This window comes from Rhabdobacter roseus, from assembly GCF_014202275.1.
GTDB lineage: Bacteria > Bacteroidota > Bacteroidia > Cytophagales > Spirosomataceae > Rhabdobacter > Rhabdobacter roseus.
In genome coordinates this window covers 1-57,671 of the sequence record NZ_JACHGF010000018.1, presented here as the reverse complement: position 1 = coordinate 57,671, position 57,671 = coordinate 1, and the positions used below count along the sequence as shown (strand labels likewise).

Sequence of the window (57,671 nt, the reverse complement as noted above, 5' to 3'; positions counted from 1 at the left end):
CGCTCCTGTTATGAGTGTGCTAATATTTTGATAATTCTTCAAAGACGCAGCCAAATAAATGAAGATACGAAGCAATCTATTTTTAATCGCTTGGAAGAGTTAAGTCGCAAGCTAACCAACTTCCAGAAAGCCCTCAACCTCTAACCCCATGCAGCAAACTACCCATTACCCCAAAGCATCTATCCCCGGCCCTTTCCCCCGCGGAGAAAGGGAGCTTGGTAGGTACTTTTTCAAAAAGTACCCCAAACCCTCTGCCCTTACCCCCATGCCCTTTGCTAAACCATGCTAACAAACTACCTCAAACTCGCCTGGAAGGTACTGCTTCGGCACCCGTTTTATACCTTCATTACGCTCTTCGGCATCAGCCTCACGCTTACGGTGCTGATGGTCCTGACGTCCTTTCTGGACCATTTGCTCGGGCCGCACTACCCCGAAACCAACCGCGACCGCTCGCTGTACATCCAGATGATGACCCAGACCGATACGGCCGGGACCACCCAGATGAAGGGGCCAATGAGCTTTCGTTTCCTGACCGACTACGTCAAAAGCCTCCAAACGCCGGAGCGGGTGTCGATCAGTTCGGTCATGAATAGCTCCAATGCCTACGTGGGTTCGCAGAAAATCAAGCTCAACACCAAGTTTACCGATGCCGACTTCTGGCGGGTGATGGCCTTCGATTTCCTGGAAGGCAAACCCTACAACGAGCAGAACATCGCCGCCGGAGACCAGGTGGCCGTGATCAGCGACGACTTCAAGAAGGAGTACTTTGGAAGTGCCTCCGAGCCCGTGGTGGGCAAAACCATCGAGATTGAGAACGTGCATTACAAGGTGATGGGGGTAGTGCGGGGGAGTCCGGTGACGCGGTTTTTTACCCACGCCAAGGTGTACTTTCCCTACACGGCCCCCAAAAGCAACTACCAGAATACGGGCTTTCGGGGCAACTACATCGCCATTGTGTTGGCCAAAGACCAGTCCGACTTCAAGGCCATTCAGGATGAATTCTACGACCGCGTGAGCCGGATACCCGTGCCGCAGTACGAAGGCGGTACCAAGTATGACGTCCTGAAGGTCATGAACGAAACCTACGCCGACAACTTCCTGGGCACGATCATGGAGGGGCCGGGCCTGCGGGCGGTCTTCCTGAGTATCGTGGGGTTCATCGTGTTCATGCTGCTGGGGCTACCGGCCATCAACCTGGTGAACGTCAACGTGAGCCGAATCCTGGAGCGCGCCTCCGAAATCGGCGTGCGGAAGGCCTTCGGGGCTCCGGTGCGGACGTTGCTCTGGCAGTTTATCATCGAGAATCTGTTCATTACCTTCATCGGCGGGGGCATCGCGCTGGTGCTGACGGTCGTGATTATTCAGCTCATCAACCACAGCGGCTGGATCGCCTACGCCGACCTCACGATCAACCTCACGGTGTTTCTGGTGAGCGTGGGCGTTTGCTTCGTGTTTGGGATCTTGTCGGGGGTACTTCCGGCCCTGCGCATGTCGAAGCTGAAAATCGTGGACGCGCTGAAAGGGTAGGGGGGCATAGGGTGTTGGGCATGGGGCGCGGGGGGTACTTTGAACTGCTCTTTGCCTCTATCCCCAGCCCTTTCTCCGGCGGAGAAAGGGAGCTTTGTAGGTACTTTTTAAAGTACCCTCTGCCCCGAACCCTCCGCCCCATGCCCTCCGCCCCACGCCCTCTGCCATTTAAAACATTCATTCACCATCAAGTAGCTACGCTATGTTACGGCATTTATTCAAGCTCACCTGGAACAAAAAGAAGACGCACGCACTGCTGATCGTCGAGATCTGGGCTTCGTTTCTGGTTCTCTTCGGACTGGCCTCCCTGATCATTTTTAATGCCCGCAACTACCTGGAGCCGCTGGGCTTTGCCTACGAGCGGGTGTGGGCCATCAACCTGCAAAACAACCAGGATACCACCGACGTAGCCGAGAAAATCCAGCAGGTAGTGCGGCACCTGGGTACCTACGCCGAAGTGGAGTCGGTCACGCGCATGGGTAGTAACTTCCCGTTTGCGGCCAGCCAGATGAGCAACGGCGTCAAGTACAACGGAACCCACTCGATGATGAATTTTTATACCGTGGACGAAAACTTCGCCCGTACGCTCGACATCACCCCCCTGGCCGGGAGGTGGTACCAGAGCGCCGACAGCGTGGGCAAGCACCGCCCGGCGGTGATCAATCAGAAAGCGCGCGAGAAGCTATTTGGCGAAGAAAACCCCCTGGGGAAAATCCTCAATAACGACGGCGAAAATACCTGGAAAGTGGTGGGGGTGATTGGCAACTACAAAGACAAAGCGGAATTTATGGAAAACAAGCCCGCGATGTTTGAGCTGCTCTACGCGGACGACCGCTGGAACAGTACCCTGCTGATCAAGACCAAGCCCGGTACCGACGCCCTCTTTGAGGCCCGGCTGGTCAAGGACGTCACGGCCCAGCTCAAAGGCTGGAGCGTGGAGGTAGATCACCTCACCGAGTCGCGCACCAACCAGCACAACCTCACGCTCATACCCGTCCTGATTTTCCTCATTATTTGTAGCTTTCTGCTCGTCAACGTGGCGCTGGGGCTGTTCGGGATTTTGAATTTGAATATTGCCAAACGCAAGGACGAGATCGGCCTGCGCCGGGCCATGGGCGCTACCGAGCGGGCCGTGAAGCAGCAGTTTCTGGGGGAGATCTGGGTACTGGCTACGCTCAGTATGCTGCTGGGGCTACTCTTCACGGTGCAGTTTCCGCTGCTGCATGTCTTCGACGTGGCCAGCGGCGTGTACCTGCTGGCCATGGTGGCGTCGGTGGTGATCATCTACCTCCTCGTGACGCTCTGCGCCTGGTACCCTAGTCGGCAGGCGGCGCGCATCCAGCCCGCGGTAGCACTGCACGAAGAGTAGCGGTATTAACCATCCGGGCCGTTTTTTTGCTAGCTTTGGGCAAGGCTTTTGTCCCTCCAACCGAACCCGTTTCCGATGCTCCTGATTATCGACGACGACAGTGCCATCCGCGCTTCCCTGGCTTTTTTGTTCAAGAAAGAAGGCTTTGAAGTGAAGGCCGTAGGTACCCCTACGGAGGCCCTGGAGGTACTTCGGGCCGAGCGGCCGGAGCTGATCCTGCTGGACCTGAATTTTTCCATCGAAACCTCGGGCGAAGAAGGCATGCGGCTCCTGCGGCAGATCCGCGCCAAGTACCCGGCCGTGCCGGTGGTACTCATTACGGGCTGGGGTACCATAGACCTGGCCGTGGAAGGCATGAAAGCCGGGGCGCGCGACTTCATCACCAAGCCCTGGCAAAACGACTACCTGCTGCAGTCGGTGCGCACCATCCTGAACCTGGCGCAGCAGGTACCGCAGTCGGCCAACCGCCAGCGGCTCGACCAAAAGTACCAGTTCGAGCACATTGTGGGGCAAGACCCGAAGCTGCTCGAAATCCTGGAAACCGTAGGCCGCATAGCCCCCACCGACGCCCCGGTGCTGATCACGGGCGAGAGCGGTACCGGCAAGGAGCTCATCGCGGAGGCCATCCACCGCAACAGCAAGCGCCGGGTACGTCCGTTCGTGAAGGTCAACCTGGGCGGGATTTCGTCTACGCTCTTTGAAAGTGAACTCTTTGGGCACGTGCGCGGGGCCTTCACCGACGCCAAGTCCGACCGCACGGGGCGGTTTGAGCTGGCGCACCGGGGCTCTATTTTTTTGGACGAAATCGGGGAGCTGGACCTTTCGAGCCAGGTGAAGCTGCTGCGGGTACTTCAGGAACGTACCTTCGAGCCCCTCGGTAGCAGCAAGAGCCGCACGGTAGACGTCCGCGTGGTCTGTGCTACCAACCGCAACCTGGAGGAAATGGTGGCGCAGGGTACTTTTCGGGAAGATTTATTTTACCGCATCAACCTTATCACCGTGAAGCTCCCCGCCCTGCGCGAGCGCCCCGGCGATATTCCGCTGCTGGCCGAGGCTTTCGTGAATAACCTTAAGACCATCTACGAGCGCCCGGCGCTGCGGCTCAGCGCGGCGGCCCGGCAGTGGCTAAGTACCCTCCGGCTACCGGGCAACATCCGCCAGCTCAAAAACCTGGTGGAGCGCACGGTGCTGCTCTCGGGCGGGGAGGTACTTGAGGTGGACGATTTCCAGAAAAACCTACCCGCCACGCCCACGCCGTCGGCGCAGGGTACTTTGCCGGAAGTAGGTACCCTCACGCTCGACGAAATGGAGTACCAGATGATCCGACGGGCCATGGAGTTTCATCGCAACAAAGTATCCAAAGTGGCCCGCTCGCTGGGTATTACGCGCTTCGCGCTGTACCGGCGGCTGGAAAAGTACGGGATCTCGTATGACGCCGAAAGTTAATTTTCAAAGTACCCCTTTGTAATATGAAGATTTCGCTGCGGGTCAGGTACCTGGTGTTTATTGTCGTGCTGCACGCCGTGCTGGCTTTCCTGACCTACCAGTGGCTGCGGGAAGAAAAGGTACTTTTCATTGCCTCGGAGGTACTTTTGCTACTGTCGGTGGCATTTTCGGTCCAGATCTACCGCGACTTCCAGAAACCCATCGCTTTTGTGCAGGCGGGCATCGAAACCATCAAAAACCAGGATTTTACGGTCAAGTTCGTCCCGACGGGCAAGCCCGAGATCGACGTGCTCATCGAGGTCTACAACCTCATGATCGACCAGCTGCGGCAGGAACGGACGCAGCAGATGGAGCAGCATTTTTTTCTGGAAAAACTCCTCGAAGCTTCGCCCATCGCCATCCTGGTGCTGGACTTCGACGAACGCATCACCACCGTTAACGAGCGTACCTGCGCGTTATTTCAGCGCCCGCGGGGGTACTTTGAAGGAAAAACGGTACCGGAGCTTGAGCTGAAGATGCTCAGCCAGCTGGAAGACCTGCCCGACGGCGCGGCGCGGAGCATCAAGCACAACGGCATCGAAACCTACAAGGTACGTCGCTCGCACTTCATGGACCGCGGCTTCCGGCGCTCCTTCCTGATGATCGAAGAGCTGACGCAGGAACTGCTCGAAACCGAAAAAAACGCCTACGGGAAGGTAATCCGGATGATGGCCCACGAGGTGAACAACACCCTCGGCGCTACGGACTCGATCCTGCAAACGGCCTCCACCATGCTCACCGACCCCGACTTCGCCGACCTGCGCGAGGCGCTGCTGGTAGCCAGCGAGCGCAACCAGCGCCTCAGCCGCTTCATGCGTAACTTTGCCGACGTGGTGCGGCTGCCCGCGCCGCGCCAGGTACCCCTGGACCTGCACCAGCTCCTGCGCGAAGTAGCGCTCTTCATGCAGGCGCTGGCGGGGCAGCGGGGTGTGGCGCTGCACACCGCACTGCCGGAAGGTACCTGGGTGGTGGCGGTAGACGAAGGTCAGCTGGAGCAGGTACTGGTCAACGTCATCAAGAATGCTGTCGAGGCCTGCGTGCCGGGCCAGGAGGTGTGGCTGTGCGCCCGCGCGGGGAGCATCCAGGTACGCAACAACGGCCAGCCGATCCCGGCGGAGGTAGAGGCGCAGCTTTTCAATCCGTTCTTCAGTACCAAGCCCGACGGCCAGGGCGTGGGCCTCACCCTCACGCGCGACATCCTGCTCAACCACGGCTTCCCCTTCTCGCTCCGCACCCAACCCGACGGCTGGACGACGTTCGAGATCCGCGTGGTGGGGTAGGAAGGTAGGGTACCGCTCACACCTCGCCCCAACCTACCTCTTTGGGCAAACGGTGGGTCAGGGCGGCCTTGGCGGCTACTTTACCGGCGGCTTCGCCCATGGGTACGGCGTTGCCCGTGACGCGGTAGCTGGCGTGGGCGTAAAAATCGCCGCTGATGCAGCGACCAGCCAGCATCAGGTTGGTCACATCCCGCGCGATGAGCGCGCGCAGGGGGATCTGGTAGGGCTTCATCCTGACGCCCCCGCTGCCGTAGCCGCCGCCTTCGCCCCGCACCAGCGAATGAATATCGACCGTAAAGCGGACGGTACACACGCCGTCGTCGAACTGCGCTCCCCGCACGAGGTCTTCCTTGGTGAGTGTATACAGGCCGTGGATGCGTCGACCCTCCCGGATGCCGATCTGGGCGGCCGTGGTGACGATGCGCAGGTTGGCCCACAGGCCGCCGCGGCCGCGCAGCGCCTCTACGATGCGGTTCACCTCGTGGCGGGCTTCGACCGTCGCCCTGGATATGGCGTTGGCGTCCAGGGCCGAAACGCCGTACTGGTGGTTGGTCATGAGCGCCACCAGGTCGGGCCGGATCACGAAGAAAGATGGCATGGAGTAGCTGGCATCCACGCCCGCTTTCAGGATGTCGGCGTGGAGTTTTCGCTTGCCGGTTTCGGAGGGAGAGCCGTCCCGGCCGGGGCCTTTGATGTAGCCCTCGGCTACCAGGTCTTCCTCGCGCAGGCCGCTCAGCATCACCATCAGCGACATGGGTTGTACCCGCCGGGTGCCGGGTTCCCCTTCGTCGAAGCCGCAACCCGCCTGGGCGGCCAGGTCGCCGTTGCCAGTGGCGTCGATGTAGACTTTGGCTTTCCAGGCTTCCCGGCCCGAAAAACTCTCCGTAACGAGGTAGTCGATGGCGTTGCGCTTGGTACGGTAGGCGGCCGTGACGCGGGTGTGCAGCCGCACTTCTACGCCCGCTTCCTTGCACATTTGCTCCAGGGTCCATTTCATAAGCTCGGCGTCGTACTGGGTGGGGGTGTACTGGGCGTCGCTGGCGCTGAGGCGGTCCATGAGCTCCTGCATGAGGCCCGTTTTACCATCTGCGTCGATAATATTGCTCAGCAGGCTGGCCGTCCAGACACCCCCCAGGCAGCCGTGCAGCTCGATGAGGGTCGTTTTGGCACCGCTCCGGGCGGCACTCAGCGCCGCCGCAAAGCCCGCCGGGCCACCACCGCACACGATCACGTCGGTTTGCTGCACCAAGGGTAGTTCGCGCTTGGGCTCCGGTACGGTACCGGCCTGCCCCGGCGAATCGGCGGCCAGTGAGGGTAGGGGAGCCAGGGCGGTGGCTGCACCGGCCTTGAGGAAATCTCTGCGTTTGAGCATAAGCCTGGCGTTTTTTGTATCTAATACCTTCAATAAATAAACGTAGCCGGATATTCCTATATTCCTACGCGCGCTTCGGGCCGAGCTATTTTTGGAGGATTCTTCAATACCTTTTTTAGAATATACTCCGACCCCATCGGGGCTACAAGATGCTTTACGGTAGTGGCAGGTTTTAAGTAGACTTTTTACTTGGAAAGGTACCCTTACTCGCCAGAACTACGCATACAGGCTTTTTTTTCGGACCTGCCGAAATTTAATCCATTGCCTGCCGGGTATTTTGGCTGAAATTATACTAAAAACCGTATATTGGGCTTGCGCACACCCTCTATCACTTCTTTACCTTATTCCATGCCCATTAGCCTCAATAAGCTTGGCCGCTTGAAGGTGATTCACCAACGCCTCAGCAGCTCCCGGCGCTACAGCTGGCAGCAGTTGGCCTACGAATGCCAGTTGGCCCTGGCCCTGGAACGGCTCCCCAGCCGTCGGACCATCCTCGACGACGTACGGTACCTACGCGAAGTAGGAGCTCCCATACCCGAAAGCCAAAGCCACTACTTCTACGAGCGGTCCTTTCCGCTGTTTGACGTGCTCAATCCGCAGGAGGCTTTACTCCTGCACGAAACCCTGGGCCTGTTACGACAGATCAAGGGGATCTCGGCCTTTGCCGAGCTGGAGCAGCTGGCCATGCCGCGGAAAGACTACCCTACCGGCGAGCAGGCAACGGCCTGCATCGTGCATTTTGAGGAGAACGCGCACTACGAAGGCCGTGAGCACCTTGGCCCGCTCCGCCGATGCATTGCCAGCAAAACGCCCCTGACCATCACCTACCAAGACTTTACCAACCAGCGCTTCCAGTTTCGGTTTCATCCCTACCTGCTCAAGGAGTACAACAACCGCTGGTACCTCTTCGGGCTGGACGAGGCCTCCGGCGAGCTTTATAACCTGGCCCTTGACCGCATCCGGTCGTTCGAGCCCCAGCAGGCGGGTACCTACCGGCCCAATAGCCGCTGGGACTTCGACGCCCTCTTTTCCACCATTGTGGGTGTAACGCGCCCGGCCCTTCGGGAGCCAGAGCGGATCGTGCTGCGGGTGTACGGCGAGCGGGCCAACTACGTGCTCACCAAGCCCATTCACGCCCACCAGCAGCTCCTGGACGAAACCGACGACTACGTGGACCTGGAGTATTGGCTCATCCCGAACCCAGAGCTCACGGCCTGTATCCTGGAGCTAGGGCCCGACGCCGAGGTGTTGCTGCCCCTTAGCCTGCGGGCCGAGCTGGCCGCGCTGGCCCGCCAGCTGGTGGAGCGCTACGAGGGGCCCTCTCCGCTGTGTGAGTAGGTGAGCCAGCAAAGTACCTTCTATCTCAAGTCCTGCCTTACTCCCTATTCGCCGGGGCGCGTAGTCCGGGGCGCGCAGTCCGGGGCGCGTAGTTCGGGGCGCGTAGCCTGGAAGGTACTTTGCTGGCCCGAAAAGGTGTTCAGTAAGTCCGATCCCAGTAAATGTCTTAATCCTTATTCTGTTGGAAGGTACTTTGCTGGGCTACACCGCCGATGTTCTTAGCGGTCGCTATACCGAATAGTCTTAATCCTTATTCTGTTGGAAGGTACTTTGCTGGGAGGTTACTTGTTACCAGTACGTAGGCCAACACGATTGTCTTAATCCTTATTCTGTTGGAAGGTACTTTGCTGGCAGAACCCGAAAAAATGGGCTGAGATCTACAATATCAGTCTTAATCCTTATTCTGTTGGAAGGTACTTTGCTGGTTTCCTGGATGTACTGCTCGGCGCGCTCCCGGCGCTTGTCTTAATCCTTATTCTGTTGGAAGGTACTTTGCTGGAGGGATGTACCTGGAAGATGGCGAAGCGATGCAGGGTCTTAATCCTTATTCTGTTGGAAGGTACTTTGCTGGTGCGAAAAGACGACTATTGGATAGGACAAATCAAGTCTTAATCCTTATTCTGTTGGAAGGTACTTTGCTGGAATCGTCCCGTTGAAGCATTCGCCGCCGCAACAGCGTCTTAATCCTTATTCTGTTGGAAGGTACTTTGCTGGTGGCGCAAAGAGGTCTCTGTGCAGCTACAGGACCAGTGTCTTAATCCTTATTCTGTTGGAAGGTACTTTGCTGGAAGCCGGATAATGGCGGTTTACGTGGGGATGTAGCAAGGTCTTAATCCTTATTCTGTTGGAAGGTACTTTGCTGGTAGAAAGCGAGCCTGAGGTAACGGCAGAAACAATAGAGTCTTAATCCTTATTCTGTTGGAAGGTACTTTGCTGGCTTAATTACTAACCAACCAAACCAGCCGAACGGGTCTTAATCCTTATTCTGTTGGAAGGTACTTTGCTGGAGCCGGTAAGGGCATGGGTTTAATAATGAGGTGGTTAAAAGGTTTAATATGGGTAAAGTCATATCAAGTATAGGAAATGTACCGATTAAAAAAATGGGCATAGCACTCCATGGCTTCAAAAATACGCATGGGGTGTGAATTAAAAAAACAGGGTGTGTCTTGAGGCCGTCAATACTTCCCACTCAAAGTCCTTCCCGATGCAGTTGAGCTTGTTGAGCATGTCTTCGCCCACGGGCAAGATCAGGATGGAGTCGTGGTTTTGGTAGGCTTCCTGGATCTGCCGGAGCGTGTCGGCGATGTCGCGGTGCAGGTGTCGGTGGAGCCGGGCAAAAAACACCGATTTCTGCACGCGCTGGCAGCCTTTTTTTTCGAGGTACTTCGCTACCAGGCGGCGTACCTTGTTGCTTTCGATGTCGTACATAATGAAGCAGTACATTTCTTCGGGGCGTTTGGAGGTAGTGTGTAGGGTTTTATACAGCAGGCGAATCCCTTCGGGCATAGCCAGCGTGGGCTCGGCGGCGGGCGTTTCCAGCTGGTAAGGCAGGGTAGCTTGCTCCCAGAGCTGATTGAGCTCACTAGGCGTGAGGGCGGAGCTTTTTTTAGAGCGGGGCATCGGGCGTGGGGGGCGTTAAGAGTACCTCACTGACGAGCGCCAGCAGCTCAGCCATGAGCACTGCCGACGTCCCTGACTTGGGCGAGGGCACCACCGAAAACCCCCGCTTGCCGTAAAATACGTTCACCTCGGCCTGCGCAAAGCCGCGCTTCACCACAAACTTTAGCCCGTAGTTGAGCGGAAGTACGCGCGTTAGCTCCAGGGGCTGCGCCTCAATGGCCGCCCGCAGGCTGGCTTCGGCGGCCAGTAGCAGCGCCGGTATGTGTACCTGGCGCTCGCGGGGACGCACCGTGGCGTGGGGGTTTACGAGCTGGCGTATAGCCAGGTACGTGTCAGCGTCGGGTTCCTTGGCTTTTGGGGGGAGGGCCTGGGGCTGGGCAGGCTCCGAAGGAAGCAAATAGGCCTGCCAGGGCAAAGGCTCGGCGTCGGGGTTGAAGTAGGCGTCGGGATCATGAGAAAGGAAACAGGCGCGGGCTACGTCGTGGGTACGGAGGTCCACACTACCTACCAGCGCCAGGCGGTCGGCCAGGCTGGACGCAAACTGCCGGTAGGCTTCTGAAAATGCCAGGGCGTTAGGGCAGGCGGGCTCAAGCCGGAAAAAAGCCTTCAGACCTAACCCACCGGGCGAGGTATACAGCAACACCACACCGGGGAGGTCGCAGAGCTTTTGGCGAAGCGCGGCTGAGGCGGCGGGGGTGGTGAGGCAGTCGTCAAGGTCCAGGATCCAGTAAGGGGCCTCCCGAAACGCCTCCTTACGCCGAAGCCCGTCCTCAAACACCCCACCTGCCACGTAAGGCAGGGTGGTTTTGAGCGGGCGGTAGCTGGCGGGGTCGAGCGTGCGCAGGCGGCGGAGCTCCCCGATACGCCGGGCCAGGTCGGCGTCGTGGCGGATGCACCCTACCAGCTTGGGTAGGGGCCAGGTTTGTAGGGGTTCGGGCGGGCTGGCCGCCAGCTGGGTACCGTACGAAAGCGGCGGAAGTGGGCACATATCAGGCGGGGCTGTATTCGTATTTTTTGAGACGGGCGGCAAGCTGCTGCGCTTCGCGCTCCAGGTGCACGAGCCTGCTGCGGCTGAGGCCGTCGAGCACCACGAGCTCATGGAGGTAGTCGTTCATGGACTGGATCAGGATACGCTTGCCGGGCTGGTCGAGCCAGTAGTGGGTGCCGTTTTGTACCTCGAAGAAGTCGGCCGTCACGACTTCCTGCTGGCAAAGGTGGCACACCACGAAGTCGGCCCAGAGGCGGTAGGGCTCGATGAGGTCATAGACCAGCACCGGGCGGTTGTACTCGTCGCGGTGCATCACCCCCACGAAGGGGTCGAGCCCGGCCTTGATGAGGGCCGTTTCAATGTGGGCGTAGAGCATCCCGTAGGCGTAGTTGAGCAGGGCGTTGAAGGCGTCGGCGGCGGGCTGTCGGCTGCGCCGCTCGAAGCGGTAAGCCTCCGGCAGGAGCTCACTCAGGGCCCGAAAGTAGTGCTTGCTCATGATCCCTTCAAAGCCCCGGAAACTCCCGAACAGCTCGGCGCGGTCGGGGGCCTGGTGGTAGCGAATCTTGTTTTTATAGTGCCGGAGGGTCTGAAGGGCCGCTTCGGGTACGGGTACCTGGCGGCGTAGGGCCAGTAAGCTCAGGAGGGCCTGCTGGTTGTCGGCTTTGCGGTGCAGCAGCGTCCGCACCCAATCCGTGCCGTCGGGGCTGAGGGCAAAGCTAAGCTGGTTTTTGCGAATGGTTGCAATGCTCCCAAACTGGTGCCCCCACACCCGGGCCGCCGGAAACCCCGTGCGGTCAAAGAAGAGCAAGTCGGTGTTTTGGTCGAGGGCCGTCATGATTACCTCGTGCGTGAGCTGGGTGGCCGGGTGCAGGCAGATGCTCCGTACTTCGTGTACGGGTACATACTGCTCCTGCTCGCGGGTTCGGATGAAATAGCGGCCGCCGCGCACGCTTAGGGCGGCCCCTACCTGGCTGATGATCAGTTGCATGGGATCATGGGATTGGGTCGGTCAGCCAGCAAAGTAGGACAGCAAGTAGGCAAAAGATTTGCCCTGCTGGGAAGGGGGTTATCCTCCTTGTGCTTCGAGTAGTTTTATTTTTATTACTTTAAATAGACCTAATTCTTTGGTGCTAGCTATTTTATCAAGCGTGTCGAATAAAGAATCGGTAGTGTAACCAAGTTTTTGGATAATAGTATCAAATTCTGTTTTTGAAACGGAGGATAGACGATGTGCTATGCCGTTTCTTTTTCCAGCCAGTTCTTCAATAAGGGTATTGAAATTATTCAACTCCTTTTCGCTAAGTATCGAGGTTACTTTCCCTATTCTGCACAGTTGAAAAAATATTTTAAAATAGGCCTTTCTGTTTGGATTATCTATCCAAATATCCTCTTGCTTTAGATAGGGTAGTATACTTTTATCAAGAGAGTTTAATAAATTTTCCCACTTTTCATTTTGACCAGATACATTTTTCTCTGGGTTATAGTAGTCCCCTAGTTCTTTGTTTAAAGATAGTTGAGTTTCGATAGAGGTTTTAAATAAGTTTTCAAATATAGTAAAGAGTTTGATTAGCGCTTCATTGTATTTTTTTTGAATGCAAAGAACTTTAAATAATATAATTGTGTCTTGAAGCTTAATTTGTAATTTTTCAATTCTACTTAGTTTGAAAGGAATTTTGCTTATTTGACCAACTAATTCATAGCCAATTATTTGTTTTTCTTTTTTGCTGAATTCATTTCCTAGTTTTATAGCATCGTCTAACAGAAGCGACAGTCTTAAATGCGCATAATGACATAATTTTCTCTCCCAGGTATTATTTAGATACAGATCAAGAGCCTTATCAAAGTCATAATCCTCCAGGTGCTTGATGATCTTTTGTTTGTTGAGATCATTCAGGAAATAATGGGTAAACCGTAGCTCCGTTACGTCCGTTTTTTCGGCCTGTTGGTACAGCCTTACTTTATGTTTGAAGGCCTGAATGAGCTGAAGGGTTATGGCCTGGTTGATCTGGTCGATACCACCCTGGGGTAGCAGGAAAATCTCGCCAATTTGCTCGGGTGGAAGCGACAGCAGGTCGTGTTTTGTTCTGGTAAAGTGCTGGTACTGAAAGTCGATGTTGGTTACTTTTTCGGTAATGCCGTACTCGCTGATCTGGGCTTCCGCGAATTTCTCTTGGAGTAGCGCCTTGGCAATGTCTTTGAAGTAGCGGGTGTCGTTGTTATAGTGAAAGCCATCGATAACCCCACGCGCATGTTCCGATTCCTGGTCGGTGTAAATAAGGAGGACCTGATCAATCGATTTGTTTTCTTCCTGTAGTTTGTTAACCAGCGGCATGATGAGGGGTAGTTCGACCACGGTCCTATACTGGGGTAGCTGGCGGTACAACGAAAGCCCCATCTTCCGGGGCAATAGGATGTAGTAGTCCGGGAAGGCCTCATTGGGGTTGGGAGTAACGACTAGCTCCGCTTCGCCATTGGTAATCATCAGCTCCCTTTTTCCCTCAATCGCTACCGTGCGCCATACGCCCGACTGCTCGATAAGGTCTTTTCGGAGCTGCACATCGCGGGTACCTAGCGTGATGATCAAATAATTTTTCATAAAATTTGGTGTATAAGGTGAAGAGGATGTACGGTCACGTCACTGCGTTTTTGGAATTCCTGGCCCCCGTAGGCCAGATGCAGGTCGGCCTCGGGCACCATTTTACGAAAATAAAGCAGCCCCTTAAAAAACGCGCTCTGGATGGTTTTGCCCGCCTTGATTTCGACGGCCAATAGCCGGGTACCATCCTCGATGAGGAGATCGACCTCGTTTTGGTTGCTATCGCGCCAGTAGTAGAGGCGCGGTCGGTGGCCTTGGTTGTACTGTTGCTTCATGATTTCGAGCAGTACGAAATTCTCATAAATGGCCCCTTTGGCAAAATGGATCTGCAGCTCATCCGGCGACCGCAGCCCCAGCAAATAGCACAGCAAGCCCGTATCATAAAAGTAAAGCTTGGGGGCTTTGGTGATCCGTTTGTTAAAGTTTTTGTAGTAAGGCGGCAGCCGAAACACAATGTAGGAAGCCTCCAGCACCGAGGTCCAGGCTTCGATGGTCTGGCTACTCACGCCTACTTCGCTGGCCAGGCTCGACGCATTGAAAACCTGCCCCGCCCGCCCGGCCATGAGCTTCAGAAAGTTCTGAAACAGGGTGAGATTCTGGATCTGGATGAGTTGGCGCACATCCCTTTCGATGTACGTTTGGACGTAGGTCGGGAAGAAGTCAGTCGGCGAAATCTCCCGGCTGAAGAGGCGCGGGTACCCCCCCGAGAAAATAAAGGCTTCGGGCGGGGGCTTTTGGGGTAGCTCGGCGTACGACAAAGGCAGCAGCGTCAGGAGGGCTACCCGCCCCGCCAGCGACTGCGTGATTTTCTCCATCAGCAAAAAATTCTGGGAGCCGGTCAGGATGTATTCGCCCGGTCGGTTCCGCTCGTCGGTATATACCTGTAGGTACGAGAAGAGGTCGGGTACTTGTTGGGCCTCATCCAGGATCACGCGGTTTTGGTACATATCCAGAAACCCCCTCGGGTCGCTCTGCGCAAAGAGCCGACTGTCCGGCAGTTCGAGATTCAGGTACTGGTAGTCAGGCGCAAAAAGCTTTGAAAAAGTCGTTTTGCCCGATTGCCTCGGGCCGGATATAGATACAATTGGGAACTTGGTAAGGAGCTCTTGCGCCTTGGCTTCTAACGCTCGGGAAATCATTCTATGCAGATTTGAAATTCAATTTACAATCTACATAGAATTGGTTAGTTTTACAAGGCTTTGATATTTTTATTTAGTAAAACGGTATTAAGGAAGAGTCAATTTGATAAACCCCATAGGGTGAAAATCAAATCCACCAGCCGCCTTTTTTGTAAACGCAAATTTTCGGGTCTTTGCTTTGATTTGTTCACTACGACTTTGTTGATTAAAATGCCAACCGTTTGTATGCGAGTTCAATTGCCAATCTCCGGTGATACTATGAAAACCTACATTAGCTCCAACACGCAGCACGCAAGAACTAGTTGCTTCATTGTGGCTCAACAGAGACTCTAACTTCTTTTGAGCAATATTTTCTAAATCGTCGTTTGGATATTGTTGGTAGTAGTGTAATTCTCGCTCAAGATAGGTTCGGGAATGATTTTTAATAAGTTGAATTAAATCCGATGGTCCTTTCTGGAAAAGAAGACGAGCATTGGGGATAGAAGCTAGTTTAGCAGAATTCATGTTTATAGATAAGCCTAACCTTACACTACTTTCTGTTTTAGGTTTAATGGCCTCGTAGTAGCTTACAAACTCGTTTGAAGTAAAATCGTCCCTATGGCATCCTCTTTTTTCATGCTTCCAGCTCCCATATCCATTTTTTGGTCTCCCATCGGCCGAGAATATTTTAGTACGATATATTTTCACGCTGGTGCTACTAAAAGTAATATCCCCCACAGTAAGCAAATTCATAAGATTGTTTCCAATTTTACCGAATAATTCGTCATCCCTTCTAGAATTTGGATTGCCTTGTTTTAAAGTCTTGTATAACACCGACCGTATTGCGCCTTTTAATGAAGAGCCGGGGACCAGATAACTGCCAAGACCATTTGAAAATTGACGCTTAATTTCTGTTATTGAATCGTCATAGGCTAATTCAACCCTCACTACATTACGGGCTAAAAGTATATTTGTCCTATTTAAGTAACTTTCAATCTCTCGGTAATTTCCTTTACTTAATTTTAGCGTTAAATCTTGTAGATCTTTAGGGTTTCGAGATATATATTCTATGATTTTTTCAGGATGAAGAATATAAAGCGATCTTCCGTCATCATTAATATTATTCTTAATTATGAAATCAAGTCCACGCTGATAATTTTTTTCTTGCCCCATACCTATGTGAGTAGGAGTCAGTATTTCTACTTTTAGATCAGTATTAACGTAAGTCATATTTGTACAGGTAAAAAGAGTGCTTTGCCGATACGCCAAATAGGATGTGAGATTTGGGTAGGAAGTAGGGAGTTGTCGGGCTTGAGGTCAATAGTATTTCCTTTTGGCGAAGCCGATGTTTTCAACAAAGAGCCCTCCAAAAACATATATACTGAGCGTTTGCGATATGAATTGTATGGATCCGATAACCACCCGCCGCGCTTAACGATTTCATAGCGAGCTTCGCTGGCAAGCATTCCAGCTAGCTGTTCTTTATTCTCTGGGCAGAAAAGCGAGAGATTCAAACTCCAATCAGAAACAGGAGGTAAGGAAATGGATAGTTGGCCCATTTCCCAATTAAAAAGCCCATTACCCACGTTTCTATCGGTCCCCAAACCATTATCAGCTAGTAGATTCAAAGCGGCTTGTACCTTAGCTTTGGCTGTGAAATCCTCAAATTGGATCAGACAAAACATCCCGGATCCTGTTTTGTAGTAAAGCCTTTCTGTATAAAAGGGTTCAGCATCTTCTTTATCAAGGCGGGGCTTTCTAATACGAGGGATGACATCTGCTTGTAAAAAGCCTTTATCAATGTTTTCATAGGTTTGGTAACTCCCTTTCACTTCATTAATGGATGTTTGAAGGGGAGTTTTATTTAGATACTGCTCTAAATGCCATGCGTCTATATATTTTACCTTTTTAAAAATCTTAGCATCTTCTGGGCGAATGGCGTTTTTACTAACATTCGGTTGTAAAAACGGTTTCGGAAAAAAGTGAATACGTTTTCCTACATTACTACATGTGAAAGGGAAAAGGCTAGAGAGTGTAAAAGCGGGTCGGGGTGTAATCCAATCACTTTTTCCCAGCATGGCCCATGCCTGCATAATAGCAGCATAGAGTGCGTCGGAATGGAATATCCGCTCACTTTGCCCATAATCTGACCGAGCATTGCTAATGTGAAACGGAGTTTTGAATTCAAAGTAAATGGTATCGAACGTCATGATACAGCGGAGTTAAGATATTCCTCAGCAGTTTTATGGAGGGGTTCAGTTAAGGTAATAAGTACTTGGCCATAACCTCGGGTTCCGCTTCCGCCGAGGTAGTCATGATGAAGCAGCTCGATGCCGGAGCTCAATAATTGTAGATAGGCATTGGCTTTTGAGTCTAACTGCTGCTGCGTTTCTTCTTGCTCTTGTATTACATTGATAATAAATTCAATGTTAAATTCAGCACCAGCGGGTACACGTTCAATTTGGCGAGGGTGTTCAGCTGTTCCGTTTAACCGATTGATTACATTTTCAAACTTAATTTCGGTATAGGGCATATCCGTAAATTCCGATGCTTTGAGCATTTGGGAAGAAGTACTAGTTAGTGAAGCGTCGCGTACCAAAATACGGGCGGGGTTATCGGCGGAGCCAAATAAGTCTGCGAGACACATGCCATTAACGCTTCTATAAGTTTTAAACTTAGTATCAGCATTTTCACCCAATGTCAATTCTAAAAGGCTACGAATTTTTCCTTTTAGTGACGAGCCTGGAATATAGGGCTCATTGTTGTCTTTACGACGTACTACCGGGCTATCCACTCCACCAATTTCAACATTTTCTTTGCTGTCGCCAATATGGAGTCCCGTTAGAAGTTTAAGAGTACCTTTTAAGATTATTTTTTTATAAAGTTTCATATAGAGAGACATTTAATAGATTTATTTTAAAGTTTTATTCACCACCTGCTGCTTTATGGTAAGCAACAATCGCTTCTAATACATTAACAAAGTTTTGAAAACGAGCACGATCCTCACTTATCCCTCGAATTAAAGGGCTTAGAAGATCGTAAAGGTCTTTAAGTTTTGTTTTATTCTTGTCGCGCCCAACCGCATAAGCAAGTTTAGGCTCGAGGAGAAGCACTTCGCCAGATAAGCCGTCAAAATCAGCTTGTATCCTTTTAATTGCACCAAAAAAACGCCGAAGTTGGGATGTGGAAACCTTGTCTTTTGTTATTCTATCTTTGCCAGATCGATTATTCTCCTCTTTATCGGGCTTGGCTAGATAGTCGCCCCATTCTTTGAGTAGACGAAGGTCTTTTATTCCTTCAGTTAAAATTGTTATAGAAATTTTATCAGGCATATTCTTCATAAGTTTTAGTTGATTTTTTAGTATCACGTATTTCTAATTCTGCCCAACGCATTGCTGTTGCAAAGACCTCAAAGCGAAATCTGTTAGGATGTAGTTCTGTAAATAATAATAGTTGAATTCGCGCTAAGGCATCTCTTTTTTCGCCTTTAGCATTCTTTAATCTTTTTGCTAGGTTATACGTACATTGCCATTTCCATGACGAGTCTGGTGTAAATGGTATATTTAATCTTTTTGCTTCTAATTCAGCTTTAAGATTGAACTTGTATATTTCATAATAACTAAAAAGCTGTTGAAGCAATCCTTTTGAAATATAGCCAGCTTCTAACCAGTCAACTAAAATATTTTTCCATCTTACTACATTTGGAAACTCATCATCCCAGTTAATAGTGATACCAAATAAGTAAAGAGCATTTTTTGCTTGACCATTGAATCGATGATTTTTTGCTGCTTCTTCCGCTTCGCCTGCAAGCTCGGCAGCTTTGGCAAGGGGAAATTTGGGAGTTATAATAGTTATGCCTGCGGAAAGCGTGATGTCTGAGCGACCTGTAAAGCGTTTGAATTCACGCTGAACCTCATCAGCGAATAATATTATAGCGTCCCAGCGTCCTACAGCAAATAAATCGTCACCACCAGAGTAAATGATGTTTACCCAATCTCGATAAGCTTCTCTTTGCCGTAAAATGTTTATATATCCGCTGAAAAACCAATCTAGTTGCCCAGATAAGGTAGCATAAGCTGAAAAGCTTGCTTTATCTTTATTAAATCCCTTGATAAATAACTGGCCTAAATTATCTACGTCCATACGTAAAACAGCCAAGCGATGGTAATTTTTATCAGGGGCTTGTGCCAAATCTTCAAATGTTTTCGGAAGATTGGACGATTTCATTGCAACCTCGCTGCCACCATAGAAACGAAAGGAATAGGAAGCCAGTCGTGCTGAAACGGGTTTAATAAAGTCAATTTCTTTTTTTACACTAAGGCAGACATTGGTATTCTCGGTTTGTAAAAGTTCATCTAAAATCCAAAAACGACCATTGTCTAACGATATAAAGTTTGGTTCTTCAGAAAGATTAGCTTGATATTGATGACTTTGAACTATAAAATGGTGATTGACCAACGCCTCACCAATTTTTTTCTGCTCGTAGATTTGAGGCGAAACCGTTACATCATCGTCAATTCGCTTTTTGCCTTGTTCGATCTCGTTTCCCGAGATAGCACAAATATCAAAATTGCCACCATGATCTAGTGGTTCAAAGAAACTATTGAAGTCATTCAATAAAAGATCTCTGAATTTTTGAAATTTTTTTTCGGAGGTTTTTTCAGATACGTTTTTCCATAAATCTCCTAATTGATCCGAGCCGTTTTGGGTCAGTATTTCACGTTTTCCTAGATCATAAGCAAAAGCTTCATAACCTAAACATATATATAAACTCCCTTTGTATTTATCCCATATAGCTTTTTTGAGAGATTGTTCGTAGCTACTAAGAGTGTTTCTTACATTTTGGGTATTAGGTAAAAGCATGTAAAATTTTCCGCCGCTACTATAAACAATATGACTCAGAGTTGTATGCGTAAGTCGAACCAACTCACTGGCAATACTATCGAGCATCAACTGTAGAGAAAAGGAACGTCCTTTTAGACTTTTGGCTGCATATTTAGACGAGATATTATAGATAAATTTTTGGATGCCTGATAAGTCTACGCAAACGAGGAGAAGTGGGAAATGCCCTTTAACAAGAGAAAGACGCCGCTCATATTTAATTGCATCGGGTTGCTCTACATTATAGTCATATAGACATTGAGCAATGGCTGCTGTAGTTTTTAGATGATGAAAAAGACTATTATCAGCAAAATCAATGGTAGATGCTGGAATACACCAAGTATATTTTTTTAATAAATAATAGAGGGTTTCGCAAAAGACTTCGCGGTTGTCTGTAGGTAGTTGTTTAAATTCTTGTTGAAATTGTTCCCAAAGCATTTGATAGTGATGTTGAGACACACCAGCCTCGTATTTCTCAAAGGAGGGTAAAATGTTATCTGTCAGCGACAAAGCACTTAAACCAAAAGCAGTTGCTTGTTTAGGCATTGAGCTATTCACTACATTTAAGTTTCCGAAAATATTAATGAGTGGCTCCTCTTTGAATTTAAGCTTTCCTCTTTTTATTTCATTGTGATAATCATTCGCTTGGGACCGATCAATACCGCTCGCCCACCAGTCTGCTAATTGAATAAATGCCTGTATACGACTCGTTGGCTTATGATGATGTATTGATACATTTGTGAGGTTATCCAAAGCGCTGCTTGGATTTTCATAAATCCCGAGCTTTTTGAAAATATTCTCATGGGTCTCAAAGAATAGCTGCGTCCAAATGACATGTTGATACTTAGGATAACCGTCTTGTGTGGTAGGGCAGATATTCCCAATGTTTCCCATAACGCTTGGATAGAGAGCTATGCCCTTTGACTGTTGATAGCCGTCATCCGCGCGCTGCCAGAACTTGCCAATGTCGTGGAGTAGAGCCGCCAGGTAGATGATGTCGCGTGTGTTTGCCATTCGATTAGGTTTATTTACGATCTTTAATTTGACTCACCGTTCCGAACCCCAGGCTTACGCCTTTGCCCAGACCCAGGTAGTCGGGCAGGAAAACGTTGCTCCGAAAGCGGAGGTCGAAGGCCATGAGTTTTTGTTGCTTGTAGGGTACGAGCTTGGTTTTCAGGATGTCGTCGATTCGGAGTGAGATAGTTTTATCTACTTGCCAGTTGACCCCTTTAGCAAACGACAAAATATTGCCAATCAGAATCTTTTCCAAAAAGGTGATGCGTTCAAGATCGTTCTGGATGAGCTGGTAGGCCTGGTAATTTTCCTGGCTTAGAGCCAGCCAGTTGTACAGCCGGTATTGAAAGGTCTTCTCCCAAACCTGAAGCGTGTACTGATGCATTTGTAGGTTTTTGACCGTCAGGCTCAGGGGGCGTTCGCCGAGCTTGATATCGAGACTACGGTTGTTAAATAAGTGATGAATGTCGTCCACGCCGTAGTCTATGCACACGATGCCGGGATTTCGACCGATGCGCTTGTACTGGATAACCGAGTAGCCGTAGAGGAGCTCCCGGTCATTGAGGTGGTTGTGAAATAAAATGTTTTCAAGGCCGGCTTTGGAAGCCACGGCACCCCGAAACGCCGGAATTTCGTAGGCCTCAATTTCGGCGTCGAATTGTATACGGAGGAAACGTATCTTTTTCAACGGTTATGGATAGGGGAGAGTGAGCGGGTAAACTACAATAATAGTGGGGCAATTTATTTGCCTCAATCCTTTTTGTTGAATTAAAGTAAGAAAAATTAAAAGTCTATATAGGTACCTGAGCGCCACGACAGGGGTTTTTGTCTAGCTCAGGTAGCTTGGCAACGGGGGGCCTAGGCGGAGAGGGCGCTGTTCTGATGACAAGGCCCAAACTACCCCCGCCCCACCAACGCCTCTATTTCTTCCTTGTAATTTCGGCCAATGGGGACGGGATTCCCGTTGATGATGAGCCGGTTGCGCTCGAGGCGGGTGATGCGCGAGACGGCTACGATGAAGGATTTGTGAACCCGCACAAACTGGCTGGGCGGAAAGATGGCGTGCATGGCTTTGAGGGTACCTTTCAGCACGATCTGGCCCGCGTCAGTATAGATGATGGCGTAGTCTTTCAGGCCCTGGAGGTAGGTTACGTCAGCCAGGTTGAGTTTGATTCGTTGGGTACCGCTTTTGACAAAAACCGTCCCCAGGGAGGCGCCGGTTTCGAGCTGGGTGTTTTGCTCTTTTAGCGCCAGAAACTCCCGGATTTTTTCGATGGCTTGCCGGAAACGGGCGTAGGCAATGGGCTTGAGCAGGAAGTCGATGACGCCCAGCTCGAAGCCCTCGTAGGCGTAGTGGCGGTAGGCCGTGGTGAATACCGTGAGGGGCGGCTGCGGGAGGGCGCGCAGGAAATCGAGACCGTTCAACTCGGGCATTTCGATGTCCAGAAACAGCACGTCGGCCTCGTGGTGGCGGAGGTACTCCAGGGCGTCTTGGGCGTGGCCAAAGAGCCGGACCGAGCGCACGCAGTCGAGCCGCTGGAGGTAGTTTTGAAGTACCTCCCGGGCCAGGGGTTCGTCGTCGATCACTACGCAGCGGAGCATATTTTTGGATTGAAAAGGCTAATTTATACGGTTTTAACGGAACCTGCCAGCAAGTACCCAGCTACTTTCAGGCCCGCTTTGAGTAGAGCAGCACGGGAGGCTTTATTATGCATGGCACAGCGCGCAGCCGGTACCCGCCCCGCCCGGTAGCACTCTTTTTTCACTTCCTGCAAGAGGTACGTGCCCCAGCCTTTTTGACGGTGCTCTTCGACGACTTCCATGAATAAATCGGCAAACGGAAAATTGTAGTGCCGTAGAAAGCCACCCGTAGCCACCACCTGCCGGTTCCATTCCAGGACGTAATCCCCGATGGGCTCGGTCTGGTGGGCAAAAAGCCTCTCGCCTTCCCGGCGAGGCCGAAACCTCACGCCGGGAGGAGAGTAGTGAGTAGCCAGGTGGTCTTCAAACAAAATAACCTCGGCGTTGACGTTTTGCGCAAACTCGTAAAGAAGAGGCGAGAGCAAAGGGTCGTTGCTTTGGCACTCGATGAAGGTAGCGCCCGAAGCCTGCACCAAGGCCGCAAAACCAGCCGTAGCCAGGTGGCGGTAGGCGGGCATGAGGTAAAATTCAAAGACGGTATCCCGGTCGGTGAGCTGCTCTTTGCCCTTGACCGACCCGTAACCGACCACTTCCTGAGCCAGGAGCAGCGTATAAGAGTCGGTCCAGCCGCGTTCGTGGCAGGCGTTGTAGCGTATCTGTACGTTGGTTTCCTGCAAAAACAAAGCCCGAAAAGGCAGGATAGCTTCCAAGCTGGACCGGATGGCCTGGATGTCCATGGGGTAGAATGTCGTTTTGAATTTAAAAAAAAGTAAAAGGTACGAAAAACACCGATTGGCAGGTGGCTAAGGTACTTTGACCCAGCCACCCTGAGGCTGCGGTAGCCAGGTCTGGCCGCGGCTGTCGAGCCAGGGGCCGTAGGGCTGATCCGGTTTGGGCTCGGCTCCGAAGCGAAGCACATTGCAATCCAGATCTTCTATCTGTAGTTCGTAGGCCCAGGCGTAGTTGGTGGGTGGGTGCCTGATTTTGGCTCCGTGCGCCCGGTATTCGTCGTGAAGGGCGTCTGCGTCACCCACGCCAATCCAGACCCAACTACCCGGATGCCCCTGGTCGGAGGAAGTGAGCATGAGATGGCAGTCCCCGCGCGAGACGGAAGCCATCACGCCAGGGTCATGCCAGTCGAGCTGGAAGCCAAGTACTTTTTGGTAGTAATCGAGACTGGCCGCGAGGTCCTGGGCGTACAGAATGGGCGTAGCCGAATGAAAGTTGATTGTCATAGGTCGTTTTGGTTTAGTTCGTAACCCGGTTCAGTGTATAGCTTAGGTAGTAGTCGCCGACCCGAAAGTTTCGCTGCTGATCCAACACAAACAGCACGTTGTCGTCGCCTTTTAGCAAGTAGACCGAAACGTCCGGCCGGTCGGAGTCTAGCTGAATTACCACGGCCTCCGGGTCGGTGGGGATACCCCGTACCAGCGCCCAGGTACCTTCCCGAACGGAGCGGTTCAGCCGGTAGATCGTTGGCTGCTGGGTCGCCGGATCGTGGTACAGGGTCAGGCGCCACTTCATCTTGACGCAGTCCGGCCGTGCGGGCTGCTTCCAGTCTTTATGAATTTCGGCGCAAGGAAACCGCCCGTCAAAAACCCCAAACACCGCTGGTCCTTCGGCCACGGGGGTACGGGAGGTAGTTTGGGTAGGTACATTGGTAAGTCGGGCTTCGGTAAGCCGGGCTTCCTGAGCCGCGGCGGGTAAGGTACCTAGAAGCCAAAGAATGGGCAGTAGGAGTAAGTGATTCGTTTTCATGGCTTTGTATTTTTTTTTGGTAAATCACTTTTTTCGGTTGAGCGTGTAGCTCCAGCCCCCGTGGCCAATCATGAGCTTTCCCTGCGGGTCGAGGAGGTGCAGCAGCTGGTCGTTCAGCTTTACAAAGGCGAGGCGTGCTTCCGTGGGGGTACTTTCTGCCAGGCGATAGATCTCCCGATTTTTGGCGTCTTTCTGTGTTACCCATTTTCCCTCTTTCTGGCCTTTGGCCTGGGTACTCGTAAAACCCGTGGTGGAAGGCTGCGACAGGCCATAGGTGTACTGGAGCTGGTAAAAAGTAGGTTGTTGATGACGCGGGTCGCGGTGGAGCGCCAGTTCCCACCGGATCATTTCGCAGTCGGTCGCGGCTGGGATACCCAGCATGGTGCGCGGCAGTCCGTCGCAGGGGCTGGTGGCCACAAACCGGGTGGGCTCGGGCGAGGGGCGGCGGGCCTGGACCAGGCTGAGCGCCAGCAATAGCGTTAAGACAACTGGTTTTTTCATGCAAAAGAGTCGTTTTAGTTCAGCGAAATATTCAGGGCCACTTTATAGACGCCCGGCTGCTCCTCCGTGTGGAGCGTATGCCGGCCGGGGTACAGCAGTTCGAGCCGCTTACGGAGATTCGCCAGACCGATGCCCCCCTTGGCACTGGGGGGACTGGTGGTGGGTTTGTTGTTTTCTACGGTCACCTTCACGGCGTCGGGCTCCAGGTCGATCTGGCCGTGCAGCCAGGCCTGCCGGGCCTGCTGGCTGATGCCGTGCTTGAAGGCATTCTCGATCAGCGGCAGCAGCAGCAGTGGGGCTATTTCCTGGCCGTTGGGACTGCCGTTGATGCGGAGCGAAATATCGGGCTGGTCGCCGTAGCGGAGCTTTTCCAGCTCCAGGTAGTTTTGCAGGTACCTGAGCTCCTTTTCCAGCGGCACGCGGCTGTCGTCGCTGTCGTAGAGCATGTATTCCATCATGTCGGAGAGCTTTAAAACCACCTCCGGGGCCAGGTCCGACTTACGAAGCGTGAGCGCGTAGAGGTTGTTAAGGATATTGAACAAAAAATGCGGATTGATCTGCGAGCGCAGGAAATTGACTTCAGCCTGCAATTTCTCGACCGTGATTTGCTGCAACACCCGCTGCTGCTCGTACCAGTCGATACTCAGCTTCAGGGCCACCATGAGCGCCAGGTACCAGAGCGTACTGAAAAAATTGTAGGAGACCGACTCGAGCCAGTTGCTGTTGCGCATGGGCCCGATGACGTAGCCGTAGAGGTAGTAGTCGAAGAGGCACTGCACCAGCAGGTACCCCAAGATAGACAGCAACACCCACGCAAAGTACCGCCCGTAGCGCTTGGTCATGAGGTACTTGGGTAAAAAATAGTGGAGGTTCAGATAGGCAATGCCGATGAGCAGCAGGATGCGGCCCGTCACGCATAGGGCAAAGTATGACAGGCTGGCTTTGTAGATCAGGTACCTTTTTTCGTACAGAAAAAAGCCCGTGACCAGTACCCAGTAGGCCGTATGGACCAGCGCGTACTTGGCCGTGACGCGGCGGTGGGAAAGCGGAAGTTGGAGGGGGCGGTCCAGAAAGTCCATGCGATCAAAGAAAATGCGTGAAGGTACCTGTGTGCTATTGGCTTGTAAATGACTATAAAAGACAGGACTATGCGAAATTATATCGACCAACGACCCAAAAAGTAGAGCAACGGAAAGGTACTTGTGCGCTCGTCTATTTTTCGGGCCGTTGCTCTACTTTTTTTGTAGAAGCTCCCCGCTTGCGCTTGCTTTGTGAAGGTCTTGGGAAAGAAGGTTTTTCATAAAGTACCCCCTAAATATAACCCCTTTTTGTCATGAAGAAAGTACCTCTTATCGGGTTGCTGGCGCTGCTGAGTGTGCCACTGGTTTTTGGCCAAAACAAAAAAGTAGGTGGCCCCTGCGAGGGCTGCGAGGCTATTTACGAAAACAAAGTACCCTTCGAGAAGCTGAAAAGTACGGTACTGCTACCCGACTTAACCTGGGAGGGCAAAAAGCCGCTGGGAATTAACGGCACCGTGTACCAGGCCGACGGTAAAACGCCCGCGGCGGGCGTGATTCTGTACATTTACCATACCAACGAGCAGGGCTACTACCCCAAGAAAGGCGACGAAAAAGGCTGGGCCAGGCGGCACGGGTACCTGCGCGGCTGGATGCGCACCGACGAGCAGGGCTTCTACAAATTTGGCACGCTGCGCCCGGCCCCCTATCCCGACGGCTCCGAACCCGCCCATATCCACCTCGTGGTGAAGGAGCCGGGCCTGGACGAGTACTACCTCGACGACTTCCTCTTTGACGACGACCCCCTGCTCACGCCCGAAAAGCGCCGGAAACTACCCAACCGCGGCGGGAGTGGTATTCTGGTGCTCCAAGACGTAGGCAATATGTACAAGGCCGAGCGCAACATCTACCTGGGTCGCAACATCCCCAACTACCCCGCTAAGCCGTAGCCTGTAGTATTTTTTTACGCCAAGTACCCTCCCGGTGAGCAGGGCTGGGCGAAGACTGTGCCTACAAACCAAGATCCCTAAGCATCTACTAGCCATGAAGTACCTTTTTGTATTGTTGCTAGGCGCGTGTTTTGCGTCGGAAATAATCGCACAAGTTCCTGGTAGTCAGGTTGCCGTGCTGGGGCGTGTGCTGGATTCGCTCAGTGGCAAGCCCGTACCGTTCGCGACGGTCGCGGTGTTTCAGCAAGAGCGGCTCGTCGAAGGGACCCTCACCGACAGCCTGGGGTACTTTGCGTTTCAGACGTTGCCGTTGGATACTTACTACCTGGCGGTGAGTGCCGTGGGGTACCGTCGTTTTCAAACCGCACCCCAAACGTTGGATGCCAGTCAACCTACCTGGCAAGTAGGGGTCGTGAGGCTGGCTCTGGAGGCACAAAACCTACAAACCGTGACCGTGCGCGGACAAAAGCCCCTGATCGAGCAACGGGCCGACGGCCTGGTTTTCAACGCCGAGAGCCTGCCGACCGGCGCCGGGAGCGATGCCACCGACCTACTGCGCAAAGTACCCCTGCTCACGGTAGATGCCAACGGTGGGCTCTCGCTGCGGGGTAGTTCGCAGCTTCGGGTTTTTATCGACGGGAAGCCGTCGGAGGTTTATGCCTCCTCGGTGGCCGATGCCCTGAAGGCCATTCCGGGAGAGAGCATCGTGAAGGTGGAAGTCATAACGCATCCCTCGGCCCGCTACGATGCCGAAGGTACCGACGGCGTGGTACACATCACCACCCGCAAAAGTCGCGACAACGCTACCAACGGCAACCTGAGTGGCGTACTGGGCAACCGCAGCGAACAAATCATGGCCGATGTACATACCAAGTACCAAAAATGGCTGCTGAAGGCGGATGGTTTTTACCAAAAATACTGGAACCGCAACGGCTCGGTGCTGGAGCGAGAGACAGGTACCTGGGCCATGCGGCAAAACAACGAATCCCGGCAACGGGGCGACTACTTCTTTGGGGGCCTGAACGTACTCTACAGCCTCGATTCGCTTCATACCCTCAACGCCGGGTACCGGCTGCGCTGGTCGCCGTACCGCACGCACACCGTTTCGGATTACTTTTACGCCGAAAACGAACCCAAGGTACCTACCTTTCGGCGGTACATCGACAGCCCCGTGGGCAACAACGGCCATACGTTCAACCTGGGGTATACGGGTACCTCGCGCGACAAGCGGAAGGAATTTTCGCTGCTGGGTATGTATTTTCTGTTTGGAGGAACGAGCCGCTACGCGCTGGAGCAGTTGAGCGGGGAGGAGATGATCGATTACCGGGAGAATTTTCGTAGCCAGACCCACAACCGGGATCTCACGCTCCAGGCCGACTATGCGCAGGCGTTCGGCAAGCAACTAAAATGGGAGACGGGCGGCAAGCTGATGCAAAAAAAGCTGGCGAGCGACAGCGAATTCAGAATTTATGATTTTGAAAAACAGTACTATAGCTACGATGCGATCCGCTCCAACGCTTTTTCGTATCAAAGTGCCATTTATGCATTGTATACCCAGCTCAGCCTGAATAGGGCCCACTGGACGCTCCTGGCCGGAGCCCGATACGAGCACACATCGCTGCGGGCGGTGTTTCAGGATACGTCCCTTCAGGTACCTTCTTTTCAGAACCTGGTGCCCAACCTCCTGCTCAGCCGGAAGCTGGGGGCGCAAAGTACCCTCAAGCTGAGCTATACGGTGCGGTTGGTCCGGCCCTATTTTTCGCTGCTCAACCCCACGGTCAACAACGCCGATTCGCTCACGATCCAGTACGGCAACCCCTACCTGCGGCCGGAAAGTACCCGGCGATACCAACTGAGCTTTACCCGCAATGCCCCCAAACTCTTTACGGATGCGGCCCTGTTTTTCAACCAAAACCACAATAGCTTCGAAAACGTCCGGCTGGCCCGACCCGACGGCGTTTTTGAAAGTACCTGGCAAAACCTGGGGCGGAATCGGCGACTGGGCCTGTCGCTCAATCTGAGCTGGAAGCCCACCGCAGCGCTCAGCCTAGGAGGTACCCTGACGGCCCAGTACGTACGGCTGGAAAGCCCGGCGCTGGGTACCTCCAACGCGGGCCTGATGCGGATCGCCGTCCTGAATGGTACCTACAAACTACCCCAGAGCTTCAGCATTGATTTTTACGGGTACTTTGATGCCAACCAGGTACGGCTGCAGGGATACCGAAGTGGCTGGAAATACTACAGCCTGACCGTCAGCAAAAAATCAAAAAACGAGCGAGCCAACGTAAGCCTCCGTATGGATACCCTCCTGACGCCCCACACCTTCATCCGGGAAGAGACCGTCAGCGATTCGTTTCGGCAGTTACAAAGCCACCGTTACCAAAACCAGCACCTCCGGCTGAGTTTTTCGTACAAGCTCGGCAAGAAAGAAATCAAAAGCCCGCGGGTGCGGCAGGTGGAGAACCCGGAGTAGGAAATGATACGTAAAATGGATTGGTAATTTATTAGATAGCCTGTTTCCTTGAGGCAAGAATAGCTTTGAAAGTAGGTATATCTGCGATAGGTATTTTTGGAAAAGGGATATTTTGGTATCAATGAGCACCAGCAATTGCTTACGATGGCTCATTCAGCAATTGATCCATATCGTCATCACTCATTCCCCGGTTTTCCCAGATAGCATCTGCTGCTTTCATAGCCTTTTCGGCGTAAAAACGGGAAAGTACTAATTTTAGCTCCCTGAGTTCGCCATCAGACAAATCAGTTCCAAAAAGTTTCAGAAGCTCCATTTGAGCATTACTTAATGGATATTTTAAGGTATTCATGCCGACTGATTACGTTATAAAACCTAATACAAAGATACTAACGATAAATTGGAATAGCGCGATCAAGCTCAGTGCCTTTTTTTGACAATTATGTTTGGTCCAATGTATAGGTGAGAGCTCTTCTTGGTAAGAATTGATAGGGTAACACACTAGGCGCTTGATGGCTTCCAAGGGTACTTTTTCTTGACGACTAAACAGACAGCTATCGGGTAAAATCCCGTGGGATGCGGCTCACCTGTTTTAAACCCAGCCCACTTTTTTTCGCCAGGCCATTGCTTCTTCATCCTGTGGTAGCTCGACGGTATTGCCGCTCGCTTCCACCAGACTGGCCTCGGCGAGGGGAGGTAGTTTAAGTTCCGCTCGAAGCTGGTTCACGGCCGCTTTGTTTTCCACGGGGTACCGTTGGGTTTCCGTATCGTATTGGGTACCGTACCGCTGGGGGCGGCCTTCAAAATAGCAGATGCGGTCGTGGAGGTAGGCCAGGTTTTGGGGGTTGAGGTCGTCTTGCATGCCGAGCATGAGTTCGTAGCAAGCTTTCATGAAAGCGGGTTCCCCGATCGAGTGCTGCACGATGAGCCAGGCCGCTTCGCTGGCTTCATCACCCACCTTCGAGCGAGTGGGCCAGCCGATTTCCGCTATGATCTCTTGGAGCCGTGCGGCATTGGCCCGGTGTACGGCTTCCATTTCGGGGTTGTACCCCTCCGATAACCTACCTTCCGCCAGCAGCTTTTCCCGCACGGCCAGATCATACTCAGCTAGTTGGATAAGCTCCTGAGCCAGTTGTGTATACATGAAGGTTTTTGTTTCAATAGCCTATTATCAGCTAAAAGTACCCTTTTTTTAGGGAATCATTATTCACTGCGCAAGTGCTTTACCGGATTCAGGAGCGCGGTTTTGATGCTTTGGTAACTGACCGTGAGAAAGACAATCAAATGACTAGAGTGGCCCTATCAGAATGAATACTCCCCCTTTTGAACGCCAGTGGTAGTAAGCCGCGCTCAGCCAGGGTACTTTAGAAAAGCGAAGGGTCAGAGAATAATAAAAGGCCGGGGACTGAAGCAAAGCACGAAGACGATCAGCGCCAGCCAGCCCAGCAACATCCGCGAAGTACCCAACGGCTCGTTTTCGGGCGTTTCGGGATGGTAGATCCCCAGAAAACGGCCCAGAATGAACACGAACGGGAGAAAACCGGAGTAGCCGTCCCAGTCGGGGCGCAGGTAGGCCAGAGCAAATTGCCCCACCACCACCACCAGGCTCAGCATCATGCCCGTGGCGGCGTTGTCGCTCAGTTGCCGGAAACAAATGAAAAGGAAGAAGATGTAGAACACCAGGTACCCCAGTAGGGTATAAAAGGCTTCGTCGGTACCGACGGCAAACTCCTCGGCCCGGAACAGGCCAAAGCCCGCGTAGAACGCAAAAAAGACAAACAGAATGGGGGCCACCAGGTCGAAGCGTCTTTTGCCAATGAGCCCGTAGAGAATATGACCGCCGTCCAGCTGACCAATGGGGATGAGGTTGAGCGAAGTGAAAAAGAGCGCCAAGTACCCCGCAAAGATGTAGGGGTAGTGGATCATCTCGTAGGCATGAGGGAGCCGCGTAGGGTCTGCTACGTAGGTCTTGAACAGCCAAAACAGGATGTTGTCACCCAGGGCCAGGGCCCCTTGCTGGTTTTCATAAACAAACTGGGGGTAGTTGAGGCCGTAGGTCTCGTATTCGGGGTGGATCGTGAAGATATGTTCGGGCGGGGGTAGGTGCGTGAAGCCGTACCAAAGTACCCCCAGCGCGGCCACGAAACCCGCCAGCGGACCGGCAATGCCGATGTCGAAGAATTTGAGGCGCGAGCGCACCGGGGACGTAATGCGGATAAAGGCCCCCATGGTACCGATGCTCTGCGTAAAGCCAAACCAAAGCGGGATGTAGTAGGGGAGAGTGACGCGCACCTGATGGTACTTGGCCGTGAAGTAATGCCCAAACTCATGTACCGTAAGTATACCCAGAAACGGTAACGAAAACTGTAACCCCTGCCAAAACTCGGCCCAGCCCAGTGACTTGCTCAGGTTTATGTTAAAAAGGGTACCAACCAGCGGAAATACATTGCCAAACATCCACTCGGCACCGGCCAGGGTAGTAGTAATGAGCGTAAGTACGAAAAGAAGGCCCTGAATCAGGTAGGTGCGGGTGTTAGGCGACATAGTCTTGGAGGTAGTCCAGGATCGTGAACGGTTTCTGAACGTGAATGGTTTGGATGCCCAGGGAAGCCGCCGCCCGAATATTGTCCAGGTTGTCGTCGAGGAAGAGGGTTTCTTCGGCTACCAGCCCGGCTTGCTCAAGTACCCGCTGGTAGATGGCGAGGTCGGGCTTCATGAGGCCCATTTCGTAGGAAAGAAAAACGGTTTCGAAAAGCTCCGTCAGACTAGGTACCCCCGCGACCTGCTGCAAGATCCGGTTGACCTCAGCAACGTGGATGGAGCTGGTATTGCTGAGCAGAAAAAGCCGGTAAGACTGGCCCAACCGCTGGATCAGCTCCACGCGCTCGGGCGGCAGGTCCAGCAGCAGGGCGTTCCAGGCCTTATCGATGGTGGCTTCGTCCCAGTGTTCCTGCCGAAGCAGCTCCCGCACGTAGCTACGGAAGCCCGCGTCGTCGAGATGGCCCGTCTCAAACTGCCGGAATAGCTCTTTTTCCTGAAAAAGCTCAATGAGTTCATCTTCTTGCTGTTGGCTCAGCTCGGCAAAAGCCCGGGCGGTGCGGGGTACATCGATGTTGATGATGACATCGCCCATGTCGAAGATGATATTCTTAATTGCGTCGTTTTTCATGCTGCTAAGTTAGGTCTGCCCCTGATGGGCCGGGCCCGTTTTATCAAGTACCGGTTATTCAATCACCACCCCCATGGCACAGAATTTCTCGATGCGCTGGTCGATGCGCTGCTCGGGGCTGAGGGTCGAAAGATCGCGGAGGGTTTCCGTAATGACCCGTTTGATGATGATGGACATGGCCTCGTGGTCGAGGTGGGCACCGCCCAGCGGCTCGGGTATGATGCCGTCGACGAGGCGGTTTTCTTTCATGTCCGTTGCCGTGAGTTTCAGGGCTTCGGCGGCTTCTTCCTTGTAGTCCCAGCTACGCCACAAAATAGACGAGCACGACTCGGGCGAAATCACCGAGTACCAGGTATTTTCCAGCATCAGCACGCGGTCGCCGATGGCGATGCCCAGGGCTCCACCCGAAGCTCCTTCGCCAATGACGATGCAGATGACGGGTACTTTGAGCATGAACATTTCCTTCAGGTTGCGGGCAATGGCCTCGCCCTGGCCGCGTTCTTCGGCTTCCAGGCCCGGAAAAGCCCCCGGCGTGTCGATGAGCGTGACGATGGGTTTATTGAATTTCTCGGCGATTTTCATCAGGCGTAGCGCCTTGCGGTAGCCTTCGGGGTTGGGCATACCGAAGTTGCGGTGCTGACGCTGCTTCGTATTGCGGCCCTTTTGCTGCCCGATGATCATCATGCTCTGATCGCCGATGCGCGCAAAGCCGCCGATCATCGCCGGGTCATCCCGGACCTGCCGGTCGCCGTGCAGCTCAATGAACTCGTCGCACATCAGCTGAATGTAGTCGAGCGTGTAGGGGCGGTCGGGATGGCGCGATAGCTGCACCCGCTGCCAGCGGGTGAGGTTCTCGAATATTTCTTTGCGAAGTCTCTCAATGCTGCTTTCGAGGGAAGAGGTGGCTGCTGACACATCCACTTTATTATCTTCCGCCAGCCTTTTCATTTCGGCGAGTTTGGATTCTAACTCGGCGATTGGTTTTTCAAAGTCGAGGTATGTTCTCATTTTGTCTGGGTTGAGGGTAGTGGGGTTGGGGTCATAAGTCGTACGACTGGCCCCGGTCCGGAATTTCCACTTGCCCGTAGCCGATGGTTTGCAGTGTTTCTTTGAAATCCAGCATGCTCTGGTGTTCACCGTGGATCAGGAAAATCTTTTTTAGACGCTCCGTATCCTGCATTTTTACAAAATTCACCAGATCGTCCCGGTCTCCGTGACCGCTAAATACGTCAATTTTTTCAATATTAGCCAAGACGGGATGTTTCTGACCCTGGATAATGATGTTATCCTGGCCGTTCATGAGCCGCCAGCCCAGGGTACCTTCCGAGGCGTAGCCAATGAGCAGAATGGTCGCGTAGGGGTTACCAATATTGGCCGCCACGTGGTGCTCCACGCGCCCGCCCTGTACCATGCCCGAGGACGAAATAATGATGCAGGGCTCGTTGTAGTTCGAAACCGCCCGGCTGGCGTCGCTACTCTCGAGGTAGATCAGGTTCTCGAAGTCAAAGAGCATGTCGTTGGAATTCTGAAAAGCCCGGGCCTCCTGGTTGAGCAGGCGGCTGTATTTCTGGTACACACGGGTACTGGCAAAGCCCAGCGGGCTGTCCGAAAAAACTTTTAGGGGCGGCAGGTTGTGCTCGACGTACAGGCGGTTGAGGGTGTACAGCAAGGCCTGCGTACGCCCTACGCTAAAAGTAGGGATGATGAGCCTACCCGGTATCTCCACACACGTGCGGTGAATGACGTCGATCAGGGCTTCCTCGGGCGAGCGTTGGTCGAGGTGCAGGCGGTTGCCGTAGGTACTTTCGCACACCAGGTAGTCGGCCTGCGGCACGGGTTGCGGGTCAATGAGCAAGGGGTAGTTTCGTCGGCCAATATCACCCGAGAAACAAATGGTTTTCTTTTCGCCGTTTTCCCAGGCTTCGACCAGGATGTGAGCCGCTCCCAGCAAATGCCCCGCCGCAAAGTACGTCACCGACACGTGGTCGGCGATGCGGTAGCGCTGCCCATAAGCCACCGGCACAAAGTTTTCCAGGGCGTCATTGACCTGTTTTTCCAGAAAAAAATCGCGGGGTACGTCTTTGGGCTTCTTGCCCCGCTTTTTCTTACCGCCTCCCTGCTGCTGGGCGTTCAGGCGTTTTTGGTGCAGGAGGGCCGCGTCTTTCAGCAGCAGCCCGGTGAGCGCAAAGGTGGGCTCGGTACACACCACCTGCCCCTCAAAACCTTCCTTGTAGAGGTTGGGGATGTTGCCGCTATGATCGATGTGGGCGTGCGTGAGCAGCACCGTGTTCACCAGGGTGGGGTCAAAAGGGAAAACACTTTTTTGCTCGTCGAAGAGTGCTTTCTTCTCCTTTTCGTTCAGGTCAAAGTTGGAGCCACAATCAATTAATATACGGTAATCATCCACTTCCAGTAAGTACATGCTACCAGTCACTTGCCGGGTGGCTCCCCAAAATGTCAATTTCATATTCTATATACTAGACGATACGTGTCTTTTTTCGTTTTTTTGTCAAAAATCAACCCCTCCTTGCCGTGTCGAAAGGATAAATGGATCTAATACGTTACGAAGAGAGGGTTTGGTAAAAAACGTTTATTACATTCACTACTCACAACTTGCCTTCCAACCCAGATGCCTATCCTGCCTGCTACTAAGGTACTTTGTGAGCAGTCGGAGCGGTCCCGCTGGCTCTTATGCCCTGATCCGGCAGCCCTGGTATTCTTTCGCCCTGACATGCTTTTGGGCATAAAGTGTGCAAAAGTACCAAAAAAACGGTGCAGATTACGCCGGGGCCAGCTGGATTCGGCAAGAAATGCGTTAAGGGGGGTACTTAAAAGGGTTCTATTATTGATTCGATCACATGAAATACTTCCTGATTGGTTTATTTACGGGCTTTTTTCACGTCTTAAATGCCCAAACCGTTGATTCCTCCGCCCTGGCCCGACTCACAGATGCCGTCGTGGAATTACAGAACAGCGAGCTGATGCGGCACGGTACCTTGGCTTTCTGCCTCAAACCCGTGGCGGGCATTCCCGTGGCGGGCACTCCCGTGGCGGGCACCCGGCCGTTGGTGGCACTGAACCACCAACTGTCGCTGCCGTCGGCCTCAACGCTGAAACTCGTCTCGACGGCCAGCGCGCTGGCCGTGCTGGGCGGTGATTATACCTACAAAACGTACCTGGAGTACGACGGACAAATTGTGAACGATACCCTGCGGGGCAACCTGTACCTGCGCGGCACGGGCGATCCCTCCCTGGGCAGCGACCGCTTCAAAGAGTACCCCAACGCCACCGCGCTGCTCAACCGCTGGGTCAACGTGCTCCGCAAGGCCAACATCCGCTACGTGCAGGGGAGGGTCGTGGCCGATGCCTCCTTCCTGGATGATAAGGCCTTGGCCGACAGCTGGATCTGGGGCGACATCGGCAACTACTACGGAGCGGGGGTACAGGGGCTCAACTTCAACGAAAACCTCTACCGGGTGTTTTTTCGGCCTGGCCGTAACGTGGGTGATCCGGCGGAGGTGATCCGAACCGAGCCCACGCTGCCTTACCTGAACCTGACCAACCGCGTCACGACGGGCCCCACCGGCTCGGGCGACCAGGTCATTATCTATGGGAGTCCGCGGAGTAACGAAGCCCTGCTCACGGGTACTGTGCCGCGCGGGGTGCCGACGTTTTCGGTCAAAGGTGCCCTGCCCGATGCGGCGCAGTACGCCGCTTACGCCCTGCGCGAAAGCCTGATCTCGGCGGCTATCGGGGTAGGTGGCGGGCCGATGGTGCTGGAAGCCGTAAGTACCCGCAAAAGCACCCGTACGGTGCTGGACGAATACGCTTCGCCCACGCTGCGCGAACTGGCGCAGCAGACCAACTGGTGGAGTATCAATCTCTACGCCGACGCCTTCCTGAAAACGGCCGCGAAAAAACTGTCCGGCAAATCGGAGTTTGACGACGCCGTCGAAACCCTGACGGCCTACTGGCGGGGCAAGGGAGCCGATGTGCGGGGCTTTTTTATCAAAGACGGGAGTGGCCTGTCGCCCTCGGGCTCGCTGACGGCCCAGAACCTCGTCGAGATCCTGAACGCCGCTACCAAAAACAACGCCTTTCCCGATTTTTACGAAAGCATAGCCGTGCTGGGCGAAACCGGGACGGTGCGAAACCTGGGGAAAGGTACCCGCGCGGCGGGGAATGTCCGCGCCAAAAGCGGCTCCATTGGCGGCACCCGGGCCTACGCGGGCTACGTAACCACCCGCTCAGGTGAGCGGCTGAGCTTCTCGATGACCGCCCACAAGTACGATCCTAAAAGCAGCCGTCTGGTGGGGCAGGAGCTGGTACGTTTGATGGTACTTATGGCCGATTTGTAGTTGCCTGGGCACCTCATCACGAACGCTTTCACAACGAAGAAGGGGGTACTTGAGGTACCTCTTTTTTTACGGAAGGTACTTTTAAGTAAATAGATAGCGCGGGTTTGGTATACTTTTCTAAGGGTATCCTAATCCAATAAAAATGGCTGAAAAGGAGGCTTGGCCTATTTTTGCCCCCGCTTGCCGCTAACCATTGAGCTCATGAAAGTATTCTTCCGACTTATTTTTCTACTTTTTCTGCTATCCACCGCCCATGCCCAAACCCCCGAGCCCGCCGACACCCTCACCAAGCCCAGCCCGGCGGTGGAGCGGCTCAAATACCAGCAGCAGCCGGGCCTGGCGTTGGCAGCGTCCAAGATTTTCTTCTCCGACAAAAGGTACTCCATCAGTGGCTTCGGGGAGTTCAATTTCGTGAACTACCAGGGTACTAAAAATACCAACAGCGGCGACATTGAGCTTTACTACACGAATCTGTACCGTTACGCTACTTTTTTTGGGTACCGCATTACCGACAAAATCATTTGGAACTCGGAGTTTCAGATTGAGTACCTGCACGATGGTACCCGCGAAGGCCGACACGAGATTGTGGTAGAAGCCTTCGTGGATTTTCTGGTGTCGGACTACTTCAAGGCGCGGGTGGGATTTTATCCGCTGCCGATTGGCTACGTCAACAACAACGACGAGCCCGTGATGTTCTATTCGGTGAACCGCTCGGAGGTGGAGCGGCTCATTACGCCCACGACCTGGATTGAGCTCGGGGCCATGTTTTACGGCAACATCACACCTACGTTCTCCTACGCGCTGGGGGTGTCGCAGGGGCTGGACGCCGCGCAGTACGTGAGCGGCACCTGGATCCGGCAGGGGCGCGACATCCGGTTTGGAGTACCCCGCTCGCTGTCGCTGGTGCCGCAGCTTAACTACACGGGCGTGCCGGGCCTCACGGTGAGTGCCTCGGGCTACGTGGGCAACTCGGGCCAGGGCGCGCGCGTGGAGGACGACGCCGGCGAAAGGCAGATCAAGGCACCCATTCGGCTGGGGACGGGCTACGTCAAGTACGACTGGATGAACCTGCGCTTCGTGAGCGTAGGTACCTACGGCACCCTGGGTGACACCTACCCCATCTACCAGCTAGGGCTACAGCAAGCTGGCCAGGGACAGGTACTTGGGCAGGAAACATTCGGGTACTTGTTTGAGCTCGGGGTGGATATATTACCCTATTTCCGGAAAAGTACCCCGCACGAATCGCACCAAAAAAACTGGCTGTTCGACCGCTCCGAAATGAAAGTACCTTTGTTTGTGCGCTACGAGCGACTGAATACCCACCGGAAGGTAGACGAACGACTAACTACGCTCCCCCGCGTGCAGAACGACCTCGACATCCTAACCGTGGGCGCTAATTTTAATACGCGCGAGAATATCGTTTTTAAAGCCAACTACCAGTTTCGTACCAACCGCAACCGGGCGCTGCGGGAGCCGCATATTCTGGAGTTTGGGATGGGTTTTATCTTTTAACCAAAAAAAGTACCTCCGCAAGTACCTGTACAACAAGGTACTTGCGGAGGTACTTTGAAAGGGTACTTGGGGCTATTGAATTTGCTCGACCACCAGGTTGTGGTTGGTATAAATGCACAAATCACCGGCAATGTGCAGGCCCTCGCGCACCATATCTTCGGCCGATAACTGCGGGGCGTGTTTTTTGAGCGCCAGCGCCGCCGACAGCGCGTAGTTGCCGCCCGAGCCAATGGCCGCGACGCCATTTTCGGGCTCCAGGACATCACCCGTACCCGAAATCACCAGGATTTCGTCTTTGCTGGCGGTAATCATCATGGCCTCCAGCTTGCGCAGGTAGCGGTCGGTGCGCCAGTCCTTGGCCAGCTCAATGGCCGCGCGCTTCATGTTGCCCCCGTAGGCGTTGAGTTTTTCTTCAAATTTTTCCAGCAGCGTAAAGGCATCCGCCGTGGAGCCCGCAAAGCCCACAAGTACCTTGCCCCCCATGAGGGTACGTACTTTCTTGACGTTGCTTTTGGCCACGGTATTTCCCATCGTAGCCTGTCCGTCGGCTCCCAGGGCCACGGTTCCGTTGTGAAGTACCCCCAGAACGGTAGTAGCGTGTATTTTTTCCATGAATTGAGGTTTAATAACAAGCATAATGTACTAACTGATTCGGCTCCCAACCGCGCACGATCAGGAGCCGAATCAGTTAGTATAACTGGAAAAAAACGGGGAACGTTCAGGTACCTTAGGTACCCGCCAGGCCCGTGGTGGCTTGGCGAGGAGGTTAGCGGGTTAGATTCAGAACGATAGGTACCTGGGGAGTCGTTATAAAATCACATTTCGTCGGCGCTGGGGCCGTAAGGACCCGGAATGGGGATGTCGAGCAGGCGCAGAAAAACCCCGAGCTGCGCGCGGTGGTGGGCATTTTGGCCCATGGCGTGGCGTACGGTTTCCCATTTTTCCATTTCGACGTAGATGGTATCTCCTTCGCACATCACCCACTTTTGCTGCAAAATAGCGTCGGTAGCGCCAGCGAGTGCCGCCTGAGCTTCCTGCACGCATTCGTCGAAACGAGCCACCAGTGCGTCGGGGTCGGGGTAGTTGGCGGGGGCGTAGGGGCTGTCCGCAAAATCCCACTTATCTTGCCGAATTCCCATGGTGAGCATGATCGGGATTTCGGCCAGGTGCGTAGCCAGGGCTTTGATCGTCATGCTTTTAGGATGGGGCTGCCAATCCATCCGGTCGGCGGGGACGAGGGCCAACATGCGCCGGGTTTGGGCGGCTTCCTGCGCCAGTTCTTTTTGAAAAGCTTCGATAAAAGAGATCATACGGATTGGTTTTTGATGAGCAAGACAAAGATCAGGTACCTACGTGACAACCCTATGTCAACAGGTTTAGCATTTATTGATGCTTTAGTTTATAAAGTTAGCCATAGGTACCTACGGATTTCAGAGAAATCCCATGTTTATAGAAAGCTAACCCATAACAAAACATGATTCCAGCGGAATCGAACGCTAGCCCTTCCTGGGCGAGGTGCGACCGCCCTGCGGTCGGTCGGTAATCTAAAGTCTTAATGCTATAAATCTGTGACCACGCTGCGGTCATTTTTTCGCTTTATGGATGGATGAATAGTTAAAAAATTCCTGGTTAGCCGCAAGAAAAAGGCAACGTTGCCTGGTATCTATAACTTACCAACTCATTCACGGTTTACCCATAAATTCTAGGGGGTACTTTGCCAAAAAAAAGAGAGCCGGTTGCGCCAGGCCCTCTTTTTTGTATTCAATAAGGTACTTTGACTTTATACCAACATGCTCATGGGTTCTTCGAGCAGCTTTTTCACCGTTTGGAGGAAGGAAGCGCCCGTAGCGCCGTCGACCACGCGGTGGTCGCAGGAGAGCGTTACCTTCATGATATTGACCGGATAGGGGGTACCGTCTTCCTTGAAAGCGGCCGTTTGTTTAATGGCACCAATGGCCAGAATACAGGCGTCGGGCGGGTTGATGATGGCCGTGAATTCGTCGATGCCAAACATGCCCAGGTTGGACACCGAGAAGGTATTCCCTTCCCAATCTTTGGGTTGGAGTTTTTTGTCCTTGGCTTTACCGGCGTATTCTTTCACTTCGCCCGAGATGGCCGAAAGCGTTTTCTTGTCGGCGTCGCGCACCACGGGTACCAGCAGTCCTTCGTCTACGGCTACGGCCACGCCAATGTTGACGTACTTGTAGCGACGGATCTTGTCACCCAGCCAGGCCGAGTTAACGGCCGGATGCTGCTTGAGAGCCAGCGCACAGGCCTTGATCACCATGTCGTTGAAAGAAATTTTGGCGGGGCTCACGGCGTTCAGCGTGGGGCGCAGCTGCATGGCCTTGTCCATGTTGATTTCCATGGTCAGGTAGAAATGCGGCGCCGTAAAGAGGCTGTCGCTGAGGCGGCGCGCGATGGTCTTGCGCATCTGCGACACGGGTAGATCCTCGTAGTCGCCCACGGGAGCGGCGGTGGGGGCGGGAGCAGCCTCGGCGGCTTTGGGAGCGGCGGCTTTGGCGGGAGCGGCTTCCGGCTTGGCGGCGGGCTTGTACTCATCCACGTCACGCTTCACGATGCGCCCATTATCGCCGGAGCCTTCCAGTTGGCTCAGGTCAATGCCCTTGTCTTCGGCCAGGCGGCGGGCCAGCGGCGACGCCTTGATCCGATCCGAGGAGGCATCATTGGCACTTACACCCGCGGGGGTCTCGACGGGTACGGTTGTTTTTTGGCTGTCTTCGTCGGTAATATCTTCTACTTCGGCGGCTTCTTCGTCTATGGCCTCACCGTTTTCACGGGCCAGGAGGGCTTCCACGTTGGCACCTTCTTCGCCAATGACGGCAATGATGCCGTTGACGGGCACGGCCGAGCCTTCTTCTACGCCCACATGCAGCAGGGTACCATCCTCGTAGGCTTCCAGCTCCATGGTGGCTTTGTCGGTTTCTACCTCGGCCAGAATATCGCCGGACTTCACCTGATCACCCACCTTTTTCTGCCACGACACCAGGGTACCTTCTTCCATGGTATCGCTCATCTTGGGCATACGCACCACGGTAGCGTTGATCTTTTCGGTCGACTTAGCGGGTTTATCCGCTTTTTTGGGGGTACTTTCCTTGCTTTCTGGTTGCGGAGCGGCTTCTTCTTTCTTGGGTTCTTCCTTCTTAGCGGCCGTTTGTCCATTGGATTCTCCTCCTTCGAGTAGCGACTGGTAGTCTTCGCCTTTTTCGCCCACGATGGCCATGATTCCGTCGATCGGAACGGCATCTCCTTTCTGCACCCCTATGTAAAGAATAGTTCCGTCGTAGTACGACTCGAGATCCATTGTAGCTTTGTCGGTTTCGACCTCGGCCAGAATATCACCGGATTTAATCTCGTCGCCTACTTTTTTGTGCCACTCAGCAATAACACCTTCTTCCATGGTGTCGCTCATCTTGGGCATACGAATTGCTTCTGCCATATCAATTGGGTAAGAATTTGATTCAGGGATCGTTTTATACTAGTCAGCCAAAATTACAACAAAAGGCCGATAAGCCGTCCTTTTGCGTTTAAAAAAGTCGGTGACCAGGTACCTTAGTTAATCTTCAGAACGGCCATGAAGGCTTCCTGCGGGATCTCCACGTTGCCGACCTGGCGCATGCGCTTCTTCCCTTTTTTCTGCTTATCAAGGAGTTTGCGCTTACGCGAAATGTCCCCCCCGTAGCATTTGGCGAGTACGTCCTTGCGCATGGCCTTTACCGTTTCGCGGGCAATGACCTTCTGACCAATGGCCGCCTGGATGGCGATTTCGAACATCTGCCGGGGGATCAGCTCGCGTAATTTTTCGCAGAGTTTCTTGCCCCACTCGTAGGCTTTGGTCCGGTGCACAATGGCCGAGAGGGCATCCACGCGGTCGCCGTTGAGCATGATGTCCAGCTTTACCATGTCGGATTCCTGGTAGCCACTGAGCTCGTAGTCGAGGGAAGCATAGCCGCGCGAAATGGTTTTGAGGCGATCAAAAAAGTCAAAAACGACCTCCGCCAGCGGCATCGAGAATTGCAGCTCCACGCGGTCGGCGGTGAGGTAGATCTGATTTTTGAGCATGCCGCGTTTATCCATGCAGAGGGTCATGATGGCCCCCACGTACTCCGACTTGGAAATGATCTGGGCATTAATGAAGGGCTCCTCGATGGAGCCAATGAAGTTGGGATCGGGCATTTCGGAAGGGGCACTCACGCGCATGAGTTCCCCCTTGGAATTGATCACGTTGAACTGCACGGAAGGTACCGTGGTGATCACCGTCATGTCGAATTCCCGCTCCAGGCGCTCCTGCACGATCTCCATGTGCAGCATACCCAGGAAGCCGCAGCGGAAGCCAAAGCCCAGGGCGGCGGAGGTTTCGGGCTCCCACACCAGGGCGGCGTCGTTGAGCTGGAGCTTTTCCATGGCGTCGCGCAGGTCTTCGTATTCGCTCGTCTCCACGGGGTAGATCCCCGCAAATACCATCGGTTTTACTTCTTCAAACCCCCTGATCATGGTGGGCGAAGGGCGGTGAATGTGCGTGAACGTATCGCCCACCTTTACTTCGCGTGCTACCTTGATGCCCGAGATCAGGTACCCTACGTCGCCGCATTCTACCACCTCCTTGGGTTGTTTTTGCAGCCGAAGGGTACCTATTTCGTCGGCAAAGTATTCCTTGCCGGTAGCCATAAACTTCACGCGGTCACCCTTGCGAACGCTGCCGTTTTTGATCCGGAAAATAACCTCGATACCCCGGTAGGAATTAAAGACCGAGTCGAAAATGAGCGCCTGCAGCGGGGCGTCCGGATCACCCTTCGGGGCCGGAACGCGGTGCACAATGGCGTACAGGATTTCTTCGATCCCGATGCCTTCCTTTCCGCTGGCGTGAATGATCTCCTCGCGGTCGCAGCCGATGAGGTCCACGATCTGGTCCTTGACCTCCTCGGGCATGGCACCGGGAAGGTCTATTTTATTGAGCACCGGGATGATCACCAGGTCGTGGTTGATGGCCAGGTACAGGTTTGAAATCGTTTGGGCTTCAATGCCCTGGGCGGCATCTACCAGCAGCAGGGCTCCCTCACAAGCGGCAATGGAACGGGATACTTCGTACGAAAAATCTACGTGGCCGGGCGTGTCGATCAGGTTCAGGGTATATTGCTCGCCATCGAGCAGGTAATCCATCTGGATCGCGTGGCTTTTGATGGTGATTCCCCGCTCGCGTTCCAGATCCATATCGTCGAGAAGCTGGGCCTGCATTTCACGGTGCGTAACGGTTTTTGTGAATTCCAGCAGGCGGTCAGCCAGCGTACTTTTCCCGTGATCGATGTGAGCAATGATGCAAAAATTGCGAATGTTCTTCATGTAGGTAGTAACAAAATCGGTAGTGTTTTGTCCTTTGGTTTGGGCAAAACAATTGCAAAAGTACGAGGCTGACGCCTAATTTAATAGGAAGGTCTATGAGAAATTCAAAGCCCCTCGCTGACCCACTGCATGAGCAGGGCCGTCAGGTACCCCGCGTAGGTGCCTACGGCATAGCCAATAATGGACAGCAATACGCCCACCGGGGCCAGCGAAGGATGAAAAGCCGCCGCCACTACGGGGGCTGAAGCGGAGCCGCCCACGTTGGCCTGGCTACCCACAGCGGCAAAAAAGAAGGGGATCTTAAGTACCCGGGCCATGCCGATGACAACTCCGGCGTGCACCGCCATCCAGACGAGCCCAATGGCAAACAGCCCGGGGTTGTCGGCCACAGCCCCCAGGTCCATCTGCATCCCGATGGTAGCGACCAACACGTACAAAAACACGCTGCCCAGCCGGGAAGCTCCTACGTGCTCGAGCTGGCGCAGCGGGGTCAGGGATAGCCCGATACCCATTAGGGTTACCAGCGCCACAATCCAGAAAAAGCTGGACGTGAGGCTGTACTTCTCGGCCTCAGGGAAGTGCGTGGCCAGAAACGGCACGAGTTGCTCGGCCAGGAAGTGGGCCAGCCCGGTAGCACCAAAGGCCACCGCTCCCAGGTACATCAGGTCACGGGTGGCCGGGATGCGCTGGTTGGTGAGCTGAATGCTCTCCAGGCGCTGCTGCACGTCGGCAATGTGGCTGGCATTAGCCCGTAGCCGCCGGTCCAGGCGCGCGGCGTAGCCCGCCCCGTAGATCAGCGCCGCCATCCAAAGCTCCGCCACCAGTACGTCCACCGCCACCACCTGCGAAAACAGCCGGTCGCTGGGACTAAATACCTCCCGCAGCGCGGTTTGGTTGGCTCCGCCGCCGATCCAGCTGCCCGCAATGGTGGCCAGCCCCCGCCATACGGCTTCGGGGCCTTCGCCCGCTACCGTCTCGGGGCTAACCATGCCCACCAGCCACAGCGCCACGGGGCCTCCCACAACCACGCCCAGGGTACCTATGAGCATCATGATGATTGCCTGCGGACCGAGCTTGCGGAGGGACGGCCAGTCCATCCCCAGCGTAAAAAGCACCAGGCAGGCGGGTAAAAAGTACCTGGATACTACCGGGTAGAGCTGCGACGTGGCTCCGTTGATCAGGCCCACGGAATTAAGTACCCCCGGAATAAAGTAGCACAGCAACAGGGGCGGCACGACGCCGTAGAAGCGTTGCCAGCCGCGCTGGGGCAGCGCGGCGGTATAAAAGATCAGGCCCAGCACGAGCATCAAAATGCCCAGTACGGTGGCGTCGTTTTGGATCATGCCGTTGGGAAGAAGGTACTTTAAAACCAGCCGCAAGATAGCGAAACCCGCAGGATAGCGGGAAGCAGAGAGGAATAAAAAAGAAAACACGCAGGTTTCAAAACGAACCCGCGTGTCAAATTACACTTCATCAACAAACTAAAAACCAAATAAAACTACGGCGAAATTATTCGCTTGTCAAGTTTTTTTTATTAAGCTGTAGGAGGGGGAGTCGAACCACCCACGGTGCGGTTAGCCACGATACAAAGAGTTGGTGGTCAACCCCAGTCGGCCGAAGCCAACATTATATCGCGTTTGTCCCGGAATCACCACCCCCGAGACAGGAGGGCATGGCTGCCAGTTTCATCATCCTACAGTATAGTCAAAGAGCGTCGTCCATCAGGAAGCGGGGTACTTATAGGAGCTGCTTTCCCGAATCGACTTTACAAAGGTAAGGTGCTTACATTTAAAATTAAAATATTTGCATAAATATTTCGTAAAATTTAGATAATTGTCAATTTTTACGACTAATTATTAGATACTATTCAAAATATATCCCAAAAATGAACAAAAATTTAGAAATTGACAACACGGATCTGCGCATTTTGTCGCTGCTGATGGAGAACGCCAGCCTACCCTACACGGAAATCGGCAAGCGCGTGTTTGTATCGGGAGGTACCGTACACGTACGCATGAAAAAGATGGAGCAGATGGGCATTGTGAAAGGCTCCCAACTGCTCATTGACCCGGCCAAGCTCGGCTGGGACATCAGTGCTTTCCTGGGCGTATACCTCGATAAAAGCTCGCTCTACGACGAGGTGGCCTCCGCGCTGGAAAAAATTCCCGAAGTAGTCAATATTCATTACACCACCGGAATTTATAGTATCTTTATCAAAATCGTTTGCCGGGATACCGAGCATCTTCGGGAGGTACTTCACGATAAGATCCAGCACGTAGCGGGGATCCAGCGCACGGAGACCTTTATCTCGCTCGAGGAACGGATCAACCGCTCCATTCCGCTGGAAGAGCAAGGGGAATAAAGCAAACGCAAAATAATTTTTTAATGGGGGTATTGTATATATAAAATACTTATATATATTTGTCGAGTAACAACATTGACGCATGGAAAATAACGGAAATAACGAATACGTTCGGGGCACGATCAAGACCATCGTGCTGAATTTGCTGGCCGAGCGGGGCCGAATGTACGGCTACGAGATTACGCATGAAGTAAAAGACCGCACGGACGGCGAAATAACCTTGACCTTCGGGGCGCTGTATCCGGTGCTGCATAAGCTGGAGCAGGAGGGGTACCTTGAGACCGAGTCGGAAGCCGTGGATGGCCGCCTCCGCAAGTACTACTCCCTCACGACGCAAGGTTCCGAAACCGCCCGCACCAAAACCCACGATCTGGCGCGTTTTGTGGAAGCCGTCAAGCTGCTGCTGAACCCTCCCGGCCTGGCCACGGATTAGCTATCACCCTATTCCCCCCCATAACCCCATGAAGCGCCTACCCGAAATTCGCCTTGCCGACCTAAGCCGCTATCTAGAAAGCTGCGGCCTGGTTTCGGCGCTTTATCCTGAGCTATTGGACCACCTGGCCTGTGAGGTTGAAGAGCGGCTTTGGGCCGGACTGTCGTTTGAAGAGGCCTTGCGCACAGCCATCAGCGAGGCCGATCCCGAGACCCTACGCCTGTTGGGTATTGAACATAAACATCTGTTAGCCATGGAACAATCACTAGACGACATCGTTTTCGAAGGCCGTAATCAACAGTATGGGGCCTACGTGCTGCGGCGGGAGTACAAGCGAACGGTGCAACGCGCTACGTTGCTGGGGGTCACGCTGTTCTTACTCATTTTTCTGCTGCCAAACCTCTACGCCCGGCTGGTACCCGACCCCGACGAACGAGAGTTTGGCTTCGAGGTTACCTTTGAGGACGTAGTCCTAATTAAGCCCACCGTCACGCCCCCACCAGCTACCCCCGCTCCGCCTCCACCGGCCGTCAAGACGGTACGTTCCCTGCCGCCGGTGGTGCTGCCCGACAACCAGGTACCCGTAGATAGTCCACCTCCCACGCTGGACGAGCTCGAAGGAGCGCAGCCGGGAGAGGCCACGGTAGATGGGCTGGCGAACGTGGATATAGTGGTGCCGCCCGCCGAGCGGGTAGTCAGAAGCTCAGAGACGGTGCTGGAAGTAAAACCCGAAGCCGAAAAGGTACACCTGTACGTAGAGCAGCAGCCTACCTACCGCGGTGGCAGCGAAGCCATGGCAGCTTTTCTGCGCAAGCACCTGCGCTACCCGCATCAGGCGGCCCGCGTGGGCGTGCAGGGAAAAGTGTACGTGGAGTTTACGGTAGGGGCCGATGGGACCATCGAAAAAGCCCGGGCCGTTAAGGGCATTGGCTTTGGCTGCGACGAAGAGGCCTTGCGCGTGGTGCAGATGATGCCCAACTGGGTTCCTGGCAAGCAAGCGGGCCAGCCCGTACGGGTACGCTTCACCTTACCCATCGCTTTTCAGCTCGAATAAAAGGTACCTATTACTTCTGATGGAAATAGTTTTTTGAGAAATCCCCGCCTAAAAACGGGGATTTTTTCTTTTTTTTGTACGGCCGGTGCAAGTACCCTTTCGTGGGCGTAAGGTACCTGATTCTTTCCTGGCCCTGACCGTCAGAGCGTATGTATGCCATCGTGGATATTGAAACAACCGGCGGGGTGAAAGGCCCCACCCGCATTACCGAGATTGCCGTCTTTAGGTACGACGGGCGGCAGGTAGTAGACTCCTTTCATTCGCTCGTCAATCCACAGACCTTCATTCCGCCCTTTATAACCCGCCTAACGGGCATCGACAACCGCATGGTGCAAAATGCCCCCACCTTCGCCGAGATTGCCGACCCAGTACGGAACCTGACCCGGGACGCCTGGTTTGTGGCGCACAACGTCCACTTTGACTATAATTTTATCAAAAAAGAATACGAATGGCTGGACGAGTACTTCAAGCGCGACCTGCTTTGTACCGTGCGGCTAAGCCGAAAGATTTTTCCGGGCTTTAAGTCGTACAGCCTCGGCAACCTCTGCCAGAGCCTGCAGATCTCCATCAAAGACCGCCACCGGGCCAGTGGCGACGCGGCGGCAACGGTTCGGCTCTTCGAGATGCTGCTGCATCACGACAAGCAGCGGCTCATTCCGGTAGACTGAGTAATTTATTGCCCAATGCCTACCTCTTAACGGAGGGAATGGTTTTTACGGATAGGTACTTAAAATTCACTAACTACCTATTCGCATGAAATCATTCCTGAACTACCTTACGATCTTCTTTCTTTCCCTAGCGCTGACCAGTTGCGAAATCATTGGGGACATATTTAAAGGCGGCATGTGGACCGGAGCCATTCTGGTAATCCTCGTGATTGGCGGGGTGATCTGGCTGTTTTCCCGGGTCTTCGGAGGCCGAAGAAGATGATGTGCTGAGGAATTTACCTGAGCTGTATAAAAAAGGTACCCGCTTCCTATCGTTGTGAAGCGGGTACCTTTTTTAGTAGTATGTATTTTATCGGGAGCTTTTCTAGCCAATGGCCTCGTTGAGATCAGGGAGCTTGCCAAAGCGCTGAAGGGTACTGATGTGGGAGCGCAGAGCATCGGAAAAGGTTTCGTTCTCGAGGTAGTCCAGGCCAAATTCTTCCGCGGTTTGTTTCACGATAGGGGCTATGGAAGGGTAGTGGACGTGGCAAATCCGGGGGAAAAGGTGGTGCTCTACCTGAAAGTTAAGTCCGCCTACGTACCAGGACAGCCACTTGTTACGCCGCGAAAAGTTGACGGTCGTTTGGAGCTGGTGGATGGCCCAGTCGTTTTCGATCACCCCATTTTCGTTGGCCAACGGATGGCTGGTACCCTCCACGGTATGGGCCAGCTGGAAAATGACCGTCAGAATAAGCCCCGCCGTAAAGTGCATGAGCATAAAACCCAGAAGTACCTGCCCCGCAGGCAGGCCAAATACCCCGATTGGTAGGTACAACAAGACCAGAAAATACACGACCTTGAGTAGGATGATCCGGGTCAGGAAACTAATGTTTTGTTTTTTGGAATACGTATTCACCCCCGATCTTTTGAAGCTGATGTACTGCACAAAATCTTTAAGTACCACCCAGTAGAGCGTCAGAATGCCATAAAAGAAAAAAGCGTACAGCCACTGAAAACGGTGAATGCCCCGCACGGTGGTATGAGGCGAAAGGCGCACCACCAGCCGGTCCTGGATGTCTTCATCCATGGGTACTACGTTGGTGTAGGTATGGTGCAAGATATTATGCTGGAGCTTCCAGTTTTGTACAATCCCCCCGGCCAGGTTCAGGGAGTAGCCCAGCAGGTCGTTTACTTTGGGGTTGGCGGAATAAGCACCGTGGTTGGCGTCGTGCATGACGCTCATGCCTATACCACCAATTCCCAGGCCCATCACAAACCACAGGAGCATGCTCAGGGCGAAGGGGGGCTGAAAAAGCAACATGAACACGAACGGGAGGACGTAAGCAGCAATGAGAACGACGGTCTTGAGAATCATTGTGCTGTTGGCGTGTTTAGAAATACCCGCTTCGGCAAAATAGCCATCAACTCGTTTTTTGAGGGTGGGGAAGAAGAGGCTTTTGTCCTTGGTAATAAATTTTACTTTTCCTTTTTGCTTCATACAGACATTGTGATTCAACAGATAGATAGAGGTTCATGAGGATACAGGGTAACTAGACAAAAAGGAAAGACTACGGAAAATGAAAACCCAACCTATCTGTGAAGCCAACGTCAAATATAACAGAAGCCAACAGTATATAGAACACCCAAACCAATGATTTTATTGCATGTGCCTGATTTAAAAGTATATAAAGCATGCAAAAGGGTTGCTAATAGCTACTTAATAGGGCAGCTACAACTAGCTTGATAGTCTGTATGATAGGTTTTGGACTAAAAAAACAGGGAGCTTGCTTGCGTATTTCATTTTGAGGCTACATATTTGCACTCCCATTTGGCAAGCCAAGCACTAGGGACACGTTCATTACTTTGGGGGATTAGCTCAGTTGGCTAGAGCGCTTGCATGGCATGCAAGAGGTCATCGGTTCGAATCCGATATTCTCCACTTTCTTCAAATTTTAGCCGAAAAAGCCACCTAATAAGGGGGCTTTTTTCATTTGGCATACCCGTTTTTTCTCAAACGAAGGTACTTTTCGCGAAGTAATCAGTATGTAACGTAACGAAGGGGTACTTCTGACGCGCCTATGCTTACCTTACTGGGAGACCTAGGTACCTTTGGGCGGCCAGCTTGCGTCAAGCCGTAGATCAACCAGGCTTAAAGTAAATCCCGCCTTCACCAAAGCAGGGAAAGGGCTATGGCGTTGCGTTAGATTTATTACCTTAGAAAAATCTTTTCGTGATCTCAGGCATTAAAAACAACGTATATATGGGTTTTATTGGTACCAAGTACCTGAATAAAACAAAACTGAACCCGTAGAGGGGTCGTAAAAAATAGATGGAGAGCCAGTCCGGGCTATGCAGGAAAATGAAAATGCTATTTGCGATCCACACCTCGTCTATGAAATTTTTCTACGCGCTCGTATTCGTTTGCGGCCCGTTCCTCCTATTTCCAAGTAACCGGTCTTTCGCACAGGCCCCAGTGTTTCAGGATATTACCCTGGCCGACGGCCTGTCGCAGGGAATGATTTTCGATCTGATCGAAGACCACGAGCACTATGTCTGGATTGCGACTAAGAACGGGCTGAATCGCTTCGATGGCTATACCTACAAGGTTTTTTTTCCCGACGCTACTAATCCCTACGCCATTTCCGATAGCCAAACGTCGGCCCTTTTTGAAGATTCGCAAGGGAGGCTTTGGGTGGGTACTACCAGCCAGGGGCTCAACCTCTACGACCGCATAACCAGGCGGTTTTACCATTGTTCGCTCAAAGACAACACCAGTGGGCAGTCGTCGGATAAAACGCCCAATGAACATATTTCTTCCATCCAGGAAGATCCCGAGGGCAACATCTGGGTAGGTACTTTTGCCGGTAAGCTGTTCAAGCTCCGTTTGCCTTCAAGGCTAAAGAAAGGATTTCCCGAAGGGCCCGATTTTACGCATCAGGTGGAAATGGATAGGCTGAACCCCGCCCTCCAGCCCCTCAATCTGATCAGCGTAAAGTGGATATACCGCACCCAGCGTGGAAAAATGTGGGTCGCCTTTGGCCCCTGGTTTTATGAGCTCGACTTCCGAAAAAACCAACTCCGGTCGGTGTCCCTGGGTACTTACAGTGAATTTCCCGTCACCGGTGTGCTGGAAGAGGCCGACGGTTCTCTGCTGGTGACGAAGGCCGACCGCGTAGTTAGAATAAAAAACGAAAAGGAAGCACAGACTCTCTTTTTTGACCCCAACGCCGAAGCCAAACGAGGGATGGTCATGAGCCCGGATGGAACGGTTTGGATTCGGTCCGAGGGAAAGGTATACAACAGCCACTATACCACTCTCACCAAAAATGTCCTGGCGCAGGAACCCGTTTTTACGGTCGGGAATAATTGTTACCTGACCAAAAACCTCACCGATTCGGAGGGGAATGTGTGGCTGGGTACCAACGGCTACGGCATCAAGAAGCAACAAGCCGTTCGGAAACGATTCCGTAACTACTTGCACGGGTATAGCATCTGGCACGTCATCGAAGACAGGCGGGGGCGCATTTTCTCCTGGGACTACACCCGAATTTTCCTACTTGATAAAAAGACCGGGCAGGCGAGTCAACAGGCGCTGCTGACCGAGTACGAGGGTCGGCAAAAAGGAAATATGATTGAAGACCGGAACGGGGGGTTTTGGTGCATCATTCAGAAGTTTCCGGGGCAGTTCGACATGATCTTGGTTCAGTTGGACGAGCATTTAAAGAAAGTAAAGGAATACGATCTGCATCGGAACGGTGATTTTGTTCGTGCGCGTCTCCTGCAAGACCAGGATGGGTACCTATGGATTGCCGGAGCCAACGTGGAGCTGATCCGATTTTCTCCCGCCAGCGGAGCCGTCGACTACTACCCCTACGGGGACCTGCTTTCGCTGAACGAAACGAGCGTAGGCGTGAATGCCCTCTACCAGGATCAGGAAAAAGCCCTCTGGATCGGGACCAACGTAGGCCTCTTCCGGACGGTGGAGGTAGGTGGCGTACGGACGTTTTCGCAGGTGAGCCTAAGTACCGCTACTAAAAAGTCCCTTCAGGAGAATTACGTGTACGCCCTGCTCGACGATCCGAAACAACCCGAGCGGTTTATCTGGATTGGTACCAGGGGCGGTCTGATCCGCCTGGACAAATCGAATCGGCAGATCCGCTCGTTTACCGAAAAAGACGGGTTGGGAAATAATGTGGTGGCAGGCCTTCTGTCAGACACCCAGGGCAACCTCTGGATGAGTACCTTTCGGGGGCTTTCTAGTCTAAATCTGTCCACGTTGGTTTTTAGTACGTACTCTTCCCGGGATGGGTTACAGTCCGACGAATTCAATGGCAGCTGCTTCTTCAAAAACAGCCAGGGAGAATTAATTTTTGGGGGTATCAACGGGTTAACCGTTTTCCGGCCCGACCAATCGTGGAAGCCCGAAAAGCCCGCTTCGGTGGCTATCGTAGGTCTGAAAATAAATAACCAGGCGGTTGAACCCCACGACAGTACTCGGATTCTGTCAAAAGCCATCGAGTACACGGAGGCTATATCCCTGGAGCACGACCAGAATATCCTCACCTTTGAATTCTCCACCCTGGACCTCAACAACAGCTCCAAAAACCGTTACCGCTACCGGCTGGATGGCGTCGATACGGACTGGATCGACGCCGGTACCACCCGCTTTGCCAATTATACCCGTTTGTCGCCGGGGAACTACACGCTACGCGTCGTTGCTTCTTTTGACGGCTCTACCTGGACCCCCCGCCCGCTGAAACTGAAGATACACATTCATCCCCCCTGGTACCTGAGTGCGTGGGCCTATCTGGCGTACGTCGGGCTTTTTTTTGGGGTCGTTTACGTCCTTTACGGGGCTCAGATCCGGCGCGTTCGGCTGCAGGAGCAGCTGGGCTACGAGCAGCGGGAGGCTACCCGCCTTTCGGAGTTAGATCAACTGAAAACACACTTCTTTACCAACATATCGCATGAGTTCCGTACGCCCTTGACGTTGCTGGTCGGCCCGATTGCTGATCTGCAAAGCCGTTACCCGCAGGAGGCTATTTTACAGCCCATGCGGCGCAATGCCGATCGCCTGCTGACGCTGATCAACCAGTTGCTGGACCTGGGCAAGCTGGAAAGCCAACAAATGCAGGTGCAACTGACCGAAGGGGATCTGGCCGGGTATATACAGATACTGGGTCTCTCTTTTGCCTCGCTGGCCGAAAGCCGGTCTATAGCTTTTAAGGTCAAACAGAATCTAACGGAGGTACCTGCCCGCTTCGATCCCGATAAGATAGACAAGATCGTGACCAATCTGCTGGCCAATGCTTTCAAATTTACGCAGGATGGGAACCGGATCCGGCTGTCGGTGACCTACGACCTGCCGAAGCAACAAGCCGAGATCTGCGTCGAGGATACGGGCGTGGGGATTCCGCCGGAAAAAACGGCCCGCATCTTTGACCGCTTTTATCAAGTTGAGGGCGGCTCCACCCGAACCAACGAAGGGGCCGGGATTGGACTGGCGCTGGTGAAGGAGCTCGTGGACCTACTCGGTGGAAGCATCTCCGTAACCAGTCAGCCGGGCCAAGGTACTTCGTTTGCCGTACAACTACCCATTGATTTTCTCGGTGCCACCACGCTACTTCCGGGATCGCCTCACCACCCAACCGACTACCAAGTCCACATGGCGCGGGAAGTACCCGTTTCTTTCCCTCTTGCGGCCGAAACGGAAACAGACCGGCCACTGATGCTGATCGCCGAAGATAACGCCGACCTACGAACCTACATCGCGGGGATATTTCGTGAGGAATACCAGATCCTGGAGGCTCAGGATGGGCAAGAAGCCCTGGAAAAAGCCACCGAACGGCTGCCGGATATTCTTATTACCGACTGGATGATGCCCCGGCTCGACGGATTGGCCCTCTGCCAGCAGCTGCGGAATAACCAAACCACGAGCCACATTCCCCTGATCATGCTCACGGCCAAAGCCACCGTCGACGACCGCATCGTGGGCTTCGAGCAGGGGGCAGACGACTACCTCACCAAGCCCTTCGAAGCCCGCGAGATCAGAGCCCGGGTGAGCAGCCTGCTCCGCCAACGGCAGGCCCTCATCAGCCATTATCAACAAAGCCTGGTGGAGCAGGATACGAGCCCACTGAAGGAGTTGTCAGCGGACGAGCTATTTCTGGAAAAAGCCAAGGCCGTGGTGTGGAGTCATCTGAGCGAAAGTACCTTCGACATCGAGCAGTTTGCCGATGAGTTGGCTATGAGTTCGACGCAACTGCGGCGTAAGTTGCGGGCCCTCACCGGGCTCACCCCCGTCGAATTTGTCCGAAAGCTCCGCCTGCAATCCGCCGCCAATCTCCTCAAACAAAAGGCGGGCAGCGTATCGGAGATTGCCTTCGCTTCGGGCTTTGAGAGCCTGTCTTACTTCTCCACCAAATTCCAGCAGGAGTACGGGGTACCTCCGTCCGAGTACGCCTAGCCTTCCTTCGGCTCTTTTTGCCTTTCGCGCGGGTTTTTGTCGTGTATTTTATACAGTACCAAGTGTTTGCTCAAAATGAGCTAAGGAATGCTCAAAATGAGCAAAAGGCGCTAGGGGGCATTTTCGATCTTTGTCACTACTTATAAGAGTCACCTTTCGCTGTCTTCCCCTGGATTTATTAAAACTGAAATTAAGTCGTTCCAATATTCACCCAACCTCAGCTACATGCTACCCCCCAAGTACCCCCGCGCAAGTACTACCGCCGTCCCTAACTCCGTAAGCAAGATACCCTGGCGCGGCTGACTTGGTAGTCCGGTTCGCAGTCCGATGCTTTTTCTCCTTATTCTGCCTAGAGTCAGTATCGCCAGGTACCTACTACCAGCCAGCCGCCAGTAGGTACTTTTAAAGCATTTCATTTCAAATAAAGCAAGAACTAAACCTTTTAACTCCTTACCTTATGAAAAGACAACTACTTCTGTTTAGCCTGTTGTGTGTACTGACGCTGACGGCGCGGGCGCAGTGCCCTCCGGGCAACGTAACCTTCATTACCCAGGACCAGGTCGATGCCTTTGCCACCACGTACCCTACTTGTACCACTATTTCGGGCAACCTTTTTATCATTGGCTCTACTACTGTCAATCTGGATGGCTTATCGGGCTTGACGTCCATCTCGGGGTTTCTTAGTGTTCTAGCCTGTACTTCCTTGACGAGCCTGGCAGGGCTGCACAACCTGACCTCCCTGGGGGGGGGGTTATATATAAATAATAACGGAGCCCTGGCGAGCCTAGAAGCTTTGTCGGGCTTGACGTCTATTTCGGGAGGCCTTCAAATTTCAGGCAATGGCTCCTTGACGAATCTCAGTGGGCTGAACAATGTAACCTCCCTGGGGAACAGTTCATATATTGAAAATAATGGAGCCCTTCTTAATCTGGAAGCTTTGTCGGGCTTGACATCCATTCCGGGAGAACTTTTTATTGCGGGCAATGGCTCCCTGGTCAGCCTTAGTGGTCTGAACAATGTGGCCTCCCTGGGCGGCAATTTAACTATAAAAAATAACGGGGCTCTGACCAATCTAGATGGCTTATCGGGTTTGACATCTATTGCCGGAAATTTATTTATTCAAAACAATACCCAACTGAGCACCTGCACCATCCTGTCCATTTGTGCCTACCTCAATAACCCGCCGGGGGCGGTCACCATTTCGGGCAACGCCACCGGCTGTGCCAGCCAAAGCGAAGTGGAGGCGGCTTGCAGCGTGCTGCCCGTCTCGCTGGTGGATTTTACGGCCAGCGCCGAAGGTACCCTGGCCCAGCTCAGCTGGACGACCGCCGAAGAAAGTAACAGCGACTACTTCCAGGTGGAGCACAGCCGGGACGGCAAAAGCTGGCGCAGCCTGGGGCGGGTCAAAGCCCAGGGCGAAAGTACCTCCCTGCAGCACTACACCTTCACCGACGCTGACCCCGCCCAGGGCGAGAACCTCTACCGCCTTAGGATCGTGGACGTGGACGGCAGCTACGCCTACTCGCGCCTGCGCAGCCTTCGCTTTGAGCGGAATCAGGAACTGGTGCTGTACCCTAACCCGGTGGCCGAGCGGCTACGGCTCGATGACTGGAGCCAGGTGCAGCGGGTGCGGCTGTTCGGCCCTTCGGGGAAACTTATCCAGGAGCGTAGCCAGGGCTTGGCCTCGGGCCTAGACATGAAGCCGCTACCGGCGGGGATGTACCTGGTGGAGCTCACGCGCACCAACGGCAGCGTGTACACCTACCGGATTGTGAAACAATAAACTCTTACTGACCTGATTATGCAAACACCAAGTACCTCCCAAGTACCTGCGCGTAAGCGCTACCGCCGTCCCCAACTCCGCAAGCAAGGTACCCTGGCGCGGTTGACGCTGAAGTCGGGCTCCCAGTCGGACGCTTTTTCGCCTTACTCCCAGTAAAAAAAGTAAAAACTATAAATTCTATTACACCTTATCATGAAAAAACAACTACTTCTATTGGCCCTGTGGGTACTGACGCTGACAGCGCGGGCGCAGTGCCCGGTGGGCAACGTAACGCTCACTTCCCAGGCCCAGGTCGATGCCTTTGCCACCACGTACCCTACTTGTACCGCTATTTCGGGCAACCTTTTTATCAGTGGCGCTACTACTGTCAATCTGGATGGCTTATCGGGCTTGACGTCCATCTCGGGAAACCTTTCTATTCAAAGCAGTTCCTTAACGAGCTTGGCTGGACTATCTAGCCTGACCTCCCTGGGGGGCAATTTAAGTATATCTAGTAACGGTACCTTGGCCAACCTGAATGCCTTGTCGGGCCTGACGTCCATTCCAGGATTCCTGCTTATTCAAAACAATGCTGCCCTGACGAGCTTGAACGGCCTGCACAATGTAACCTCCCTGGGAGGTTATTTATACATAAGTAGTAACGGAGCCCTGACCACGTTGAATGGTTTGTCGGGCTTGACGTCCATTGGGGGGGAGCTTACTATTAGTTCCAATGGCTCCCTGACGAGCCTGACCGGGCTGGCCAACCTGACCTCCCTGGGGGAGAATTTATTGATAGGCAGTAACGGAGCCCTGACTACGCTGGATGGTTTGTCGGGCCTGACATCTATTCCGGGGTACCTACTTCTTCAAAACAATAACTCCCTGACGAGCCTGAGCGGACTGAATAACCTGACCTCTCTGGGAGATTATTTATTTATAGGAGGAAACGGAGCCCTAACGAGCGTAGAGGCATTATCAGGTTTGACGTCCATTCCGGGGTACCTACTTCTTCAAAATAATAGCTCTCTGACGAGCTTGAACGGGCTGCACAATGTAACCTCCCTGGGAGATTATTTATATATAGGTAGTAACGGAGCTCTGACCACGCTGAATGGTTTGTCGAGCTTGACGTCTATTGGAGGATACCTACTTCTTCAAAGCAATACTTCCCTAACGAGCTTGGTAGGGCTATCCAACCTGACCTCCCTGGGAGACTATTTATCTATAGGAAGTAATGGGGCTCTAACCACGCTGGATGGTTTGTCGGGGTTGACATCTATTCCGGGGTACCTACTTCTTCAAAGCAATAGCTCCCTGACGAGCCTGAGCGGACTGAACAACCTGACCTCTCTCGGAGATTACTTATTTATAGGGGGAAACGGAGCCCTAACGAGCGTAGAAGCATTATCGGGTTTGACGTCCATTCCTGGGTACCTATACATTCAAAGCAATGGCTCCTTGACGAGCCTGAACGGGCTGCACAATGTGGCCTCCCTGGGGAGGTACTTATACATAGATAATAACGGTGTACTAGCCCCCTAAAAACCTGGAACTGGATTCTACTAATTAAACCCCTTAAATTAGTAGGATTATGTCAAGGAGAAAATTTTCAGTCGAAGA

General features: G+C 53.2%; 49 protein-coding genes, 1 tRNA gene and 1 CRISPR repeat array (1 of these 51 running past the window's edge). Of the genes, 20 read left to right on the top strand and 30 right to left on the bottom strand.

All coding sequences use genetic code 11. From position 1 onward, the window contains the following. From HNQ92_RS27505 to HNQ92_RS27485, 5 genes are all read left to right on the top strand, one after another. Positions 1–144, top strand: the final stretch of a protein-coding gene (locus HNQ92_RS27505) for a four helix bundle protein (protein ID WP_184179686.1). Its footprint begins 219 nt before the window's first position; 144 of the gene's 363 nt are visible here — the last part of the coding sequence; its start codon lies off the left edge, out of view; it ends in the stop codon at positions 142–144. Positions 145–282: 138 nt separating this feature from the next. Continuing rightward, the gene (locus HNQ92_RS27500) at positions 283–1,527 is read left to right on the top strand and encodes an ABC transporter permease (RefSeq protein ID WP_184179683.1); all 1,245 of its coding nucleotides are present in this window, start codon (positions 283–285) and stop codon (positions 1,525–1,527) included. Between the two features lie 202 nt (positions 1,528–1,729). After that, positions 1,730–2,896, top strand: a complete 1,167-nt coding sequence (locus HNQ92_RS27495; protein WP_184179680.1) for an ABC transporter permease — start codon at positions 1,730–1,732, stop codon at positions 2,894–2,896. 75 nt (positions 2,897–2,971) lie between these two features. Next, positions 2,972–4,342 (top strand): sigma-54-dependent transcriptional regulator, encoded by a 1,371-nt coding sequence (locus tag HNQ92_RS27490; RefSeq protein WP_184179677.1) that lies wholly within the window; start codon positions 2,972–2,974, stop codon positions 4,340–4,342. Positions 4,343–4,365: 23 nt separating this feature from the next. Beyond that, positions 4,366–5,661 (top strand): sensor histidine kinase, encoded by a 1,296-nt coding sequence (locus HNQ92_RS27485; RefSeq protein WP_184179674.1) that lies wholly within the window; start codon positions 4,366–4,368, stop codon positions 5,659–5,661. A 16-nt stretch (positions 5,662–5,677) separates the two neighbouring features. Here the strand turns inward: HNQ92_RS27485 and HNQ92_RS27480 are convergent, their stop codons facing one another. After that, positions 5,678–7,033, bottom strand: a complete 1,356-nt coding sequence (locus HNQ92_RS27480) for an FAD-dependent oxidoreductase (protein ID WP_184179671.1) — start codon at positions 7,031–7,033, stop codon at positions 5,678–5,680. 348 nt (positions 7,034–7,381) lie between these two features. On the opposite strand from HNQ92_RS27480, the gene HNQ92_RS27475 reads away from it, so the two are divergent. Continuing rightward, positions 7,382–8,371: a helix-turn-helix transcriptional regulator gene (locus tag HNQ92_RS27475; RefSeq protein ID WP_221307566.1), complete on the top strand. Its 990-nt coding sequence runs from the start codon at positions 7,382–7,384 to the stop codon at positions 8,369–8,371. A gap of 163 nt (positions 8,372–8,534) precedes the next feature. Then, positions 8,535–9,378: direct repeats of the CRISPR family, unit length 37 nt; unit sequence GTCTTAATCCTTATTCTGTTGGAAGGTACTTTGCTGG. Between the two features lie 139 nt (positions 9,379–9,517). On the opposite strand, the gene cas2 is transcribed toward HNQ92_RS27475, so the two are convergent. The 17 genes from cas2 to HNQ92_RS27390 form a co-directional block, all read right to left on the bottom strand. Beyond that, a complete protein-coding gene (gene cas2, locus HNQ92_RS27470) occupies positions 9,518–9,991 on the bottom strand; it encodes a CRISPR-associated endonuclease Cas2 (protein ID WP_184179665.1) in 474 nt (157 codons plus the stop codon). Beyond that, positions 9,978–10,979 carry a CRISPR-associated primase-polymerase type B gene (locus HNQ92_RS27465; RefSeq protein ID WP_184179662.1) on the bottom strand — a complete coding sequence of 334 codons (1,002 nt, stop codon included), beginning with the start codon at positions 10,977–10,979 and terminating at the stop codon, positions 9,978–9,980. The genes cas2 and HNQ92_RS27465 overlap by 14 nt, the downstream gene beginning before the upstream one ends. Before the next feature lies 1 nt (position 10,980). Continuing rightward, a complete protein-coding gene (gene cas1, locus HNQ92_RS27460) occupies positions 10,981–11,967 on the bottom strand; it encodes a CRISPR-associated endonuclease Cas1 (RefSeq protein WP_184179659.1) in 987 nt (328 codons plus the stop codon). A gap of 78 nt (positions 11,968–12,045) precedes the next feature. Continuing rightward, positions 12,046–13,575, bottom strand: a complete 1,530-nt coding sequence (locus tag HNQ92_RS27455) for a hypothetical protein (RefSeq protein ID WP_184179656.1) — start codon at positions 13,573–13,575, stop codon at positions 12,046–12,048. Next, the gene (locus HNQ92_RS27450; protein WP_184179653.1) at positions 13,572–14,714 is read right to left on the bottom strand and encodes an ATP-binding protein; all 1,143 of its coding nucleotides are present in this window, start codon (positions 14,712–14,714) and stop codon (positions 13,572–13,574) included. The genes HNQ92_RS27455 and HNQ92_RS27450 overlap by 4 nt, the downstream gene beginning before the upstream one ends. Positions 14,715–14,801: 87 nt before the next feature. Further along, the gene (locus HNQ92_RS27445) at positions 14,802–15,923 is read right to left on the bottom strand and encodes an RAMP superfamily CRISPR-associated protein (RefSeq protein WP_184179650.1); all 1,122 of its coding nucleotides are present in this window, start codon (positions 15,921–15,923) and stop codon (positions 14,802–14,804) included. Next, entirely contained in the window at positions 15,920–16,903 is a 984-nt protein-coding gene (gene csm4 / locus HNQ92_RS27440) for a type III-A CRISPR-associated RAMP protein Csm4 (protein ID WP_184179647.1), read from the bottom strand. The genes HNQ92_RS27445 and csm4 overlap by 4 nt, the downstream gene beginning before the upstream one ends. Then, a complete protein-coding gene (gene csm3, locus HNQ92_RS27435) occupies positions 16,900–17,583 on the bottom strand; it encodes a type III-A CRISPR-associated RAMP protein Csm3 (protein ID WP_221307565.1) in 684 nt (227 codons plus the stop codon). The genes csm4 and csm3 overlap by 4 nt, the downstream gene beginning before the upstream one ends. A gap of 34 nt (positions 17,584–17,617) precedes the next feature. Next, complete coding sequence (gene csm2, locus HNQ92_RS27430) at positions 17,618–18,034, bottom strand: type III-A CRISPR-associated protein Csm2 (protein ID WP_184179641.1); 417 nt, start codon at positions 18,032–18,034, stop codon at positions 17,618–17,620. Beyond that, the gene (cas10, locus tag HNQ92_RS27425; protein WP_184179638.1) at positions 18,018–20,588 is read right to left on the bottom strand and encodes a type III-A CRISPR-associated protein Cas10/Csm1; all 2,571 of its coding nucleotides are present in this window, start codon (positions 20,586–20,588) and stop codon (positions 18,018–18,020) included. Before cas10 ends, csm2 begins: the two co-directional genes overlap by 17 nt. A gap of 10 nt (positions 20,589–20,598) precedes the next feature. Further along, a complete protein-coding gene (locus HNQ92_RS27420; protein ID WP_184179635.1) occupies positions 20,599–21,276 on the bottom strand; it encodes a CRISPR-associated endonuclease Cas6 in 678 nt (225 codons plus the stop codon). 209 nt (positions 21,277–21,485) lie between these two features. Further along, the gene (locus HNQ92_RS27415; protein ID WP_184179632.1) at positions 21,486–22,190 is read right to left on the bottom strand and encodes a LytR/AlgR family response regulator transcription factor; all 705 of its coding nucleotides are present in this window, start codon (positions 22,188–22,190) and stop codon (positions 21,486–21,488) included. A 23-nt stretch (positions 22,191–22,213) separates the two neighbouring features. After that, entirely contained in the window at positions 22,214–22,966 is a 753-nt protein-coding gene (locus tag HNQ92_RS27410; protein ID WP_184179630.1) for a GNAT family N-acetyltransferase, read from the bottom strand. A gap of 66 nt (positions 22,967–23,032) precedes the next feature. After that, positions 23,033–23,464: a VOC family protein gene (locus HNQ92_RS27405; RefSeq protein ID WP_184179627.1), complete on the bottom strand. Its 432-nt coding sequence runs from the start codon at positions 23,462–23,464 to the stop codon at positions 23,033–23,035. Between the two features lie 13 nt (positions 23,465–23,477). Further along, entirely contained in the window at positions 23,478–23,987 is a 510-nt protein-coding gene (locus HNQ92_RS27400) for a hypothetical protein (RefSeq protein WP_184179624.1), read from the bottom strand. A 24-nt stretch (positions 23,988–24,011) separates the two neighbouring features. After that, a complete protein-coding gene (locus tag HNQ92_RS27395; RefSeq protein WP_184179621.1) occupies positions 24,012–24,488 on the bottom strand; it encodes a copper resistance protein NlpE N-terminal domain-containing protein in 477 nt (158 codons plus the stop codon). A 14-nt stretch (positions 24,489–24,502) separates the two neighbouring features. Further along, entirely contained in the window at positions 24,503–25,567 is a 1,065-nt protein-coding gene (locus HNQ92_RS27390; RefSeq protein ID WP_184179618.1) for a sensor histidine kinase, read from the bottom strand. A gap of 254 nt (positions 25,568–25,821) precedes the next feature. On the opposite strand from HNQ92_RS27390, the gene HNQ92_RS27385 reads away from it, so the two are divergent. Both HNQ92_RS27385 and HNQ92_RS27380 read left to right on the top strand, forming a co-directional pair. Further along, the gene (locus HNQ92_RS27385; RefSeq protein ID WP_184179615.1) at positions 25,822–26,454 is read left to right on the top strand and encodes a dioxygenase family protein; all 633 of its coding nucleotides are present in this window, start codon (positions 25,822–25,824) and stop codon (positions 26,452–26,454) included. Positions 26,455–26,548: 94 nt separating this feature from the next. Further along, the gene (locus HNQ92_RS27380; protein ID WP_184179612.1) at positions 26,549–28,927 is read left to right on the top strand and encodes a TonB-dependent receptor; all 2,379 of its coding nucleotides are present in this window, start codon (positions 26,549–26,551) and stop codon (positions 28,925–28,927) included. A 139-nt stretch (positions 28,928–29,066) separates the two neighbouring features. Here HNQ92_RS27380 and HNQ92_RS27375 read toward each other — a convergent pair whose 3' ends face one another. The 6 genes from HNQ92_RS27375 to HNQ92_RS27350 all read right to left on the bottom strand — a co-directional run bounded on the left by HNQ92_RS27375 (position 29,067) and on the right by HNQ92_RS27350 (position 34,560). Then, the gene (locus HNQ92_RS27375) at positions 29,067–29,276 is read right to left on the bottom strand and encodes a hypothetical protein (protein ID WP_184179608.1); all 210 of its coding nucleotides are present in this window, start codon (positions 29,274–29,276) and stop codon (positions 29,067–29,069) included. Between the two features lie 240 nt (positions 29,277–29,516). Then, positions 29,517–30,068 (bottom strand): DUF6624 domain-containing protein, encoded by a 552-nt coding sequence (locus HNQ92_RS27370; RefSeq protein ID WP_184179605.1) that lies wholly within the window; start codon positions 30,066–30,068, stop codon positions 29,517–29,519. A gap of 236 nt (positions 30,069–30,304) precedes the next feature. Then, on the bottom strand, positions 30,305–31,468 hold the full coding sequence (locus HNQ92_RS27365) for a site-2 protease family protein (protein WP_184179602.1): 1,164 nt from the start codon (positions 31,466–31,468) through the stop codon (positions 30,305–30,307). Then, positions 31,458–32,093 (bottom strand): HAD family hydrolase, encoded by a 636-nt coding sequence (locus HNQ92_RS27360; protein ID WP_184179599.1) that lies wholly within the window; start codon positions 32,091–32,093, stop codon positions 31,458–31,460. The genes HNQ92_RS27365 and HNQ92_RS27360 overlap by 11 nt, the downstream gene beginning before the upstream one ends. Before the next feature lie 54 nt (positions 32,094–32,147). Continuing rightward, the gene (locus HNQ92_RS27355; protein ID WP_184179596.1) at positions 32,148–33,101 is read right to left on the bottom strand and encodes an acetyl-CoA carboxylase carboxyltransferase subunit alpha; all 954 of its coding nucleotides are present in this window, start codon (positions 33,099–33,101) and stop codon (positions 32,148–32,150) included. Positions 33,102–33,132: 31 nt separating this feature from the next. Continuing rightward, positions 33,133–34,560 (bottom strand): MBL fold metallo-hydrolase RNA specificity domain-containing protein, encoded by a 1,428-nt coding sequence (locus HNQ92_RS27350; RefSeq protein ID WP_184179593.1) that lies wholly within the window; start codon positions 34,558–34,560, stop codon positions 33,133–33,135. 391 nt (positions 34,561–34,951) lie between these two features. Between HNQ92_RS27350 and dacB the strand changes: the two genes are divergently transcribed. Continuing rightward, on the top strand, positions 34,952–36,451 hold the full coding sequence (dacB, locus tag HNQ92_RS27345; protein ID WP_184179590.1) for a D-alanyl-D-alanine carboxypeptidase/D-alanyl-D-alanine endopeptidase: 1,500 nt from the start codon (positions 34,952–34,954) through the stop codon (positions 36,449–36,451). 201 nt (positions 36,452–36,652) lie between these two features. Next, positions 36,653–37,963: a porin gene (locus HNQ92_RS27340; protein WP_184179587.1), complete on the top strand. Its 1,311-nt coding sequence runs from the start codon at positions 36,653–36,655 to the stop codon at positions 37,961–37,963. 72 nt (positions 37,964–38,035) lie between these two features. Here the strand turns inward: HNQ92_RS27340 and hslV are convergent, their stop codons facing one another. The 5 genes from hslV to HNQ92_RS27315 form a co-directional block, all read right to left on the bottom strand. After that, positions 38,036–38,575, bottom strand: coding sequence for an ATP-dependent protease subunit HslV (gene hslV / locus HNQ92_RS27335; RefSeq protein WP_184179585.1), 540 nt, complete (start codon positions 38,573–38,575; stop codon positions 38,036–38,038). 203 nt (positions 38,576–38,778) lie between these two features. Next, entirely contained in the window at positions 38,779–39,273 is a 495-nt protein-coding gene (locus HNQ92_RS27330; RefSeq protein WP_221307564.1) for a DinB family protein, read from the bottom strand. A 470-nt stretch (positions 39,274–39,743) separates the two neighbouring features. After that, positions 39,744–41,423 carry a pyruvate dehydrogenase complex dihydrolipoamide acetyltransferase gene (locus HNQ92_RS27325; protein ID WP_184179582.1) on the bottom strand — a complete coding sequence of 560 codons (1,680 nt, stop codon included), beginning with the start codon at positions 41,421–41,423 and terminating at the stop codon, positions 39,744–39,746. A gap of 113 nt (positions 41,424–41,536) precedes the next feature. Next, positions 41,537–43,324 (bottom strand): translation elongation factor 4, encoded by a 1,788-nt coding sequence (gene lepA / locus HNQ92_RS27320; RefSeq protein ID WP_184179579.1) that lies wholly within the window; start codon positions 43,322–43,324, stop codon positions 41,537–41,539. Between the two features lie 104 nt (positions 43,325–43,428). Next, positions 43,429–44,667, bottom strand: a complete 1,239-nt coding sequence (locus HNQ92_RS27315; protein WP_184179576.1) for a DUF819 family protein — start codon at positions 44,665–44,667, stop codon at positions 43,429–43,431. 542 nt (positions 44,668–45,209) lie between these two features. On the opposite strand from HNQ92_RS27315, the gene HNQ92_RS27310 reads away from it, so the two are divergent. The 5 genes from HNQ92_RS27310 (at position 45,210) to HNQ92_RS27290 (ending at position 48,103) form a co-directional block, all read left to right on the top strand. Continuing rightward, positions 45,210–45,686, top strand: coding sequence for an Lrp/AsnC ligand binding domain-containing protein (locus tag HNQ92_RS27310; protein ID WP_184179573.1), 477 nt, complete (start codon positions 45,210–45,212; stop codon positions 45,684–45,686). 82 nt (positions 45,687–45,768) lie between these two features. Beyond that, the gene (locus tag HNQ92_RS27305) at positions 45,769–46,119 is read left to right on the top strand and encodes a PadR family transcriptional regulator (protein WP_184179570.1); all 351 of its coding nucleotides are present in this window, start codon (positions 45,769–45,771) and stop codon (positions 46,117–46,119) included. Between the two features lie 28 nt (positions 46,120–46,147). After that, entirely contained in the window at positions 46,148–47,173 is a 1,026-nt protein-coding gene (locus tag HNQ92_RS27300) for a TonB family protein (RefSeq protein ID WP_184179568.1), read from the top strand. A gap of 149 nt (positions 47,174–47,322) precedes the next feature. Next, positions 47,323–47,841: a 3'-5' exonuclease gene (locus HNQ92_RS27295; RefSeq protein WP_184179565.1), complete on the top strand. Its 519-nt coding sequence runs from the start codon at positions 47,323–47,325 to the stop codon at positions 47,839–47,841. 85 nt (positions 47,842–47,926) lie between these two features. Next, complete coding sequence (locus HNQ92_RS27290) at positions 47,927–48,103, top strand: hypothetical protein (RefSeq protein ID WP_184179563.1); 177 nt, start codon at positions 47,927–47,929, stop codon at positions 48,101–48,103. A 102-nt stretch (positions 48,104–48,205) separates the two neighbouring features. Here the strand turns inward: HNQ92_RS27290 and HNQ92_RS27285 are convergent, their stop codons facing one another. After that, positions 48,206–49,318: a fatty acid desaturase family protein gene (locus tag HNQ92_RS27285; RefSeq protein ID WP_184179560.1), complete on the bottom strand. Its 1,113-nt coding sequence runs from the start codon at positions 49,316–49,318 to the stop codon at positions 48,206–48,208. Between the two features lie 367 nt (positions 49,319–49,685). Between HNQ92_RS27285 and HNQ92_RS27280 the strand changes: the two genes are divergently transcribed. From HNQ92_RS27280 to HNQ92_RS27260, 5 genes are all read left to right on the top strand, one after another. Then, positions 49,686–49,759 (top strand) — tRNA-Ala (locus tag HNQ92_RS27280). Between the two features lie 534 nt (positions 49,760–50,293). Further along, positions 50,294–54,286: a two-component regulator propeller domain-containing protein gene (locus HNQ92_RS29110; protein ID WP_184179557.1), complete on the top strand. Its 3,993-nt coding sequence runs from the start codon at positions 50,294–50,296 to the stop codon at positions 54,284–54,286. Between the two features lie 457 nt (positions 54,287–54,743). Further along, entirely contained in the window at positions 54,744–56,069 is a 1,326-nt protein-coding gene (locus tag HNQ92_RS27270; RefSeq protein WP_184179554.1) for a T9SS type A sorting domain-containing protein, read from the top strand. Between the two features lie 18 nt (positions 56,070–56,087). Next, positions 56,088–56,225 carry a hypothetical protein gene (locus HNQ92_RS27265; protein ID WP_184179551.1) on the top strand — a complete coding sequence of 46 codons (138 nt, stop codon included), beginning with the start codon at positions 56,088–56,090 and terminating at the stop codon, positions 56,223–56,225. 36 nt (positions 56,226–56,261) lie between these two features. After that, positions 56,262–57,593: a leucine-rich repeat protein gene (locus HNQ92_RS27260; RefSeq protein WP_184179548.1), complete on the top strand. Its 1,332-nt coding sequence runs from the start codon at positions 56,262–56,264 to the stop codon at positions 57,591–57,593. Positions 57,594–57,671 lie beyond the last annotated feature (78 nt).

Bases quoted from the DNA above. Each gene is read 5' to 3' on its own strand.
- HNQ92_RS27500 (WP_184179683.1), top strand. From the start codon at position 283: ATGCTAACAAACTACCTCAAACTCGCCTGGAAGGTACTGCTTCGGCAC.
- HNQ92_RS27495 (WP_184179680.1), top strand. From the start codon at position 1,730: ATGTTACGGCATTTATTCAAGCTCACCTGGAACAAAAAGAAGACGCAC.
- HNQ92_RS27490 (WP_184179677.1), top strand. From the start codon at position 2,972: ATGCTCCTGATTATCGACGACGACAGTGCCATCCGCGCTTCCCTGGCT.
- HNQ92_RS27485 (WP_184179674.1), top strand. From the start codon at position 4,366: ATGAAGATTTCGCTGCGGGTCAGGTACCTGGTGTTTATTGTCGTGCTG.
- HNQ92_RS27480 (WP_184179671.1), bottom strand. From the start codon at position 7,033: ATGCTCAAACGCAGAGATTTCCTCAAGGCCGGTGCAGCCACCGCCCTG.
- HNQ92_RS27475 (WP_221307566.1), top strand. From the start codon at position 7,382: ATGCCCATTAGCCTCAATAAGCTTGGCCGCTTGAAGGTGATTCACCAA.
- cas2 (WP_184179665.1), bottom strand. From the start codon at position 9,991: ATGCCCCGCTCTAAAAAAAGCTCCGCCCTCACGCCTAGTGAGCTCAAT.
- HNQ92_RS27465 (WP_184179662.1), bottom strand. From the start codon at position 10,979: ATGTGCCCACTTCCGCCGCTTTCGTACGGTACCCAGCTGGCGGCCAGC.
- cas1 (WP_184179659.1), bottom strand. From the start codon at position 11,967: ATGCAACTGATCATCAGCCAGGTAGGGGCCGCCCTAAGCGTGCGCGGC.
- HNQ92_RS27455 (WP_184179656.1), bottom strand. From the start codon at position 13,575: ATGAAAAATTATTTGATCATCACGCTAGGTACCCGCGATGTGCAGCTC.
- HNQ92_RS27450 (WP_184179653.1), bottom strand. From the start codon at position 14,714: ATGATTTCCCGAGCGTTAGAAGCCAAGGCGCAAGAGCTCCTTACCAAG.
- HNQ92_RS27445 (WP_184179650.1), bottom strand. From the start codon at position 15,923: ATGACTTACGTTAATACTGATCTAAAAGTAGAAATACTGACTCCTACT.
- csm4 (WP_184179647.1), bottom strand. From the start codon at position 16,903: ATGACGTTCGATACCATTTACTTTGAATTCAAAACTCCGTTTCACATT.
- csm3 (WP_221307565.1), bottom strand. From the start codon at position 17,583: ATGAAACTTTATAAAAAAATAATCTTAAAAGGTACTCTTAAACTTCTA.
- csm2 (WP_184179641.1), bottom strand. From the start codon at position 18,034: ATGAAGAATATGCCTGATAAAATTTCTATAACAATTTTAACTGAAGGA.
- cas10 (WP_184179638.1), bottom strand. From the start codon at position 20,588: ATGGCAAACACACGCGACATCATCTACCTGGCGGCTCTACTCCACGAC.
- HNQ92_RS27415 (WP_184179632.1), bottom strand. From the start codon at position 22,190: ATGCTCCGCTGCGTAGTGATCGACGACGAACCCCTGGCCCGGGAGGTA.
- HNQ92_RS27410 (WP_184179630.1), bottom strand. From the start codon at position 22,966: ATGGACATCCAGGCCATCCGGTCCAGCTTGGAAGCTATCCTGCCTTTT.
- HNQ92_RS27405 (WP_184179627.1), bottom strand. From the start codon at position 23,464: ATGACAATCAACTTTCATTCGGCTACGCCCATTCTGTACGCCCAGGAC.
- HNQ92_RS27400 (WP_184179624.1), bottom strand. From the start codon at position 23,987: ATGAAAACGAATCACTTACTCCTACTGCCCATTCTTTGGCTTCTAGGT.
- HNQ92_RS27395 (WP_184179621.1), bottom strand. From the start codon at position 24,488: ATGAAAAAACCAGTTGTCTTAACGCTATTGCTGGCGCTCAGCCTGGTC.
- HNQ92_RS27390 (WP_184179618.1), bottom strand. From the start codon at position 25,567: ATGGACTTTCTGGACCGCCCCCTCCAACTTCCGCTTTCCCACCGCCGC.
- HNQ92_RS27385 (WP_184179615.1), top strand. From the start codon at position 25,822: ATGAAGAAAGTACCTCTTATCGGGTTGCTGGCGCTGCTGAGTGTGCCA.
- HNQ92_RS27380 (WP_184179612.1), top strand. From the start codon at position 26,549: ATGAAGTACCTTTTTGTATTGTTGCTAGGCGCGTGTTTTGCGTCGGAA.
- HNQ92_RS27375 (WP_184179608.1), bottom strand. From the start codon at position 29,276: ATGAATACCTTAAAATATCCATTAAGTAATGCTCAAATGGAGCTTCTG.
- HNQ92_RS27370 (WP_184179605.1), bottom strand. From the start codon at position 30,068: ATGTATACACAACTGGCTCAGGAGCTTATCCAACTAGCTGAGTATGAT.
- HNQ92_RS27365 (WP_184179602.1), bottom strand. From the start codon at position 31,468: ATGTCGCCTAACACCCGCACCTACCTGATTCAGGGCCTTCTTTTCGTA.
- HNQ92_RS27360 (WP_184179599.1), bottom strand. From the start codon at position 32,093: ATGAAAAACGACGCAATTAAGAATATCATCTTCGACATGGGCGATGTC.
- HNQ92_RS27355 (WP_184179596.1), bottom strand. From the start codon at position 33,101: ATGAGAACATACCTCGACTTTGAAAAACCAATCGCCGAGTTAGAATCC.
- HNQ92_RS27350 (WP_184179593.1), bottom strand. From the start codon at position 34,560: ATGAAATTGACATTTTGGGGAGCCACCCGGCAAGTGACTGGTAGCATG.
- dacB (WP_184179590.1), top strand. From the start codon at position 34,952: ATGAAATACTTCCTGATTGGTTTATTTACGGGCTTTTTTCACGTCTTA.
- HNQ92_RS27340 (WP_184179587.1), top strand. From the start codon at position 36,653: ATGAAAGTATTCTTCCGACTTATTTTTCTACTTTTTCTGCTATCCACC.
- hslV (WP_184179585.1), bottom strand. From the start codon at position 38,575: ATGGAAAAAATACACGCTACTACCGTTCTGGGGGTACTTCACAACGGA.
- HNQ92_RS27330 (WP_221307564.1), bottom strand. From the start codon at position 39,273: ATGATCTCTTTTATCGAAGCTTTTCAAAAAGAACTGGCGCAGGAAGCC.
- HNQ92_RS27325 (WP_184179582.1), bottom strand. From the start codon at position 41,423: ATGGCAGAAGCAATTCGTATGCCCAAGATGAGCGACACCATGGAAGAA.
- lepA (WP_184179579.1), bottom strand. From the start codon at position 43,324: ATGAAGAACATTCGCAATTTTTGCATCATTGCTCACATCGATCACGGG.
- HNQ92_RS27315 (WP_184179576.1), bottom strand. From the start codon at position 44,667: ATGATCCAAAACGACGCCACCGTACTGGGCATTTTGATGCTCGTGCTG.
- HNQ92_RS27310 (WP_184179573.1), top strand. From the start codon at position 45,210: ATGAACAAAAATTTAGAAATTGACAACACGGATCTGCGCATTTTGTCG.
- HNQ92_RS27305 (WP_184179570.1), top strand. From the start codon at position 45,769: ATGGAAAATAACGGAAATAACGAATACGTTCGGGGCACGATCAAGACC.
- HNQ92_RS27300 (WP_184179568.1), top strand. From the start codon at position 46,148: ATGAAGCGCCTACCCGAAATTCGCCTTGCCGACCTAAGCCGCTATCTA.
- HNQ92_RS27295 (WP_184179565.1), top strand. From the start codon at position 47,323: ATGTATGCCATCGTGGATATTGAAACAACCGGCGGGGTGAAAGGCCCC.
- HNQ92_RS27290 (WP_184179563.1), top strand. From the start codon at position 47,927: ATGAAATCATTCCTGAACTACCTTACGATCTTCTTTCTTTCCCTAGCG.
- HNQ92_RS27285 (WP_184179560.1), bottom strand. From the start codon at position 49,318: ATGAAGCAAAAAGGAAAAGTAAAATTTATTACCAAGGACAAAAGCCTC.
- HNQ92_RS27270 (WP_184179554.1), top strand. From the start codon at position 54,744: ATGAAAAGACAACTACTTCTGTTTAGCCTGTTGTGTGTACTGACGCTG.
- HNQ92_RS27265 (WP_184179551.1), top strand. From the start codon at position 56,088: ATGCAAACACCAAGTACCTCCCAAGTACCTGCGCGTAAGCGCTACCGC.
- HNQ92_RS27260 (WP_184179548.1), top strand. From the start codon at position 56,262: ATGAAAAAACAACTACTTCTATTGGCCCTGTGGGTACTGACGCTGACA.